We start from the raw sequence: 57,671 nt of genomic DNA, 5'->3' as shown, positions 1-57,671 counted from the left end.
ACGCGATGCGAAGGAGGTGCGCGTGACCAGCGGGCTGTTCACATTCGTCGCGCTGGATGAGAACCATCGCCCAAGGCCGATCGTGCGCGAGACTCCCCTGGTCTGATCGTCATTCCCGCGAACGCGGGAATCCCGCTTCTTCACCAACCGATGTGCAAAAGCGGGACCCCCGCCTTCGCGGGGGTGACGGGTTAGTTGCGGGCAATATCGGCCAGCAAATTCCCCACCGTCTGCAGCAGCAGCGCGATGTCGCCATCGCGCGACAAGCGGTGGTCGCCATCCTTGATCAGCAGCAGTTGCACGTCGGCCGATCGCAGCTGCTTGGCCGTTTCCAGCGCATATTGCCACGGCACGTCGGCGTCGTTCTGCCCCTGGATCAGCCGCACCGGGCCATCATAGGCGATCTCTCCAATCAGCACGCGGTTGCCCTCGCCCGATTGCCAGAACTTGCGCGTGGTCACCATCGGCTCGGGCCCGTATTCGCTGACCCGTTCAAGCCGCCCTTCGGTGAGGATCGTCATCTTCTCTTCCTGGGAGAAACCCCACATGGTGAAATCGGGTGCGGCGGCGATGCCGACGATTCCCGCGACGCGCTGCGGCCGGGCCAGCGCGACCAGCAGCGCCAGCCAGCCGCCCATCGACGATCCGATCAGCAGCACCGGCCCGCTCACCACCGTATCGATCAGCGCGAGCACGTCATCGCGCCAATCGGCCAGCGCCTGGTCCTCGAACGCCCCGCTGCTCGCCCCGCACCCGGCATAATCGAAGCGCAGCATCGCCAGGCCCTGCGCTCCCGCCCAAGCATCGAGCGCCAGCGCCTTGGTGCCGGTCATGTCGCTGGCATAGCCGGGCAGGAAGACGAGGGTGGGGGCATCCACGCGCTCGGGCGCGGCGCGGCGGAACGAATAGACAAGGCGCGGCCGATCGGCGCGGTCGAGAAACGAGAGGCTGTTGGTCATGCGCTGCGGCTTAGCCGAGCATCGCCGATCTGGCCAGCCGCACCGCATCCGCCTCTCCCTTGATGGGAGAGGCGGCGAGACTTGCCAGCTTGCTGGCTAGTCGCAGCGGTGAGGGTGATCGTGCGTTCTGGCACCCCGGCATCATCCCGCACCCTCACCCCCACCCAACCCTCCCCCATCAAGGGGGAGGGCTTTGAAGAGCCATTCAATCGCGCATGAAGATCGCCTCGATCGGGACGCCGAACAGGTCGGCGATGCGGAAGGCGAGCGGGAGCGAGGGGTCGTATTTGCCAGTCTCGATCGCATTGACGCTCTGGCGCGAGATGCCGAGCGCATCGGCCAGATCGCCCTGCGTCCAGTCGCGCTCGGCGCGCAGCACCTTGAGCCGGTTCTTCATCCGCAATCCCCTGCATCGCCAAAGCCGAAGCGGTTGACGAGCTGGCCGATCGCCAGCCCGAGGCACCACATCGGGAAGACAAAGAACACCGGCATGTTCGGAATTTCGGGCGAATAGAGCTCCAATATGCCCCAGACGCTGGTGATCGCGAGCGTGAGCCCGGTGGCGACCAGCATCTTGCGCACCTCGAGCATGCGCAGATATTCGTCGTCGAGCTCGACGAGCAGCCGCGCCATCGCCCAGAGCCAGCCGAGCACGGCAAGCCCCGGCAGCAGTGCCATGCCGATGGTGAGCCCGTTTGCGGGCGCATTGTCCACCACGATGAAGGTCGCCAGCGCGATGCTCGCGACATAGGCAAAGGTGATCGGCACGAAACGACGGACATAACGCCGCATCGCCGGATGATCCTTGGCGCGCATCAGTCGACTGCCTCGGAATTGGCGCAGCAACGGGCGTTGTTGATCGAGACGACGGCAAGTGCGGGCGTGATCGCCAGCATCACTTTCATCGCGTCGTCGGATACCAGACCATAGACGTTCAATATGGCAAGACCGAGCATCGGCAGGGCCCAGCAGAGCGCAAGGAGATAGGCATTCATGGGTCAAGCTCCCTTGATTCGATGTAAAGGGTGTTTGTCATTTGGCGCGCCTGATGTCAAGGGCCCTTGATATTTTGATTGGGGTGGTTGTCACCCTGTTTTCCTCTCTCGATGGCAGGTAACCACGTTACGCCTCTCCCTTGATGGGAGAGGTAGCGAGACTTGCCAGCTTGCTGGCTAGTCGCAGCGGTGAGGGTGATCGTGCGACTGGGCGCGGCTTCACGATGCATGCTTGATCCGGCGCCATCACCCCCACCCAAACCCTCCCCCATCAAGGGGGAGGGCTTTGCGATAGCGCCCCATCGCCTGTAGTGACTCCTTCACCCTTAGCCGCTATACCACGCGCATGGCGAGCATCCGCACCCTCACTAGCACCACCACTCCCGGTTTCCGGGGGCGGGGCTGCGTGGGCTGAAGGGCGCGCGGCCTGCCACCCCGGAGCGGGTGGCGCGGCGTCGGCTCCTCCCCGCACTTTCCGGCACGACACACAGGCGCGTAACCCCTTTTGGGGCGCGGCGCTTTGTGCCATGGCGCTGCGGAACAAATGGGCGGAACAACAGGAAACACGGCCATGTCCCAGCTTTTGAAGATCAGCCTGCCCGATGGTTCGGTGCGCGAGATGCCGCAAGGGTCCACCCCTGCCGATGTCGCCGCCGCGATCGGCCCCGGCCTTGCCAAGGCGGCGATCGCCGCGCGCGTCGATGGCGAACTGCGCGATATCACCCGGCCGTTCACCGGCGATGCGACGCTGGCCCTGGTAACCGCGAAGGACGAGGCCGATGCGCTCGAGCTCGCCCGGCACGATTTCGCGCATGTGCTGGCAGAAGCCGTTCAGAACCTGTTTCCGGGCACGCAGATCACCTTCGGCCCGTCGACCGATGACGGCTTCTATTACGATTTCGCGCCCAAGGACCGGCCCTTTACCGACGAGGACCTGCCGGGAATCGAGGCCGAGATGCGCCGCATCATCGCCGCGAACAAGCCGCTGCGCCGCGAGGTCTGGGACCGCGATGCGCTGATCGCGCGCTGGCGCGAGCAGGGCGAAACCTTCAAGGCCGAATGGGCCGCCGAGCTGCCTCAGGGCGAGGAAATCAGCGTCTACTGGTCGGGTGAGGACTGGATGGACATGTGCCGCGGCCCGCATCTCGCCTCGACCGGCAAGCTCGACCCGCAAGCGTTCAAGCTGACGCGCGTATCGGGCGCTTACTGGCGCGGCGACCAGCGCAACCCGCAATTGTCGCGCATCTACGGTACCGGCTGGCTCAACAAGAAGCAGCTCGACGCGCATCTGCTGCGGCTGGAAGAGGCGGCCAAGCGCGACCATCGCAAGATCGGGCAGGAAATGGACCTGTTCCACCTGCAGCAGGAGGCGCATGGGAGCGTGTTCTGGCACCCGCGCGGCTTCGTGATCTATCGCGCGCTCGAGGCCTATATGCGCCGCCGGCTCGATGCCGCCGGTTATCTGGAAGTGAAGACCCCGCAGGTCATGGACGCGCGCCAGTGGGAGCAGTCCGGCCATTGGGGCAAGTATCGCGAGAACATGTTCGTCATCCCCGACGAAGTACCCAATACCGAGGACGAAGGCCCGGTGGTGTCGAACGACGCCGCCTGGATGGCGCTCAAGCCGATGAACTGCCCCGCGCATGTGCTCATCTTCCGCCAGGGCATCAAGAGCTATCGCGACCTGCCCTTGCGCCTCGCCGAAATGGGCTGCTGCCACCGCAACGAGCCGCATGGCGCGCTGCACGGCCTGATGCGCGTGCGCCAGTTCACGCAGGACGATGCGCATATCTTCTGCCGCGAGGACCAGCTGGTCGACGAGATCAGCCGCTTCTGCGACCTGCTCGACGTGGTCTACAAGGATCTGGGCTTTGGCGATTATGCCATCAAGCTCGCGCTGCGCCCCGAAAAGCGTTTCGGCTCGGACGCAATGTGGGACTGGTCCGAACAGTCGATGCGCGATGCGGTCGCGGCGACCGGGCGCAACACGCCCGAATGGGGCTGGGAGGAGCTGCCTGGCGAAGGCGCGTTCTATGCGCCCAAGCTGGAGTTCCACCTGACCGACGCGATCGGCCGCACCTGGCAGGTCGGCACGATCCAGACCGATACCGTGCTGCCCGAGCGGCTCGATGCCAGCTATGTCGCCGAGGACGGCAACCGCCACCGCCCGATCATGCTGCACCGCGCGATCCTGGGCAGCTATGAGCGCTTCATCGGCATCCTGATCGAGCATTATGCGGGCAAGTTCCCGCTATGGCTCGCGCCGGTCCAGGCGGTGGTCGCGACGATCGTGTCGGATGCCGACGATTATGCGCGCGAGGTGGTGGCGGAGCTCCAGGCGGCGGGCATCCGTGTCGAGGAGGATCTGCGCAACGAGAAGATCAACTACAAGGTGCGCGAGCATTCGGTGGGCCGCGTGCCCAACATCCTGGTCGTCGGCAAGCAGGAGGCGGAGAAGCGCACCGTCGCGCTGCGCCGCCTGGGCGAACAGCAGCAGCAGTTCCTCTCGCTCGACGAGGCGGTGGCGATGCTGAAACAGGAAGCACTGCCGCCCGATCTCAAGGGCTGATCCGCCTTCGTAACGGTCAATGAAAAGCCCCCTGATCCAGCGTCGGATCAGGGGGCTTTTTCATGCCTGCGCTTCCGCGGGGTTCCGCTCAGGAAAAAGGGCGCGATGGTTACCCACCGCGCCCCCGATCCTCTCCCCGAGGGGAATATTAGAAAGTGAGGCGAACCCCGAAGCGCACCGCCCAGAGCGAACCGCGCAGGTCGACCGCCTCGGCCGGAGCTTGGAAGGTCGTGCCGGTGCGGTTGGCGAACTGATACTGAGCGCAGGTGTTGGTGCCCTGCGCAACGCAGGTCACGTTGGCCAGCGTTCCGTAATAGGGGAAACCGACCTGACGGATGGTACCCCAATCGGAGTCGAGCAGATTGAGCACATTCTCGACGTCCGCCAGCAGTTCGACCTTGGTGCCCAGGAAGAACGGAACTTCCTGACGCAGCGAGAGGTCCAGCTTGTTGTAGCGCGGCGACTTCCCGATGTTCTTCGGCGCGATGCGGCCCTGATACTTGTTCAGTTCGGAATTCTGCACGAAGTTCTGGAAGCCGGCAAAGTCGAAGTTCGCTGCATAGGTTACCAGCGGATCAGCCGTACGCGACGAGACATTGGGCACATACATCAGGTAGCGGTTGTTGGTGCCGGTGACACCGAAGACCGCCGAACGCAGGTTGCCCGATGCCTGGTCGGCAAAGGTGTAGCTGTAACGCTGACCAGACTGCGAGTTGAAGAACAGCTCGAACCGGGTCGTGTTGTCCCCGAACAGCTTGGCATCATAACCCATCACGATGCGGAAGGCGTCATCACGCTGGTAGTTGGAAATGCCATAAGCTGCGAAATTGGGATCAATGACGGCCGCGTTGGTGTAGTTGGAGAACGCCACCGACGAGGTGCCCGAGTTGGTGTCCTTGGCACGCTGATAGGTGTACGAAGCGCCCAGACGGAAACCGTTGTCCCAACGCTTGTCGACCCGCGCCACCACGTTCCAGCTGTAACCACGACCGTCGTTGGTCAGCAGGATATCGGTATTGGTGGTCGTGCCCTGGCCAGGCAGCGCACTGTAGCGCGGGCGGCCATCGGGGAGCACGCCGGTCGCCACCGAGCGCAGATCGGTCCAAGTCAGAGCGTCCTTGACCTTCGACCAGATGACATCGACGCCGAACTGCCAGTCGTCACCGAGGAAGCCGAGATTTGCGTTATATTCGAGCGTACCCGAAACGCGCCACTGCGACGGGATCTTGTAGTTCGGATCGAGCGCGTTGGTCGGTGCCTGCGCGGTGCCGGTGGTGCGGATCGCGTCAATCAGCGCCTGCGGAATGCCGGTGCCTCCCGAAACGTTGTTCAGCGTAGCTGCGCCAATCGCGTTCTGCTGCGCTGCCGACAGCCCGGCGATGCCCGAGACGGTGAACGTATCAGGAGCACCGTTCACGCCGGGAACGCGACGGACCTGGACGTTGCCCAGCGTCGGACCGGGGTTCGAATAACTGTTCGAGATCCAGACGTTCGGGTTGCCGCCACCGAACAGACCCGCCGAACCACGGAAGGTCAGGCGATCGGTGGGCTTCCAGTTCAGGCCGAAGCGCGGCTGGAACAGCTGGCGACCATTGAGGGTCTGGGCGTTGGTGAAGCCGTAGCGGTTGAAGAAGTCGTTGTTGACGAACGGACGATCGGGCGTGTCGAACAGGTCCCAGCGGAAGCCAGCAGTCACCACCAGCGTGTCGGTGACGTCCACGGTATCCTGCAGACCGAAGGTCCAGCTGTTATTCTCGAAATTGGCCGCGACCGTCTCGATACCACCACGCAGCGGTGCCGAGAAGTTCAACTCGTTCGCCTGGCGCGCCTGAAGACCGGCGATCGAGTCGAAATACCAGGCACCCGAGACGCGCTGGGCGAACAGGTTGCGGATATCCTGGGTCCGGCGCTCGGCGATCAGCTTGAGCGTGTGGTTGTTGAGCTGCAGTGTAGCCTGGAACTCGATATTCAGCGACTGTGCGTCGAGTTCGTTTGCCTGACGGCTGATGTCCGGGCCGAAGGTGAGCTGACGCTGGCCAACAGTACAGGCGAGCGCTGCCGCAGCCACGGTCTGGCCAGTGATCGGCGCAGGCGAGGTCGGGTCGAGACAGGTGCGGAACTCACCAAAGGACGCTGCGCCAAAAGGCTGCTGAATGCGCAGATAATCGGCATAGGACACGCGCAGCTGGGTCGAGAAACTGTCGGTCCACTGGTCGTTGAACTGAACGATGCCGAAATGGTTGGTCGCACCCTGGTTATAGTTGTTCGACAGGTACGAGAAGGTCGGGTTAGTCGCAGTCAACGCACCGATGCCGGTCTGGCCTGCGGTCACGTTGCCCTTGTTGTAGATATAGGTGAAAGTCGCGCGGTGGCCATCGGCGATGTTCCAGTCGACCTTGGCGACGAGCTTGTCGTCCTTTTCGGGAATGTTGCCGCCAATGCCCTGGGTGTCGAAATTATAGGCGCTCTGGGCGATCGCGCTGATGTTGCTGAGCTGGGCATCGGTAATACCGAGCGCACCAGGCAGGATCGGGGCAGGAATGATGTCCCGCAGCCGCTCATAGGTCACGGCGAAGAACAGCTTGTCCTTGATGATCGGGCCCGCCAGCTGAGCGGTGTAGATCTTCGATTCATAGGCACCGGTGCGGGTCACGCCGCGGGCGGTATCACCGCGCAGGCTGTCATCGCCGTAATAGAAACCGGCCAGGCCCGAGAAGCTGTTGCTACCCGACTTGAGCTGTGCGTTGAGCGCGCCGCCCTGGAAAAAGCCCTGCTGGATATCGACGGGGGCGACTTCGACCGAGAATTCGCCGATCGCATCGAGCGGAACCGGGCCACGGGTCGAAACCAGGCCGCCCGCTTCGAGACCGAAGGGATCGCCGAAGGCAACGCCATCGACGGTGAAGCGGTTGAAACGGTTGTTCTGTCCCGCGATCGAGATTGCCCCGCCATTGGTGGGGTCGAGGTTCACGCGCGGGTCGCGTGCGGCGAGGTTGCGGATGTCGCGGTTGACGTTCGAGACGCCTGCGATGTCGCGCGCGCTCAGCACCGTGCCTGCACCCGATTCGAGCGGGGTGACATTGGCGACCGACGAGGCGGTCACGACGATCACGGCCTGCGACTGCAGCTCGACCGGAACGCGGAAGGGCTGGCCGGCCTGGAGGAAAATGTCGGTGACCGACGACTGTTCAAAGCCCGACGCGTTGACTTCGACGGTGAACGGACCGCCGAGACGCAGGCCGACGGCGCTGAAATTGCCGTCGCTGTCGGTTGTGGTGGTTGCGGTCGTGCCCGAGGGCGTGTGGATGATCTTGACTTCGGCGCCCGCCAGCGGCGCGCCGTCTCCGGTGACGGAACCACGGATCGACGAAGTCGTTTCCTGCGCATGCGCCGGTGCGGCCATGACGGTGGCCAGCGAAAGCGCCGCGGCGCTTGCCGCGAGATAATAGCGAATCTGCATGTGTCTTTCCCCGTTTCTTGCCACCCTTGGGACACTGGCGGCGATGAAAGCGCTCTCAAAAATCAAGAGATGAGCGGCGCACTAGGCGGCGCTAAGGACAGAAAAGCGAAATGAATGTGAAAGAAATATTACAGTTTTAAGTCACGATATGACAGGTTTGGCAGGAATCGTTCGCAGCTGCGTTAGGTCATTGAAATAACTATATTAATTGCTTGGATATGGCGTGTGTCAGCGGCGCGGCGGCATGTTGCCGTTGGCGCCGTCATGACGTTTTATTCGCAACTGCGGCATAAATGACACGCTGACGATCGTTGCAGCGGGGCGCACTGTCACATTTGCCCCGATCTGGCGACGAGTCGGGTGGATTCGAAAAGGGGACGCAAGGCCGATGGCCTGCGTCCCCTTGATAAGCTTAGATTTTCCGGTTTGCCGGAACGATGCGATCAGGCCGCGTCGCCTGCGCCAACCTTGTCCTTGGCGGCAAACACCTGGACCGGGTCCTTGCGGCCTTCGACCACCTCGCGGTCGACCACGATCTCGGCCACGCCCTTCATGCCGGGCAGCTCGAACATGGTGTCGAGCAGCATCGCCTCGACGATCGAGCGCAGGCCGCGCGCGCCGGTCTTGCGTTCAATGGCCTTCTTGGCGATCGCCTCGAGCGCGTCGTCGGTGAAGCTGAGCTCGACATCCTCGAGCTCGAACAGCTTCTGATACTGCTTGATCAGCGCGTTCTTGGGTTCCTTGAGGATCTTCACCAGCGCGGTGACGTCGAGGTCCTCGAGCGTCGCGATGACCGGCAGACGCCCGACGAATTCGGGGATCAGGCCGAATTTCAGCAGATCCTCGGGCTCGCCCTGGCGCAGCAGTTCGCCGGTCTTGCGCTCCTCGGGCGCGGCGACATGCGCGCCGAAGCCGATCGACTTGCCCTGCAAACGGTCGCCGATGATCTTTTCCAGACCCGCGAACGCGCCGCCGCAGATGAACAGGATGTTGGTCGTGTCGACCTGCAGGAATTCCTGCTGCGGATGCTTGCGTCCGCCCTGGGGCGGAACCGAGGCGGTGGTGCCTTCCATCAGCTTGAGCAGTGCCTGCTGCACGCCTTCGCCCGACACGTCACGCGTGATCGACGGGTTCTCGGCCTTGCGGCTGATCTTATCGATCTCGTCGATATAGACGATGCCGCGCTGCGCCTTCTCGACATTATAGTCCGAGGCCTGGAGCAGTTTCAGAATGATGTTCTCGACATCCTCGCCGACATAGCCGGCTTCGGTCAGCGTCGTCGCATCGGCCATGGTGAAGGGCACGTCGAAGGTCTTGGCGAGCGTCTGCGCGAGCAGCGTCTTGCCGCAGCCGGTAGGACCGACGAGCAGGATGTTCGACTTGGCGAGTTCGACCTCGCCCGAGCCCTTGCCCGAATGGTTGAGGCGCTTGTAGTGATTGTGCACCGCCACCGAGAGCACGCGCTTGGCGCGGTCCTGGCCGATGACATAATCGTTGAGCACGTCGCAGATTTCCTGCGGCGTGGGCACCCCGCCATCCTTCTTGCCGGCCAAGCCCGCCTTGGATTCCTCGCGGATGATGTCGTTGCACAGCTCCACGCACTCGTCGCAGATGAACACCGTGGGTCCGGCGATGAGCTTGCGCACTTCGTGCTGCGATTTTCCGCAGAAAGAGCAATACAAGGTGCTCTTCGAATCGGAACCGCTCAGCTTGGTCATAGCATATCCTTCTGTTCCGGCTGCATTATGCCCGGAACGTAACGTTTCAGCCTAGTGCCTAAAATGCGAAATTCAACACGCAACACCCGTCCGGCAGACGGATGTTGCGGCGAATCCTGCATGGTCCAGGGCCTGCAGTGCCCCTGATAGGGCGCAATCCTTGTTAATTTCCTGCCTCGTCCGACGGAGCGGGACGCTTGTCCATGACATGATCGACCAGCCCGAATTCCTTGGCCTCTTCCGCTTCGAGGAAGGTGTCGCGGTCCATCGCCTTCTCGATTTCCTCGAGCTTGCGGCCGGTGAACTTGACGTACAGGTCGTTCATCCGCTTGCGGATGCGCAGGATCTCGCGCGCCTGGATCTCGATATCGGACGCCATGCCGCGCGCGCCACCCGAAGGCTGGTGCACCATGATGCGGGCATTGGCGAGCGCGGTGCGCATGCCGGGTTCGCCTGCCGCGAGCAGGAAGCTGCCCATTGATGCCGCCTGGCCGATGCACACCGTGCCGACGCGCGGACGGATATACTGCATGGTGTCATAGATCGCCATGCCTGCCGTCACCACGCCGCCCGGCGAGTTGATGTACATGAAGATGTCCTTTTTCGGATTTTCCGATTCCAGGAACAAGAGCTGCGCGACGATAAGCGAGGCCATGTTGTCCTCGATCTCGCCGGTCACGAACACGATCCGTTCACGCAGCAGCCGCGAGAAGATGTCAAAGCTGCGCTCCCCGCGATTCGACTGTTCGATGACAATCGGGACCAGGGCATCGCGGACGGTATCGTACATAAGGAAGCCTTCTTTCTGCGCTTTTGTTTCGACCGCCTAAATCGGCCTGTTTGCGCGCAAGTTCAAGCCCCGATGCGCTGCCCCCGCCCGACCATCAGCGTGGCGAGCGCGCCGCACAGCATCAGCACGCCCGCCAGCAATATGGCGTTGCGCGGATCGGAGCCAAGCAGCGGCGCATAGATCAGCGGCATGGTCATGGTCTCGATCAGCATGGGGATGACGATGAACATGTTGAAAATGCCCATATAAACGCCGGTCCGTTCGGGCGGGATGCAATTGGCGAGCATCACATAGGTATTGCCCATCATGCCCGCCCAGCCCAAGCCGATGCCGATCATCGGCACGAACATCGCAAGGCGATTGTCGAGCATCGGCAGGCTCAGCATCGCAAGGCCCGAGGCAACGAGGCACAGCGCGTGCACCGGCTTTGCGCCGAACTTGCGCACGATCGGGATCAGCGCCAGCGCACCGAGGAACGACACCGCATTGTAAGCGACGCCCATCTGCTGCGCGGTGAGCGAGGCGGAGATGAAGTCCGCGCTCGACGCCTTTGCGCCCTCGCCTGCCGGAAACAATGTGCGCGAGACCGACAGCGCAATGAACTGCCAGTAGACGAACATCGCATACCATTGGCACAGCATCGCCCAGGCGAGCTGGCGCATCGGCCTGGGCATGGCGATGAACGCATCGCGTATCTCGGCGAGCGCCGCGCCTGCCCCCATCGGTTTTGCCGCCATCTCGGCGAGTTCGGCTTCGGAGAGCTTCAATTCGGGCACGCGCAGCACCGACCAGACGATCGTCGAGATCGACAGGATAGCGCCGATGACGAAGGCGATGCGGACGATCACCGGAATGCCGTTCATATCGACCAGGTTCTGGCTGATGCCGAAGCCGACGAGCAGGCTGGGCGCGGCATAGGACAGGCATTGCGCGAGGCCGGTGAACGCGCTCTGCACCAGAAACCCTGCGGGCCGCTGCCCAGGCTCGAGCCGGTCGGCGACATAGGCGCGATAGGGCTCCATGGTGATGTTGTTGCCCGCATCGAGCAGCCAGAGCAGGCTTGCGGCCATCCACAGCGCGCTCGAATAGGGCATCAGGAACAGGCAGAGCGAACAGATCACCGCGCCGATCAGGAAATAGGGCGTGCGGCGGCCGAGCTTCGAACGGGTGCGATCGGACAAGGCACCGACGATCGGCTGGATGAGAAGGCCCGTCATCGGCCCTGCCAGCCAGAGCAGCGGCATCGTCGCCTCGTCCGCGCCCAGAAAGGTGTAGATCGGCGTCATGTTCGCCTGTTGCAGCCCGAAACTGAACTGCAGGCCGAAGAAACCGAGATTCATCTCGACGATTCGCGGCAGCGACAGCCGTGGCGGCGCGGGGCGCGGCGCGGCGAAATCGTCGGCGGAAGCGTGCGTGGCGCTGGTCATCACCCTCTCCTTGTCGTGGAAACGGCGTCTTGCCTAGCGCCTTGAGCCTGATGCTATGCCCAGGCCACACCGCTTGGCAAGCTTTTTTGCAAACGATTGCAAATTCTGCTTGCAATCGTTTGCTATCTTGCTAGCTTCGATGGTCATAGCCGATCAACCGGCAGGTTCAGGAGAGAAACGATGTCGATTTCCAAGGCTCTTCGCGCATCCAGCGCCACTGCGGCCCTTGCCGCCTCAAGCTTCTTCTTCACCACCACTGCCTTCGCGCAGGACACCGCCGCGCAGGATGACAGCGCCGAAAGCGACGTCATCGTCGTGACCGCCGTCGCGCGCGGCGCCAATGTGCTCGACAGCTCGGTCTCGGTGAGCGCGATCGATGCGGACCAGATCGCCACCACCGCGCCGCGCAGCGCGGCGGAAATCTTCCGCAACATCCCCGGCATCCGCTCCGAATCGTCGGGCGGCGAAGGCAATGCCAATATCGCGGTGCGCGGCCTGCCCATCGCCTCGGGCGGTGCCAAGTTCCTGCAGCTGCAGGAAGATGGTCTGCCGATCCTCGAATTCGGCGACATCACCTTCGGCAATTCGGACATCTTCCTGCGCTCGGACCTCAACATCGCGCGGGTCGAGGCGATTCGCGGCGGTTCGGCCTCGACCTTCGCCTCCAACTCGCCCGGCGGCGTGATCAACATGATCTCGAAGACCGGCAAGGGTCAGGACGGCGGCACGATCCAGGCGACGCTCGGCCTCGACTATGACGAGAAGCGCTTCGATTTCGATTATGGCGGCGCGCTGGCCGACGACCTGTATTTCCACATGGGTGGCTTCGTCCGCCAGGGCGAAGGCCCGCGCGACATCGGCTATGACGGCAATCGCGGCGGCCAGTTCAAGATCAACATCACCAAGGAATTCACCGGCGGCTTCATCCGCTTTTACGGCAAGTATCTGGACGACCGCGCCGTCGCCTATCTGCCCAATCCAGTGCAGGTGACCGGCACCAACGCCAACCCCAATTATCGCAACGTTCCCGGGTTCGATATCAGCGGCGACAGCCTGCATTCGCGCTTCTTCCGTTCGGCGCTCAGCCTGAACGGCAACAATCAGCCGCAGCGCTTCGACATCACCGCAGGCCAGCGCCCGCTGGTCAAGGCGTTCGGCTTTGAGGGCGAATTCGAGGTCGCCGATGGCTGGACGGTGACCAACCGCTTCCGCTTCTCCGACGTGTCGGGCAGCTTCGCCTCGCCCTTCCCGGGCTCTGTCGATACCGCCGCGAACACCGCCACCGCGCTGGCCGGTGCCGGTTCGCGCCTCGTCTTCGCCAATGGCCTGCAGGCCGGCCAGAACGTGCCCGGCAACGCGCTGGTGGCGAGCGTCGTGCTGTTCAACACCCGGCTCAACAGCCTCGACAACATCACCAACGACCTGCGCATCACCGGCGATTTCGACATCGGCAGCGGCAATGCGACGCTGACCGCCGGCTTCTACAAGTCGCGCCAGGACATCAACACCGACTGGCTGTGGACCTCGCACCTGCTCGAGGTGCGCGGGGGCGGCAATGCCGCGCTGATCGATGTGGTCGCCGCCAATGGCCAGCGCCGCAGCGACGGTGGCACCGTGGCCTATTCGGCGAGCTTCTTCGGCAATTGCTGCCGCCGCAGCTACGACCTGCAATATGATACCAACGCGCCCTTTGCCTCGCTCTCGCTCGAATTCGACAAGCTGACGCTCGACGGCAGCATCCGTTACGATTTCGGCGATGCCTCGGGCCGCACCTTCGGATCGGATCTGGGCGGCGGCCGCGTCGGCATCACCAGCTTCGATTTCAACCGCAACGGCGCGATCAGCCCGGCCGAGGCGCAGACCGCGACCATCCCGCTGAACGCGCCCGCTCTGGTCGATTACAGCTACAATTATTTCAGCTACTCGCTCGGCGTGAACTATCGCGTGTCGAACGATCTCGCGCTGTTCGCGCGCTACAGCAAGGGCGGCAGAGCCAATGCCGACCGCATCCTGTTCAACAACGACAATGTCAACTTCGTCACCGGCGACATCCGCAGCGAAGGCATCGCGGTCGATTTCGTCAAGCAGGCCGAAGCGGGCGTGAAATACCGTTCGGGCGGCCTCGCGCTCTATGCCACCGGCTTCTATGCGGAGACCGAGGAAACCAATTTCGAGGCAACCACCCAGCAGACCTTCGACCGTCAGTTCAAGGCTTATGGTGTGGAGCTCGAAGCCTCGTACCGCACCGGCGGCTTCACCTTCAGCGCGGGCGGCACGTATACCGATGCCGAAATCAGCCGCGACCGCATCAACCCCGGCAATGTCGGCAACACACCGCGCCGCCAGGCCGATTTCATCTATCAGCTGAGCGGTCAGTATGAAGAGGACATGTTCACCCTGGGTGCGAACATGGTCGGCACCACCGACAGCTTCGCGCAGGACAACAACCTGCTCGTGCTGCCCGGCTTCGCCCAGGTCAACGCGTTCGTCGCGGTGCGTCCGTTCGACCGGGTGCAGCTGTCGCTCAACGCCAACAACCTGTTCGACACGCGCGGCTTTACCGAGGCAGAAGAGGGCGCGATCCCGGCCAACGGCATCGTGCGTGCGCGCTCGATCAACGGGCGCACCATCTCGGCCACGCTGCGCTACGACTTCTGAGAATGACCACCGCCTGGACTGCCGCGCATGTCGCCGCTCTCGAAGGTCAGCCCCTGCCCGTGCCGGGGCTGATCGGCGAGGACGATGCGCGGCGCATCCTGCCCGACCTGCTGCTCTGGGACATGTGGCCGCTGCAGCAGGCAGACGGACGACTCGCCGAGGTGAACGGCGGCAGCCTGTGGATGGTGCTCGCCGCGCCCGACCGGGGCGACCCGATCCTGCGCCATTTCGAGGCGAAGATCCGGCTGCTGCACCTCGACGCCGATGGCTGGCACGATCTGGGCGACATGCTTCCGCAAGGTCTGGGCGATTTCGAGCGCGAATGGTCGGGCTCGGCGGTGCTCGAGGGTGACAAGTGCACGCTCTATTTCACGGCTGCCGGCTATGCGGATCGCCCCGGCGGTTTCCAGCAAAGGCTTGCCGAGACCACCGGAACTTTGCAGCCCGATGGCCGCATCACCGGCTGGTCGGCAGTCCGCGAAAGCGTGGTCGCCGATGGCGGGGTCTATCTTGCCGCAGACAAGCACGAGGGCGCTCCCGGCACGGTCAAGGCGTTCCGCGATCCGGCCTTCTTCGTCGATCCCAAGGATGACGCGCGCTATCTGGTGTTTACCGGCACGCTCGCCGCCTCCCATCATGCGTTCAACGGCGCGGTGGGTCTGGCGAAGGCGGACGAGAACGGCGCATGGCAGCTGCTGCCGCCGATCATCCATGCCGATACGCTCAACAACGAGCTTGAGCGCGCGCAGATCATCGCGCATCAGGGGCTCTATTATGCCTTCTGGTCCACGCAACGCTCGGTGTTCAACCCCGATGGTCCGACCGGGCCGACCGGCTTCTACGGCATGGTCGCCGAAACGCTGACCGGCCCCTGGCGGCCGCTCAACGGCACCGGGCTGGTGATCGCCAATCCGGACGAGGAGCCGATGCAGACCTATAGCTGGTTCGCCACGTCCGATCTGCTGGTATGCAGCTTCATCGACCATTGGGGCCTCAAGGGGCGCAAGCCTTCGGACACTGCCTTGGTCGCTGCCGAGACGTTCGGTGGCACGCCCGCGCCGATGGTGCGCCTCGCGCTCGACGCCGATCGCTCGGAAATCGTCGAGGTCTTCGCGATGGACCGGCTGCATGCGGTCTGCAATGCCGGCTGAGGCTCCGCTGCTCGGCGCGATCGAGGCGGGCGGCACCAAGTTCGTGCTGGGCATCGGCACCGGTCCCGACGCGATCATCGAGCAGGTGCAGATCCCGACGCGCGATCCCGAAACGACGCTGGCCGAGACGATCGCCTTTTTCCGCAGGCACCCCGGCCTGGCCGCGATCGGCATCGGCTCGTTCGGCCCGCTCGAACGGAACCGCGACGCGGCGAAATGGGGGCATATTCTCGCAACCCCCAAGCCCGGCTGGAGCGATTGCGATTTTGCAGGAACGATCGCGCGCGCGCTTAGCGTTCCGATCGGTTTCGATACCGATGTCAACGCCGCCGCGCTGGCCGAGGCGCGGCTGGGCGCGGCGCGCGATGCCAAGGTCAGCGTCTATGTCACCATCGGCACCGGCATCGGCGGCGGGGTGATCGCCGATGGCCGGATCGTCGGCGGCCAGGGCCATCCCGAGCTCGGCCATATGCGCCCGCGCCGCGCGGCGGACGACCACGAATTTCCCGGCCATTGCCCCTTCCATGGCGATTGCCTGGAAGGGCTGGCGAGCGGCCCGGCGATCATCGCGCGATGGGGCCAGTCGCTTTCGCACCTTGCACCCGATCATGCAGCGCACGGGGCCATCGCAGGCTATCTCGCCGAAATGTGCAACAGCCTGCGCGCCGCTCTGGCGCCCGATGCGATCGTGCTGGGCGGCGGGGTAATGGGTACGCCGGGCCTGTTCGACCGGATCGTCGCCCAGGCGGCCGCACGCGATGGCGGCTATTTTGCGCTATGCGCCGAAAAGGTGATCCGCCGCCCCGCGCTCGCCCCGATATCGGGGCTGGCGGGTGCAGTTCTGCTCGCGGCGGACCTTTTGTAACCCGGATTATTCGGCCGACGCGGCGGCGAGCTTGTCCTGCGTGCGCAGTTCGAAGTCGCTGGCATCGTGGCGCTCGTGCAGTTGCTGGCTCAGGTCATCGCCGAACGCGCGGTTGACGATCCGCCCACGCTTGACCGCCGGGCGCTCGCCGATCTGCTCGGCCCAGCGCAGCAGATGCGTATATTCGTGCGCCTGGAGGAATTCGGCCGCGTTATAGACCTGGCCGGTCGCCACGCCGCCATACCACGGCCAGATCGCGATATCGGCGATCGAATAGTCGCTGCCCGCCATATATTCGTTGTCCGCCAGATGCCGGTTGAGCACATCGAGCTGACGCTTGGTCTCCATCGTGAAGCGGTCGATGCAATATTCGATCTTGAGCGGGGCATAGGCATAGAAATGGCCGAAACCTCCGCCCAGATAGGGCGCGCTGCCCATCTGCCAGAACAGCCAGTTGAGCGCCTCGGTGCGCTTCATCGGATCGGTGGGCAGGAAGGCACCGAACTTTTCGGCCAGATACAGCAGGATCGAACCCGATTCGAACAGCCGCACGGGCTCTGCACCGCTGCGGTCCATCAGCGCGGGAATCTTGCTATTGGGGTTTATGGCCACGAAATCGCTGCCGAACTGGCCGCCCTGGCGGATATCGATCAGCCAGGCATCATATTCCGCGCCCGAATGCCCGGCAGCGAGCAATTCCTCGAGCATCACGGTGACCTTCACGCCATTGGGCGTCGCCATCGAATAGAGCTGCAGCGGATGCTTGCCGACCGGAAGCTCCTTGTCGTGCGTCGCGCCGGCGATCGGGCGGTTGATATTGGCAAAGGCGCCGCCATTGTCCTTGTTCCAGGTCCAGATGGCGGGCGGGGTGTAATCTTCGGGGAAGTTGGTCATGGATCGGGCCTTTCGCGGTTCGATCGCGATTCGACAGGCCGGATCGCGACGACAGGGGCGTCGCCCGACAAGATGGCGGTGCGCAAGACTCAGTCAAGGGCATCGCCTCGCGATGACCGCGCAACGAAAAAGGGCGACCATCGCTGGCCGCCCTTTCCCGAATCAGTACCTGATTGCCTTGCAGCTATCAGGGGCTGTTGGGCTCATCGTCATCAGCGATGACGATGATGCCACCGATCACGGCGGCGGCTGCCACGACACCAATGATGATGCCGGTGCTGCCTTCTGCGTCGCTCTCTTCGCCCGAAGCGCTGGCGCGAGCTGCGGAGGTCGCAGCCTGTGCCAGAACCGGAGCGCCGACCATTGCGGTCAGAGCAAGCGCAGCCAGTGCGGTCTTTGCAAGTTTCATAGGATTGTCCCTTCAGACATGCTGCTAGCGATCGCCATATTCCACAGCTGCTTAGCAAATGCAACATGCGTTCAGCGCAATTATCTGGAAATTCACCGCAGTTTTTGGGGGATTTGAAGTCTTTACAACAGATCGAGCAAACCCATGGCCGCCATCTGTAACGGCGCAAGATAAACCGCATCATCGAACGATACGCTATTGGTCAGCGCGTAAAATCGCCGAGCGCTATCGTCGCTCATCCCCATTTCACGGTAAAAATCAATATACTCGCGATGCACCGGGTCGCTCTCGGGCAGATCGTCGGCTTCGCGTCCCAGATCGTCGCGCCAGCTGTGAACCGCGAACTCTGCGCGCGAATCGGCGCGGCGGCGCACGCCCGCCAGGAACAGCTCGACCGCGCCCGACCGCACCGAACCACCGGCTGGGACCAGTGTTTCGATCCCGGCATGCCGCACCATCCGCGCAAGGCGCAGATTGGCCTCGTCATCGTCGGATCCCGGGCATTCGATCATCCGCAACGTCGCGATGCCCGGAAAGGCTTTCAGCATGGCGACGAACTGGTCCGGCGTGCGCGAATCGACCACGCCGATCATGTCCGCGCTGCGCGGATCGGTCACGCGGAACGGGCCGAAAGTGGCGAGCGCGGGCTTCGCCTGCGCCTCGGTCGCCGGGGCCGCAATCTCGGTCCAGCTGAGCTCCTCGTGCCAGGCGATCGCGGCAGTGTCGAGCGCCAGCGCCGCGCCGCCCAGGCTGATCTCGCGCGCCTCGATGCGATCGGGGCACAGCAAAAGACCGAACAGGACAATGGCGGGCAGAAAACGCGGCAGCGGCATGAGCGGGCATCGGACGGGGGTGGATGATGCTCCACCGATGCGCCTGCCGGTTTGCCGAAGGGTTGCGAAACATGGTCAGGGCAGACCGTTAAGCCAGGCTTACCTGCTCGCCCTGCTCTCAAGAAAATGCATATTCTACAATTGCTTGAGCCGCCTCAAATTGGTTAGCGGGCCTCGGCCAGCTCGGCAAGCTGGTCCGCCATGGTCGCCCAGCCTGTTTCGAACCCCATGGTCCTGTGCTGCTCGCACGCCTCTTTCGTCCAGTGCCAAGTGGTGGCGGTGTAACGCGTGCCCTCGCCCTCGGGCGCGATCTCGAGGCAGCCGACCATGAACGCGGCCTGCGGAATCCAGCCCTTGCGGAACGCATCGGTGAAGACGATGCGCTGGCCCTGCGTCACCTCGAGCAGCACGCCATCGCCTTCATGGCTCTCGCCATCGGGACCGCGCATGATCGTCGCCATCCGCCCGCCCGACCGCCAGTCGATCTCGACGATCTCGGTCCGCCATGGGCGCGGGCACCAGTAATCTTCCAGCTGTCCGGTCATCACCTGCCAGACCCGTTCGGGCGGCGCGGCAATGTGCCGGCTAACACGAAGGGGGTAACCGGGTTCGTCTGTGGCTTCGGTCATGGTCTTTTCTCCTGCCATTCAATCGCGGTTGGGTGCGCCGAGCGGGAAGAAACCGCGATAGGGCCGCGCTTCCTCGATGCAGCGGGCAAAGGATGGTCGCGCGATCAGCCGGGCGCGATAACCTTTGAGGGCGGTGAAATGCTCGGGAATGGGGTGCGACCAGTCGGCGTAGAACAGCGCCGGGGCCGCACCACAATCAGCCAGCGTGAAGGCGTCTCCCGCCGCCCAGACGCGGCCCTGCATATGCGCGTCCAGCCAGCCATAAATGGTATCGAGCATCGCCCTGGCATCGGCGAGCCCGGCAGGATCGCGCTGGTCTTCGGGCCTGAGCGCATCGAACACCGTCTTCTGCTGCGGGCTCATCACGTAATTGTCGATGATCCGGTCGAGCATCCGCACCTCGAGCGCTGCCACCGGATCGGCCGGGATCATCGGCGCGGGGCCGGGATGCGCGATCTGCAGATGCTCGATGATCGTGCTCGCCTCGATCACCGTCCGATCGCCATCGCGCAGCACGGGGAACTTGCCGATCGGCCATAGGCGGTGCAATTCGGCCTGGTTCTCCGGCTGATCGGGGCCGAGCATGCGGAACTCGAACGGGATAGCGTTCTCGTACAGCGCAATCAGCACCTTCTGGCAATAGGACGAGAAGGGATGTGCGAAGAGCTGCAGCGTCATACGGCGGCCTTCCGGGGCCCGACGAGCGAGAAGGTCGCGCCCTGCGGATCGCGCCCGGTGATGATATAGTCGCCGCCCGGAATCTCGGACGGGCCGAACAGGATCTCGCCCTGGCGCAGCGGGATGGTGCGCGCGGCGGCATCGATGTCCTCGACATAGAAATAATGCGCCCAGCCCGCCCAGGGCATGTCGCCGGGCTTGGTCATCATCGCGCCGATCAACTCACCATGGCGCAGGAATTCGTAGGCCCCCATCGGCCCCATATCCATCTCGCCATCCTTCACCCAGCCGAACAGCGTGGAATAGAATTTCATCGCTCCCGCCTGATCGGTGGTGCTGAGCTCGTTCCACGCGCAATGGCCGGGCTTGCCGCCATTGCAGACATAGGCGCGCGACGTTTGACCCGACTGGTCCTGCATCAGGTAGAAGGGAATACCCTGCGGATCGGCGACCATGGCAAGGCGCCCGGTACCGGGCAGGTCGCGCGGCCCCATATGCACGGTACCGCCAAGCGAACGCAGGCTGGCGAGCGCCGCATCGATATCGTCGACCGCGACATAGCCCAGCCAGCAAGGCTGCGCGCCGCCCGCAAGCATGTCCGGGGTCAGCGTCAGGATGCCGCCGATCTCCTCGTTCCCAGCGCGGATGGTGCGATAGTCGAGATCGGGCTGCTGCGAATCGCCATAGGTCCAGCCGAGCAGCGCGGCGTAGAACGCCTGGGCCCCATCGGCATCGCGGGTCATCAGCTCGTACCAGACGAATTCGCCCTGTCGGTTGCTCATGATCGGCGCTCCCGTTCAGGCGGTCAGTTCGACGACCGGGACAAAGCCGCCGAAGATCAGCCGCTTGCCGTCGAAGGGCATCGGGTTCCTTTCCGGGTCCATGCGCGGATCGAGCTTGGACGGATCGGTCATCATCTCCTGCATCTTCGCCATCGCGGCATCGCGCGTCGCCTTGTCGGGCCATTCGATCCAGCTGAACAGCACCGCCTCGCCATCTTCCGCCTTCACCGCACGGCGAAAATCGGTGGTGTGGCCGTCGGGCACGTCATCGCCCCAGCATTCGACGATGCGCAGCGCGCCCAGCTCCATGAACACCGCGTCGCCCTGGCGCGCATGCTCGATGAACCTGTCGCGGTTGGCCTCGGGGCAGGGAATGACGAAACCATCGATATAGGTCATGGGTGTTGCTCCTTGTCGCAGAAGGGAAAGCAGTTTTCAGGCAGCGTCGGCGGCGGCCTCGATCGCGGCGATGTCGATCTTCACCATCGCCGACATGGCATCGAAGGCCGCCTTGGCGCGCGCGGGATCGGGATCAGAGAGCAGTTCCATCATCCGCCGCGGCACGATCTGCCAGCGTACGCCCCAGCGATCGTGGCACCAGCTGCAGGCGATTTCCGCGCCGCCATGGCCGACGATCGCGTCCCAGATTCTATCGGTCTCGGCCTGATCCTCGGTATAGATCTGGAACGAGATCGCATCGCCATGCGGCTTGCCCGGCCCGCCGTTGAGCGCGACCCAGGCCTGGCCGGCCAGCGTGAATTCGACCAGGATCACCGCGCCTTCAGCGGTCGAGGGATTGTCCGATGGCGCGCGCACCACCCGGTCGATCCGGCTGTCGGGGAGCAGGCCGGCATAGAAGCGCGCGGCCTCTTCCGCCGCGCCGTCGAACCACAGGCATGGTGCTATCTTGCTCATCGCCACATCCTCGCTTGGCCCGGCCGCCTGTTTCTGCGACTCGGGAGCTGTCGTTGCCGAGCGTGTGAGCGTGTGTTACAAAAAGCAACTGCTTAGTTATTATTTATAACCTCAAAGGGAGTAACATTGCCAAAGCGGCTGTATGACGATGCGTGCGGCACCGCGCATGCGCTGGAACTGATCGGCGAGCGCTGGGCGCTGCTGGTGATGCGCGAGCTGATGCTCGGGCCGCGCCGGTTCAGCGAGCTGCGCGCCGACCTTCCCGGCATCAGCGCCAATGTGCTGACCCAAAGGCTCGAGGGGCTGGAGGAAAAGCATCTGCTCGTCCGCCGCCGCCTGCCGCCGCCCGCCTCCGCGCAGGTTTATGAGCTGACCCCCTGGGGATACGAGGCCGAACCTTTGGTGCAGATGCTCGGCCGCTGGGCGGCACGATCGCCCTGGCACGATCCGACCCTGCCGATCAGCGGGGTTTCGGTGATGCTCTCGTTCCGCACGATGATCCACCGCGCGCGGGTCGGAGACCTGGCCTGCCGAGTCGGTTTCGTCTTCGGCGACATGCGCTATGTCGGCCAGCTCGACGCCAGCGGTATCGCGATCGCGCGTGGCGAGGCCGAGGGCTGCGACATTGTCTTCACCGGAACGCCGCACGCGCTGGCGGGCGCGGTCTATGGCGGGGTGCCGCTCGACATGCTCGAAGCCGAAGGGCTGCTCCGCGCCAAGGGCGATCCCAAGCTGATCGCGCGCTTCCTCACGCTGTTCCCCTTGCCCGAGCGGGTGGAATTGCCTCCGGAATGACGCAATCTCGTCGAATCCGCTCGACACATTAACCGCGCCACGTCACGCTCCCCTTGGAACAAAAGGGGGGCGTTGATGGTCGCCATCGTCCAGACCGTGGCCTATCTGGGGCTCGAGGCGCGCAGCGTCGAGGCGCAGGTGCAGATTTCGCCCGGCATGAACAAGGGCATCGCGGTGGTCGGCCTGCCCGACAAGGCGGTGGGCGAAAGCCGCGAGCGGGTGCGCGCCGCGATCGCCTCGCTCGGCCTGTCGCTTCCCCCCAAGCGCATCACCGTGAACCTGTCGCCCGCCGATCTTCCAAAGGAAGGATCGCATTACGACCTGCCGATCGCGCTGGCATTGCTCGCGGCGATGGGGATCATCGATGCCGAGCTGGTCGGCGAATATGTCGCGGTGGGCGAGCTCGCGCTCGACGGGCGCATCGCCGCCTCGCCCGGCGTGCTGCTCGCGGCATTGCACGCCTCGGCTTGCGGAAAGGGGCTGATCTGCCCGGCGGCGCAGGGGGCCGAGGCCGCCTGGGCGGGCGGCATCGACGTGATCGCCGCGCCCGATCTGCTCACCCTGCTCAACCATCTCAAGGGCCATGGCCGCCTCAGCCCGCCCAAGCCCGGCATCGCCGAAGAGCCCGCGCCCGGCCCCGATCTCAAACAGGTTAAGGGCCAGGAAACCGCCAAGCGCGCGCTCGAGATCGCGGCGGCCGGGGGGCACAACATGGTGATGGTTGGCCCGCCCGGCGCGGGCAAGTCGCTGATGGCCTCGTGCCTGCCGGGCATATTGCCGCCGCTCACCCCGCAGGAGGCGCTCGAGGTCTCGATGGTGGCAAGCGTCGCGGGCACCCTGGTCGATGGCCGGATCAGCCGCGCGCGGCCCTTCCGTGCGCCGCATCACAGCGCCTCGATGGCGGCGCTCGTCGGCGGCGGCTTGAAGGTGCGCCCCGGCGAGGTATCGATGGCGCATCTTGGCGTGCTTTTTCTCGACGAGCTGCCCGAATTCCAGCGCACCGTGCTCGATTCGCTGCGCCAGCCGCTCGAGACGGGCGAAGTCAGCGTCGCGCGCGCCAATGCGCATGTCACCTTCCCGGCGCGGGTGCAGATGATCGCGGCGATGAACCCGTGCCGCTGCGGCCATCTGGGCGACCCCGCGCTCGGCTGCTCGCGCGCGCCGCGCTGCGCGGCAGACTATCAGGCCAAGGTCTCCGGCCCCCTGCTCGACCGGATCGACCTGCATGTCGAGGTCGAGGCCGTCACCGCCGCTGATGTAAAACACGACACTCAGTGAGAATATCGGAAGTGTGTGAGAATTTCTAACTCGGACGGTTCTGTGATCCCCGATAAAAAGCTATATTTTCCATATATTTAGTGACTCCAATCAAAATCAGTCGTTAGTCAGTGAGACCAAATTTAGTCGAAAATTGCCCGCATTTTTCGCTGAATTTTTCGCTTGGAGCCCTCCATCCTTGCCTCACCGCTCAAGCCGGGCGGACATGGAAGGAGACCCCGAATGGAACCGCCATTCAAAGCCATTGAAGGCATATCAACTGCATCAGTTGGAGATCGAAAGATCCTTCGTCGAGTTGCCCTGGAAGAAGGTGCGACTCGTGAAGGCGCCACTGACTTTCCCGAAACGATTGCTGCGGTCGTCGATGTGGAGACGACAGGGCTGTCCTTGGACGAGGATGGAATAATCGAACTGGCGCTTCGCCGCATTCACTTCGATCACCTTGGTATCGTGACATACATCGAACAGCCCTATGTCTGGCTTGAAGATCCAGGCATGCCCGTTCCCCTTGATATCTCCCGTCTGACCGGGATTACAGACTATGATGTAGAAGGGGAGCGAATAGACGAGGATGAGGTCCTCGAGCTGCTTTACGAGGCGGACATCATCATCGCGCATAATGCCAGCTTCGATAAGCCGTTCCTTTCCCGTAGGATTCCTCCGATCGGGGAAATGCTCTGGGGCTGCAGCTGCCAGGACGTGGATTGGGTGCAAAACGGCTTTGAGGGGCGATCGTTAGGCTGGCTTTGCGCACAAGCAGGTTGGTTTTTCGACGGTCATCGTGCGTTGGCTGACGTCGATGCCGTCATCACGCTGTTGCGATACCCTGGCCTCGATTCACCGACCCTCCTTGCCGAACTCTATGACACTGCAAGACAACCTCGAAAGCGTTTCGAGGCGGTCGGCGCCCAATTTGACGTGAAGGAACTGCTCAAAGGCAGGGGCTACCGCTGGAACGATAAGAAGCGGGTCTGGTTCAAGGACGTGCCAGCTACCCAAGCGTTCTCCGAGGAAGCCTGGTTGGATCAGCACGTCTATTCCGCGAACAACAGGCCGAAGGCCTTCGGTCCTCGCATAATCCAACTGAAAAATGAGGATCGCTTCCTGTGATCTAATTATCAAAGGAACATATCATGTCTAAAAAAAGAACAAAAATGCTGGCCGTTGTCACTGCGTTACCGGCTCGGCTTTCCTTGGCGGACCAGGAGATCGTGCCGCTGCAGTATTTTCGTGTGCCAGAGCGTCGTCCAACCGGCGATGGTCCATGGAAACATGAGCCGGAAAAAATCGGCTGGCGCGATGCAACGACTGATCTGCCCTGCATCATGTTGCGCCATCCCAATGGAACCTTTTGCGGATACGTTGGCGTGCCAATATCGCATCCGTTATTTGGCTTTGAAGCATCAGCCATCGATGCGGGCATCGGCATCAACGTGCATGGCGGCCTGAATTACGCCAGCGAATGCCAGGCTCGTGTCCCGGAAGCCGTCTCTATCTGTCATGTGCCCGCTTCAATGCCGAGGCATGCGCAAGCCCGCTACGACTCGTCGCATGAGGCCGTTTGGTGGTTTGGCTTCTCCACAGATCATCCCGGCGATTTTGTTCCGACGCGCCCTGTCCAAAGCGGTGTTGCTGGCCTCGAAGTGTATCGCGATCAGCATTTCGTTTACAGGGAAGTTGTGCGGCTAGCGGGACAATTGGCGGCCATTGCTGACGCGCCCGTCTCTGCTCCTGCCGGTGAGACCCTGCAGCTACCGGGTTGGAATCCGAGCAACGATGGCGAGGAGCAGGACCATGGATAAGGACATTTCATACTCAGATCGTCGGAACCCCAATCTCCCTTGGGGCTATTGGCTCGTTGCTGACGAAACAGAAGCAGGCGTGAAAAACCTGACCGATGAGGATGGTCGGCGTTGGTCGTCTGTTCGGGAGGCGTTTTGGACGGGCAGGCTGAATATGCTGCCGCTTCGGACAGAAGTGAGAGACGAATCGCTTGAGATGTTAGGCTCGTTCCTGGCAGTGCTCGATCGAAGAATCATCGGGATCGAGGAGCAGGTAAATGATCTCTGCCATTCCAATTGGTGGATGACAATAATCCTCATGAACTGGCTGCAATCTATAGGCTTGGTTAAATTTGAAGGTCTGGGCACATATTCTTCCCATGACCCTTTGACACCTGAGGGGAAGGCTGTGCTGATCATGCTGGCATCGACCCGGCCGGCTGCTCATACGCCTTATCCTTTAGGCATGAGCTGGATAACTGCCCGTCAGGGACTTGACCGGGGGTATGATCGCGAGGTCGTTTCTGAGCTTATCCGCCGCCAGGAGCAATACGCAGATGGGTTGAATTATAGGTTCATGCGTGCCGAAATTGCCGGGAAGCCTTCGATCAAATTAGTCGGTCCGGACATCCAGCAGACCATCCCGTGCAGGCGGACCGTATGGTCGATGACGTTCACAGACAATTATGCTCGGGACCGCTTCTACCTGTGGCTCCATGAGCGCATCGACAGGTGGGAGGCTTGGGGTGAGCTTGCGTCGTTCAAAACGGCTCCGGCCCTTACCACGAGGCTGCTTGAACTGCGCTTCTGTGACGAGGAGATCGGATCCAGTTGAGGTTGCATTGGGAGACTTCGGGGCCCCGGTCGCATGCAACGTTTAGGAATCTGCGTCGGTCCTAGCCATTCTTGGGGATCAAGGAGGTGACGGGTCAAATTTAAAGAACTATCATCGTAGCGGTATATATCACGATCGAGGAACACCGAGGCTACATTCGCTAAAATGTAGCCTCGGACAGCTGCCTTCAGAATGCCCTGCTCAATTGAGTAATACCTTTAGAAAAGGCATGCCTCACCAGCAATTCGATGAAATGTGTGTTGTTGTCTTCGCGGTAGGACATGGACGCTGATGCTTTAGATCGGCTTGGCCCCTCAATAACAAATGAACCATCTTGACTTAAGACAGTCACATCACTCCAACTATATTCAGCTGGCTCTTCGCTGAAAAACTTTCTACGCCGCAAAATAACAGAAGAATCTTTTATAATCGCGTTTCCTGCCGATATCGATTGCCCTGTCTTGAGGCAATTGAGGATATCCGAGATGATACGATCTGCCAATGCCTTAAATAAGCGCTGCACAAAAGCATCAAATATTATTTGGTTGCTAAACTCTACGGTTGTGAGGCGCTTACCGTCGTGCCATGCAATCAGGTAATCGGTCCCCGTTGGAATGCCGTTGACCGATTTACGTAATCCGCCCCATCGAACATGCTTTACGTCATCAAGCGGTGTTGTTCGGCCTTTCCATTCTAACCCGGCGCTGCTGATTGCAAGGCGTGTTTTTGTGATTTTTCCGATATTAGCGGCGTAGGATATTTCTGCTTCGCGGGCACTGTTATCTTGCTCGATTTCCTCAAGAGTTTTGGAATCTTTAGCCAGAATTTGCGCAACTGCTGGAATAACACTGAAACTGCGCTCCAGCATCTGGGAAAGCCTTTTCGATTCTTGTGTCAGTTTATGCTGGTTGAAAAGGTCTATCGAAAGCCCCCGCACGAGATATGCAAGTTCTTCGCTTTCATCGTGCCTGCTACCGCGTATCTTCGCGCTCATATGGATTGGGTAGGTTAGCTCCTCCCACGTTTCGAGCAGCAAGCCGATTGAATCGAGAATAGGTGTTAGGGCGTCCGGTCGCGAAGGGGCAATCTCCCGGGCCTTGTCGACAAGGGTTTCAGCTGCCTGAATCTCTTTCAATATGAACGGATTAGCACGAAGCGCATAATCGTCGACTACCTCGTGGAGCGCGCGTGGGAATCTCCCTGTGTCGGCCGCGTTCTTCACCGCACCATACATCGCCTCAGCCATGTGGGCCGATGGGGCGCGATTCAGGATTTCTAAGACCGTTCTGCGCCATACAAGTTGGCGATTCTTGAGTGCGTCGGCGGCGACCTCCTCATTCGAAATGGGTGGTATGCCCGCGATCTCGCGATCTTCATTGATCTCGATGACGATGCGGTCAAGCCGAGCGTCATCGGCGGCCGAAGTCAATACATTGAGGAACTGCTGAAGGTCTTCGGCCTTCGAGGGGGGCGATCTCAGGGCAGCGTATGTGATCGCATTGGCTCTAGCCAAGCCGGTTAAGGGCAGATCCAGTATCTCATTATATCGAGCGGCATCGCATGCCTTTTGCGCCATGCCGGGAGCAACACCAGGGAACCAACCGAATTCCGCTTCAATGCGTCGACGCGGGTTGGTCAACGTAGCCCGAGCTTGTTGACACGCTTCGGCGTCGTGAAACAGCGACTGGTTCTCTGCAGCTTCCATGATCCGCGATGGATCATCCCGGGTTGTTACCGCAAGGAGCGCAAACGGGTTAAGGTCATTCATCAAGTCACTGGACACGATTGCGTCCTTCATTTTGCAGGGTGAAGCGACGGGTTCCGATACTCGCTTCAGCAATGGATCGTTGGCTGGCGACGAACTGACGGCCGCCGCAGAGTGAGTTGAACTCCTCAATTGCAGCATTGAAGCTGTCCAGGTTCCGGTTCATTCGATCTGGATCGGTGTATTTGAGGCTCTCCAGCTCAGATTTCTGAGCAGTCAACCTAATCTCTTCGGCTAGACAATACTGGATCTCAGACACCGTCAAAGGAGCATAGCCAGGAGACGGTTTCGTCTCTACTCCTGGATCGACAAATCCACCGTATTCTGTTTCCGAGCCGAGCCCTTCAATGGAGCCATCGAATGACTCGGTTTCGCTCTCTGATGTCTCTTCCTCTGGTTCTGCTGAGAGAGCTATGCCAGTATCGCCAGAAAGGGCTTCCTCTGCCGGGGCTTCAGCAGACTCATAGCTTTCAGCGTCGTCGCTATAGCTATTGTCGTCGGAATTGATGGCAACCGCCGAAAATATGCAGACAACAAAAATTACAATGCCCGCGATCCAGCACCCTGTATTTGTGTTACCGGATGCGGCTAGGCCATCGTTATGAACTGTTTCGACCGGTGGAGCCGATTTCGCGCTGTTAGTCTTCGGAGGCGGTGGGGTTGCAAGAATTTTTTCAGCCGATGCGATCGCAGCATCGGCATCAGTGCTGAACGAGGAGAGTCCATCGAAGCCAGTCGGGGCGGGTGCAGCCATGGATCAAAATCCGATTGGATTGCGTTCGTCAGGGTCGCGAGAAGGACATCTCGCTAGGGCGGCGTTGATCTCCTGATCCTCGATTTGAGTTTTGCGAGCCTTGGCTGCCAAGCGGCCTGCTTCCCGCACCACAAAAGAAGCGTCGGACAGCGGTCGACCGGAAAGCTGCTGTGCCAATTCGTTCAGGTCCGAGATGTTGTGCGGGATATCCTTGAGCAGCGCTTTTAATAGCCCGCAAACCTCATCTTCCCCGGCATGATCGACATGGATCACGTGATCGAATCTGCCACGCCGAAGGATCGCTGCATCGATTGCGTCAATCTGGTTCGTCATTCCGATAACAAGGACACGGTTTGCACTTGCTTCTGGAATTCGGCGGAGAAATTCGGCCACTTCTTCAACATTATGCTGGTGAGAGGCTCCATCACGGCTGGCCAGGAAGGCGTCCATCTCGTCGATAATCACTACAGAGGGCGCAGCCTTCATTGCGGCTGAAAACACCTCTGCAACCTTGCGCGAAGTTTCGTGGATATACGGGCTGGCAACGCTGGATGCCTCGATGGAGAAACTAGGCCATCCCAGATGGTCGACTAACCTTTCCACAGCATAGGTTTTTCCGCAACCGGTTGGACCTTCAAGAATGATGCCCCCCGGAAAACGCACGCCCATCGCAGCGTATCGGTCTTCGTCGCGCACGATATCAATGACATGCTCATTGAAGAACTCTGACAGATACCGTCTTCCGGCTAGCTCGAATGGGCCGAGCGGGCCTCCCTGGGCTGTCTGGCCAACACCGGGATCAATGGTGGCTGATTTCAAGTTCAGAGGCTGCATGGGGGTTATCGCGGCAGAATCGAGAAGCTCGGAGATTACTTCAGGAGACAGCCAGGGTGCGACTCGCCTCAGCGCCACCACGTCATCAGCCGCGATGTCGACGCCACCTGTCAAAAACGCCCCGAGGTGACGAGCCTTGCTTTTGAGGGGCAGGCTGGCCTCGCCGAACGTGATGATCCTGTCGAATTCTGCGAGGAAGATTGAGTCTGGCGTAATCGCTGATACGTCCGCCAATGCTCGGGCAAAACTCTTTGCCGCCTCCAGGTTTGGTTTCTTGTTTGCCTGACCGAGCGCTGAGGCCGGACCCACCGTTTTCAGGAAGTGGAAATCGTGGCCTGCGAAATTGAAGGTCTGCCAAGGCAGGGAATGAGATACATCTGGGGGGAGAATGTCCTTGGCTATAACAATGCTGCCACCCTGCCTGCGCTTGTGCACCCAGACACCGTGATCAGACACGAAGCTGGCGCGCCCGAGTGTATTTCCGTCTGGCAATTCCAGACCCTGAGGGAATGGCGATGCCTTCATCATCCCCTCACGATGTTGACGGCGGCAAGCATCTCTTCTTCGCCTACGCGGGTGAATCGCAGCTCGTCCAGGTGCATGAGGATTTCACGCAGCTTCTGAAAATCCTGTTGGCTCAAGGTGAGCCGGCCGTGATCGATCAACTGCCTGTATCTTGCCTGATCGGTGAACTGTTCCGGGCTATCTGCTAACCAATGGAAGCGCGCGACGATAAATTCGTCAGACCGCCACAAGATTGTGACGTTCCGGGTCCGCAATTCCGACAAATGCGCCTCAAAATCGCTTCCGCCAACATCGATCGAATGCTGTGCGGTTCGGACCAATGCGTCGAATTGTTCGGCCTCTTCAGGTCCAGCCAGATCGCGAGCCAGGCGGTTGAAGCTGTCCACCACAGCTTCAAGATCGATCTGTCTGATGGTTTTCAGATGGTCCTTGCGAAGTATGGATATCTCTTTGCGCGCAGCGCGGATATCATCGAGGGCTTGCTTGGTCTCTTCGGGCTGTGCTCGGTCGGCGTCGATATTTCCCGCCTTAATGACACGCTGCCTGAGCTGAGAAATACGCGGGTCGTCGATGTGTTCCTCGAGCGCATCGAGCCGTTCGATTGTGTCAACCGCCTCGACGGCTACAAACCCAGCGGCCTGCGAATAGTCGATCTGGGCATCTTGACGGGAATAGAAGTTGTGACCGCTGCTGAATGATCCGCCAATGCTCGGCACTGAGATGTCAACACGAATGTTGCCGGAATCAGTCACCTCGTATTCGCAAATGATCTCGGCTCCGGTAGCGATGATACCCTCATCAAAATCTGTCCCTGCCAGTTTGAAGGTTCCGATAAACACGTTGTCTTCAATCGGCTCTTGAATAGACCCTTCCCACAGCTTGAAATTTAACGACCCGGGACTCCCCGTTCGCAGCGTCTCGCCTGCACGAAACGTCTGCGTCCCCTTTTTGGGGAGCGGATCGCCAGCTCGCACCAATGGCTGCAGCACGCGCGCACCGTTCTTGCTCTCAAGCACCTCAATGCTGATTGTGTGAGAGGCCGGAATTGCGTCAATCGAAGCGGCCGTTCGGCTGATGACGATGCGGTCATTAGGAATCGAGACTGGCCCGCCATTGGCATCGAAGACAAACACCCGGAATGTGTTTTCGCCCGGTTTGGACAGCGGCAGATCGATTGAAGCACCATTTCTGAGCGCTTGCCGTCCCGACGACCATCCAGTGTCCAGACTATCAACCTGGAATTCGCCCTCGGATCCCTTGACGTCGCGGGCAACGATTTTTGCTGAGACATCGGGCGTGCGGGCGACATACGCGAACTCAATGCCAATCGAGGACAGCGAACTGCGTGCAGCCTTTCGACCTCTGCTCTGCGTGGTCCAATCAATTGATTCGGCAAAGATCGCTGCGCCTTCAGCGACAGCGGTCATTGGGTTGACATCGGTTGAAGCCGCGATGCCAAGCTGAAATGCCACCTTATCTCTCAGCGGCTTGTATTGCGTTGGACCGCCCACGAATACAATTCGATCAACGTCATGGGGGCTTATTCCTGCCTGATCGAGCGTCTCGCGAGCAGATTGAATGCCCTTTTCCAGGGTCTCTTCTATCAGCGCATTCAGTCGGTCCCGGTTGAGCGGGATATCAACGTAGATTTCTTCGCCCTGACGATCACGAACCCCGATTTCTGTCTCCGAAAGGGCTATCACCGTATCCTCGGCGTGGGATAGTTCGATTTTTGCCTTCTCTGCTGCCCATGTCGCCATTCTGACGAGTGTCTTGAACTGGGGATTAGCGACGAAGTCGTCCCCGACATCAAAGTTCTCGACCAACCACGGTTTAACGACATTGTTCATGAGGGCCCGGTCGATATCCCTCCCGCCGCACATCTCAACTCCGCCATGTGCAAGAAGACTGACCCTTCCCTTCATGCTCTGTGCGATTGCAATGTCGAGAGTTCCGCCACCAAGATCGAAGATCAGGAATGTGCCGTCATTGTTTCGCTGCCGCATCACGCTCATGACAGCGGCAACCGGCTCCTGCATCAGCGCAACCCTGCCAATGCCTGCCGACTCAGCTGCTGCGAGCGTCGCATCTTTCTGCATCTGGTTGAACGCTGCGGGAACAGTGATGACCGTGCCCGTGTCCCCGCCGTTGCGCATGCCCTCAGGCAGATAGCCGAATACTGTGCGCAGGATCTCTGCCGAACACTCTTCGGGCGTCATTGCCTTGTCCAAGGCCTTCAGATTGATGGGCGTGCTGGTCCCCATCATTCTCTTGAAGAGCACGGCCGCATTGTCAGGGTTTCGGGCGGCGTTGTTGTAAGCTCTGGAACCAACAAACTTATTGCCTCGCCGATCTAGGAAGATGGCCGATGGCGTAACGTCATGCTGCTCGGGACTCTTGTAGAGAGTCACTCGCTCGCCGTCATAGCTGGCTATAGCGCTGTTGGTGGTTCCGAGATCGATGCCGACGTATTCCATTTTTCTCACTTTCTGAGCATCATTGTGCCTGTGCGACGAACGCCATCAGCGCCCATCACTACTGGCTCCATCATCTGGTCGACGAATAATTCGTCATCTGCGTCAAAGTCGGCTGCGTTCAGAGCGGTAGCTGCCATACCTGGCTGATAGGGCTGGCCCTCAAGGTCAACGATCCGCAGGCCGAGCGGAGCCAAAGAATCTTCCAGCTTGCGATGGAAATATCGAACCTGATTGGACTGTCGGCTGGCGGACTTGATGTCTCGCAAGTCGATCGACTTCTGGAACATGCGGCATAGGCGCCAGCTTTCGACAGCCAAGCCGATCAGCAGTTCCTCAGTTTGAGCCTGGTCAGACACACAGCACCCCTTTCGCATTGACCTTTATGGTCTTCCTAAAGGGTGTTTTAGGATCGATGTGCTGCAGTCACCAAGCGTTTACCGGCATGACTGGAAAGATTTCTCATTCAATTTGGGGGGATGTTTTTGCGAAAAATATCGGATGCCGGAATGCCTGCAAATATCAGGTCGAACGTTCACAGTTGGATGGCGTTGAGCCAGCGGAATCCGGATGACTATGCTACTGTCTGAGCGGCAGACAGATCAGGATACCTTACGTCTCCGGATTGGGATCATCAAAACCGGCATTAACCGATGAAATTTCGTTACGCCCCCTCGGGCTGGCTCGAAACACATGCCGATTTGGCGAGCTGCACAGTTAGCAGCGTCATCTGCAGATGACCGCACTCTGCAAGAGAATTCCTTACAGATGAAGTGACTGACTGGATGTCAGTTGTGAGGGGAAAAGGGTTCCGAACTCTTAACCGCCCCAGGCTCCTGCTCCGCACTTAGCCTGAAAAAGTAAAGGAATTACTAATGGAGTTTAATTTTTCCACCCAGTCACTCAATGACAACACTCCTCAGGATTTCAAAGATCGGGAATTTTTCTGGCGTGCGCATTACATCGCCTTTGCAAAAATGTTCACGAAATTCCTTGCGAAGCAGCCGCCCGCATACGTGACCGACTGGCACTGGCGTGATTTGCTGGAATACGTCGATCAGAGAACTGAGAAATACGAGGGTTTGAACTTGTTTTTGCGTGTCGATCCGAAAGATTGTATGAAAGTGACCAATTTCGACGTCCATCTTGTCGGTATCGATCAAATCATCTGCCTTTCCGAATGCCTGCCTTGGAAAGACCCATCAGATGGTCAACTCTACATTCGTCCTAAGGGCAAATGGAATGTTTTTACAATAAACTTCTTTACGGGCGGACTTCGGATGTTTTTCGTGAAGAAGGGTGCGATGCGGCGCGGCCATGCTCTTGGACAGCAGGAATGGCGTGATCGAGTTCGCGATGAACTGCTGCAGCTGACCGGAAGTCGCTCCGAGTGAGCTCAGATCAGCGGGTTGGAACCGGTCCAGCCCGCTGATTTTCAGGTTATGTCTTTTCCACACCAAGCTTGCGCCCGGCAGTCCTTGGCCCACCGTCCTTCGGGGCTTTCCCCAGCCCGAATGATTTCGCCAGCTCGCTGCGCCTGGCTGCATATGCGGGAGCGACCATTGGATAATTCGCTGGCAGGCCCCATTTGGCCCGATATTCGTCAGGGGTCATGTTGAATTGGCGCTGCAGATACCGCCTGAGCATCTTCAGCTTTTTCCCGTCCTCGAGGCAGACGAGATAGTCGTCCTTCACAGAGGACCGAATTGAAACCGCAGGTATGGGCTCAGGCTCAGGCGCTGCTTCCTGTCCGGCCGTCGCAATGGCCGCGAACGCGCCATGGACGCTGGCAATCAGGTTCGGGAGGCCTGCCGCTGCCACGCTGTTGTTGCCGACATGCGCTGCCACGATATCAGCCGTAAGGCTGATCAATGTATCGCTGCTAATTCCTGTTTCTTCGGTCATTACGGTCCCTTTGTCACCGGCTGCCTTCGGGAAGATTAGGTTTTCCATCCATGTCGATCCAGCACATCCGTTGGATAAGCTGTAAAATTTCTGTGGACCATCGGTAAGGCGAGCAAATCAATACAGCGAATTTGTCAGGGTTGCGTGCAATGGGTATCTGATGGGCATGACGGTTTTGGCGCTCCTTTTGATCCAGGCGACAACTATCCCTGCAGGCCAGTCGTTCGACTGCACCCCGACCCATGTTTGGGATGGCGATGGGCCGGTATGGTGCGCTGAAGGGCCAAGGCTCCGATTGTCAGGAATTGCGGCCCGGGAGATGGACGGATCCTGTTCGGTTGGACATCCCTGTCCCGATGCAAGTCCCATCGAGGCTCGCGACGCTCTTGTGGACTTGCTGGGCACGAGAACAGGAGTGGGCCAGCACGGGCATATTCTGCTCAAGGGGCCGACCATGCGTTGCACGTCAACAGGTGGTGCTGGCGGAGACAGGACCGGAGCCTGGTGTGTTTCGCCGCGTTCGGGCGATATCAGCTGTGCCATGGTCAAGGGCGGCTGGGCAGCGCGCTGGGACCGATACTGGCAGAGGCATGTCTGCCGGTGAAGGAATGGGGCAAACCTGAAAAGCCGGAGCGATGGCTCTATGTTGAGGCCTGGATCATCGGGTTGGTGATGCTGACCGGCATTGGCCTGTTTGCCTACAACGGCTTATCAGGCTGACATTCTGGCGTAGATCGCATGTGCGCTCCACATCTAACAGCTCCAGAGCCGGATATAAGAGCCCTGCATTGGCAGCAGTGAGAAGCCTCGCTGGGGGTGTTTGCGTTCCCACGAGACGATAGCTTGAACGCGCGCCACAGGCTTCCAAGGCTGGATAGAATGGTTGCTATACCGACCAGGAGTGAACCGTCGATCGTAACCATTGTGATCTCCTTTCCATGAGTGCATGTTCTATTTCTGTTCTCATGTAGGAAAGGTGATTCTGGCATGGCGATAACGCTTCAGCCGATTCCGGCTTCAGCTTAGCAACGATACTGGCTTTCGATGGCGCGCTGGCTGGCCGACGGTATTTCTCAATGCTTGCGGCTCGACAGATTCTTGCGTTATGGAGCCAGCCAGCTCGAATTGGCCTCACTCCTCCAGGATGGCCAAGACCCGACCTATCAATTGGTTGGCCTAGCTTCGCATCTCCGCGCAAGGAATGGCCAGATATGACTGATCAAAAATTTCCCTGCATCGTTTACCGTCGGTTTCGCGATAGCGAGCCACGGGCAAACCTCTATGCTCAAATCCAGCAGAATGAGGCTGAAGCGGAGCTCCATGCTCTTGGGTATGCCATTCTTGGGGCACATTCTGATATAGAAATTGCGCCGCCATTTTGCGGACATTTCGAGCCACGGCCAGCCTGGCAGAATGCTATCGATGCAGCAATCGCCTGTGCGTCGGCACATGGAAGGTGCACCCTAATCGTGTTGCGATCCGATGGAATCGGAAGAGGTGACCCATTCTTGCCAGATGAGTCTGAGCAATTGTGCGCGCAGGAAGTGGACATTCGCATTTGCGGCTTCTCCCTGCGTAGCCATGCCACGACCACGTCGCTGAGAGACTCTCTCGCGCGTTTCCGCAGCTTCAAAACGTTAGAGGGCACATCGCAAGCGAGACGCTTCGTTTCGATCCGATACCACGAGCCTGACCGCAAGATTGTGATACGCGTTGACCGCTGGAAGGCATTGGTTCGACTGTATTTTCCAAACCATGCCATGACGCCGTTGAAGCTTCGGTGGCGCTCATCCCAGCGTCCTGCTTTTTCTGTCGGGCCTTGGGTATCGGAGGAATGGCTGGAACTAGTTATTCCCCCCCAATCCGCAGCGTATCTGGGTTCATTTGTTCAAGGTGATCCAGATCCGACTGTGTTTTGGTGGCGTTTCAAGATCGGCGAGGGACGCGAAACGGAAGTCGGAGATGTTTTGATCCAGCATCGAGATCTCGATGCGCCCTCGCTGCCAGTAAATTGGTTTCGCTATACACCGGCTGCGCACCACGAAACTGATTATTTGTGGGACGACGCGCCCCCCGTTGAAACGCACCGTCTCATTCTGCGAAATTGGACGGAAGCGGATTGCATAAAGATCCATTCCATGCTCGCTGAGGATCTGGATTCGGATGTCGCCCGCCGCTGTGATGATGAAGGCATTGAGCTCTCAGACTTAAAGATTTTTGCAAGCCTTGGGAAATCTGGGCCGACGGTTTGGATCATGGAGCATAAGGCGACTAGATTGCCGGTAGGCATCTGCGGGCTGCTCTGCGACGAAGAAACCAGCGAAGGGGTTCGCTGGCAACTTTACTGCATCCTGTTACGGCACATGCAGGCTCAAGGATTGGCCTTGGAAGCGGCAACATCAGTGATCGCGACAGCATTCAACGACTGGAACGCTGCAGAAGTGGCAATGACCTTCGCTGCGAACTGTGATTCAGCACGCCGACTGGCGGAACGCCTGAGAATGGAATTAGAGAGCTCTCCCGATCAGGAGGCCCAGGCAGCGCACGACTGCGGACATATAACGTTCAGCATCGATCGCCGGCAATTTTGGCGAACTGGCCGGACGCCCTACGCGTTGGTGGATCAATTGCTGCAATCGAAATGAAACATCCTAGGATACGTTTTCTATTTTTTCGATAAAGTTAATATGTCAAGCAGGCGCCTGCGCAGCGTCATATCAAATACCGGAGTGGCCTCGATGCATATTTCTGACTTGGCAGCATTTGACCGGGCAATGTTGGAAATCAGCGAAGCCATAGCAAACCTGACAATGCGGGAGCCCCGAGGTCAACCAAAGCCTCCTACTGCCGCAGAGCTAACTGCCGCCTTCAATTCGCTGAAACAGCCACTGATCGAAGCTAGAGAAGCCGGGAGCGGCATAAATCCGTGGGCTCTCGCAGGCGTCAAGACCAAGGAGGTGCAGAATTGCTCTGTTCTGGCTGGATTGTGGAGTTTCGAATTTGGAGGAGCGGCGTCGCGAAGTTTTTTAGCCGCCTATCTGAAGATTGCTGTTCCCGACGTTGATTGGGAAAATGAGCTTTCGGCGGGATATCGCGTCGGAAAGGAAATCAATCCATTGGGAGAGACCGTCGATCGCGTTGATATAATTATTGAGACATCTCGTTATCTTATTGCGATTGAAGCAAAAATCAATGCGGCGTTTGAAGCGACTCAAATGGATCGATATCTGTTAGCCATTCAGCAACGATCATTCGATGTTGGCAAATCTCCAATAATCATGACATTGACAAGATTGTTAGAGCAAAATAGATTTTCAGTTTCAACGCGATGGAAAGATGTTTTTAAAGCTTCTCAGCGCTCAGTGCCCGACGGGGCCACAAACAAATCGTTTCAACAGAATTTAATTTTGAGTTTTGGATATCATGTTTCTACCTTTTAGGAGACATTAAAGTGAGTTCCGATGAACTTTCTATGCGAATCATTCAAAATATTGATATTATTGAATACACATCGGCCCATATAGAGCAAAGAACATTACCTGCTTTGTTTTCTGAATTCTCTGAGGTGTTCAGAAATTTTGTCGATCAATATGATTTGGAGGCCAATCTTGGGGGTGGCTTTGACGATGGATTATGCATTTACGATCCAAGGTGGGGGAGTGGCGGAGGTAATAAGCCATTTCTCAGGATAGAGGTAGGGAATGACACGGGTCCTAGCGGCATTGAATCTACGTCCTGGCTTGGAGATTTATGCGGATACGCAGAATCCAGTATAAATTTTTTTCTTGGTTCCCACCCCACTTCTCGAAAGTCGTGGAGAAATTTAGTTATGTCAGAGAGAAAATTTATTAGGAATCTTTGTAAGGCCGGGTTCCAGCGGGACGGAGATGATGGCGGCAACATTTGGTACCCGGTAAAACTCGATCGGAACGCGCTTGCCAGCGCATTCATGACCGGAGACTTCTCAGCAGCCCTGTCGCCAGTTGAACTGGCTCTTCAGAATATTCGGAGTGTCTGGACTGATTTGGATGAAATGGCAGCAGCGATCAGGAGTCTATGATGATAAGACCCCAAAAGGTGATTTGAACGCGATTTATTACTCAATAAACTGCTTGTATAGGATAGATACAGCGCTGAGTTAAGCAAGGTTCTTTATGATTTTCCACCTGCCCATCCTGACAGGATAGCTGCTGGCGTGATGGCAGGTAGGCCATCGTCGCTGACAATCCCATCGGCGATTGGCCTGAATAGAGAGGCGAGCACGATTGCCCGGTCCTGATCAGTTGCCGTGCCTTCCTTCTTCAGGGCCAGGTAGGTTTCCGCCATCGCTGAGCGGGACTTTGCATCGATAGCCAAGTGCTCTTCAGTCATATAGAGGCGGACGATGATCCGCAGCACCCAGAAATAAACGGTAAGGTAGAGCAAGGTTGCTGCGGAGGCGAAAATGATCTCAAATTGCCAGGTAGGGCGCAATCCGGACGACAGTGGATCTGGATTAGTGACCGTCATCGCGTCTGCAAATAGGAATTTGGCAATTGACATGAATCCAGCGGCAGCACCGAATGCAAGAGCTAGTCCAATGATTGCGACCCATAGAGATCTCGATCTCCACATGTTGGCAGCTTCTCGATGCGTCTCGCTGCGATCATTCCACAGCTTGACTGCTGATTCTAGTCGTAGCCGTTCGGTGAACAGCTTGTAGAGATCGTCCCAGCTCGCTTTCCAACCGTCACGCTCTGCCTGTATTTGTCTCGCGATCTCGTCCCGCCAAGCTGCAAGGTCGGATTTTTGGATTTCGGCTGCGTCCGTAATATTCTGTAGTCGGTCCGCGTGATCCTGCTCCATCTTCTCTAAGGCCTGATGGTGTTGTGAAAACGCCTCCGCTAAAGTCCGAGCGCTCGATCGCGCTGCATCACGCGCAGACCTGACGCCCTTCGATGAAAGCCCTGAAAGACGCTGAAACAGGCTCAATGCGCCAGCGGCTTCCGACTTCGGCATATTGCCAAAGATCACAGCATTTTCATTGGCGTCGAGATATTTTGCAGCACCCATCGCTGCTTGCGGTCCAAGTTCGCTAGCAATTTCTGAGATATGCTGCCCGACTTCTGACTCGAGGGAAACGGCCTTGCGAAGGAATTCGCTGTTCCCGACCGTTCGCATCAGACGGTCAATGTTTTCAGGAAATTGTTGTAAGGAGCCATTGATCTGCGACTGAAGCTGTCGCCAAGGCTCCGACAACTGGCGAGCGAACCCTTGAGGTGCTCGATTTTGAGAGGGTGGAGCGAGAGGGTGCTTCGCCCATTGATCGGCTTGTTGCGCAATGTATTTCATCAGGTCATCTGGCGACCTGAAAGAGCGCTTGCCGCCGGCATTCTCCCCAAACTCGATTTCAATCATGCCTGTCTCTACCTGCTTGTTGACCAGCCTCAGCGTTGCTCAATCGGGTTTGAATTCATTTCTGCGATGCCATTCCATACGGATCCGTGTCGGTTCCGCGAGAACCAGAGGCCGAGCAGTCTCTACCCCTAACTCCCGTCGTGCGGACGGACTGAGCAAACTGGAGACCAGCACCGTTCCGTCATCGTTGAACGAGATCAGGCCTGAGTCGAAAGCTGCGTCCCAAAGCGAAGAGAGCAAAAGCCCGTTATGCACGTCGAGCCTATCCGCGTCGGAAGAGCACTTTGCCCACGGGATGATATGAGAGGCCCGCAGAAGCTCGGGATCGGTGATGCCCGTAATCGGGCATGCTTCGCGCCAATATGTCATGAGGGCCTGACGGAAAATGTCTTGTCCCACTCGCTGACGGACGAGCGCATCACGCTCAGTTGCCCCGACTTTTGCCAACTCCTGGTTGAACTTCTCGAGCGGCAGTGTCGGGAGCGATTGGGCGAGTTCGTAGGTTCTGCGAATTGCTTCACAAAGCTCATCGCGCGTTTGGAATGCAAACGCCCCCGCGTGACCATGTGCTGCAGGCGAAGCCTTTTCCCCCTTCAACTCCTGCACCACCCCATGATGCTGGATAGACAGAAACCAAGGGCCACCAATGCCCGCACTGGCAATTGCGATCTCACCTGGCGCGCTGGCTGAAAACCAGAACAACCAGCCGTGGGATTCTCCGACAACAACGCGGTAACCTTGCCCGTTGGCTGCGCTTTGCAGTTCGCTGTGAACGACAAAGGGGAGATCGGTCAGGCGCTGGTCGGTCGATATGGTCACCGCAGGTAGCCCTCGGTTCGAGGCCGCATACCCTGGGCTGTCAATTCGTCGTAGACGGCAAGGACAAGGCGGCGTGTTCGATATTCGCCATGGCGGGCGAGTTCGTTTTTCTGGAGAACGCGGAAGGTTTCAGACGGATAGTCTTCGCCCATTACGTCCTTAGGATCGAGGATGTAGCGAAGCTCGTCACGGTTCAGGCCATATGCCAGCGCATACCAGGCATCGAGTTCGGCTCGTAGCTGTGCGCGCCGATCCTCATCCCAGGCGAATGGCGGCCCATCATGACCGAGATCACGGGCAAATGGAGCCATAGAATGACTTGTATAGGTTAGTTCCAGCACGCGTGGCACGATGAAGCCCAACGCTCGCTCATCATAAGCGCCCGGAGGGAGGATGGGGAGTTGGTTCATCGTGAAATATTTCAACGACGTGCCACCAATCTTCTGCCTTGCAGCAAAATCCTGAACCAGCGCGTCGAGATTGCCTAACAGCGCTGCGCAACGCTGATGGTCCGCATTGGGCAGAATTAGGAGATATTTATCGCCGACGCCCCACACAGGGATCGCGCTGGAAATCACGGTTCGAACATCGGTTGCCCGACAGATGTCTCGCCACCCCAACAGCCACCGACGGTTCCAATTTTTGGTTAGAAGGCGGCTCTGCACTTCGCCTTCTGGGACCCAATACCGTGGACCAGCTTCTGTGTGAGCCTGCTGTTTTTCTGCGTCCGTCATGTCGCGACTGTTTTCGCCGTCATAGGCGGCCCAGCGATGATCAAACTGATGGATCATCTTCGCTTCGTAAAGCGGCACATATCGAGTGGCTGCTCCTGCCACACTGCCGCTGGATAAATCGAGGTGCTGGGCATCATGCCCGCCAGCCAATGCGAGAGACGCTTGTTTGGGTTGGATGCCTTCTTGGGACACCCAGTCTGTTCCATCCCGGACAAGGCCTTGCGTAGCGAGTTGGGCCTCTGTGCGGAACAGATCGCTATCGTTCGACATATCGAACATTCGCATGAATGACACGCCCCACGGATTACCCGTTTGACCCTTGTTTTCGTCCAAAAGGACCGGCACACGGTCATATATCGCTGCGGTCAACTCGGCGTCCCTGCGTGATCTGAATACCGGTGCGGTTTTGGTGTTTGGATTGATTCTGGCGATCTGGGTTGGCGAGAGCGTGAAGCGCCGTTCAGACTGCTCGAGCTGCGTGGGATCAGTAAGGAAGAAAGCAAAATCTGCCTCGACCACACCGCTGCCTATGGTGAGGAGACAGAATTTCATCCGGCTATCGACTGCAGCAAACAACTTCTCGCGATTCTCAAAATCGATGAGGCTGGCTAGACGCTCATGGCCTACGAGATGGCCAAAAAAAGGAGCCGTCGTTGCGTCTGTCGCTATTCCTGTTGGCACAATGGCACCCGCTCTACCGGTTTCATTGGCAAGATTGAGGAAGTGTTCGGCAAAAAGAGCATAGGTGTTCACGTCGCCTCGGCCGGTCCACGGATATCGCCTTGCTTTGGTGACCTTCGATAGCTCGATCTTGGTTGGATCTTCGTCCTTCGGAGATGAGAAAAAGATGGTGGAGGCCTCGGCAACGCGTTTGGCTGTCTGGAATGCCTCATGCAGTAGTTTCGCAGGCGTCCCTGGTTCAGCTTCAGCTAACGCCTTGATCAATTTTGTTCGCGCTGCAGCATTTGCAGCCGTGGCAATGTCCTGATCTCTGCTCGCGAAAAATTCCTGCTCTTGCAGTTTTATCCTTTCCCATGGGGGATTGCCGATAACCACGTCAAAACCACCCCGACCGATCATCACCTCAGGGAATGCAAGCGGCCAGTGAAGAACCGACGCTACTCGAACTGCATGTCTAGCTGATTCGATCATCGCCTCACCCGGCCTTTGGCCTGCCAGCGCCTGTCGCACATTAGCTGTCGTGGGAATGAGGGGCTGCGTGAACAGGTCGTCGGATTGCTTCTTTGGCATCAAGAAGGCGGCCATATGCAGGTCACAGGCCAGCTGAGTTGCAGCGCGCTTTGGGTCAACGACCCATGCGGCGAACTTGGCTTTTTTAGCCTCAATATCGGAAATGGTATCCTCTGGCAGATCTCGGAGGTCTCCAACATCGGCTGCCAGTTTCTCTGGAGGCAGAGCCCCGCCTTCGCCTCGATCCCAATCGAATGAAGCCTGACCTTCGCGCTCGGCTCTGTTCTGCTTTTTCAGGTCGCTGGCGACATTCTTGTCATCGCCGGTCAGTGGCTTGAACGCTTCGTCTGGAATGCCGTCCTCAATGGCCTTGAGGTCGAATATCCCCAACAGGCTGTCACCGCAGACGATGTTGGCATCGAGGAATCCAAGCGGCTTTCCGGGAGTGACAGACTCGATCCATAGGGCAACTTTTGCCAGTTCTACCGCCATCGGGTTCCGGTCGACGCCATAGATACAGCTGCGGACAACATCGCGCATTGCAGCCTGGTAATCGGGGGCATCGATGTTGCGAGCCTGAGCAACGCGATTTGCTAGCCGGCGAGCACCGCCGAGCAAGAAATGTCCAGAGCCGCATGCAGGATCAATGATTTTGAGCTTGAGCAGTTCTTCTGCTCCACCCTCTTGCTCTGCGCGATCGAGGACAGGGTCCAGGGCGCTATCCAGAAGCGTTTGGACCAGCGAGTCCGGCGTATAGTAGCTTCCGCTCGTCTTGCGGGCATTGCCCTTCGTTTCAGCGCCTCCCGCAAAAACGAAAGTCCGCCCTCCATTTTCTCTGAAGGGCACCAGCTCAAGCAGGCCTTCGTAAACGCTGCCAAGCTCCTCTGTCGCCATGTCTCGCCAGTTGATGCGGACGAGCACGTTGTTCTCGACGAACCACGCAAGGCGGAACATTGCCTCGAGGAATGCGCGATTGGATAGTTTGGCATTGTTGAGGTCAGGCGTTTGATCCGACGAGAAAAGGCTGCCCAGTGCAGGCAGGCCAAGAGGCTTGGCGCCATGCTCCAGGGCGTGGAAGACGATATTCAGCGTTTCCCAATTGTCGGTGTGGTGGTCGTAGGCCAATCGCCTCGCGGCTCGTTCCCGCCAGTGGCTAAAGCCGTAGTTAGAGGCATAAAGGTCGCGTATATCGGCCTTGGTTTCCGGCATGTGCAGGAGATTTCTGTCTTCTGCCACAGCAAGGAAAATGACGCGGTAGACCGTGCGCAGGATCTGATTGAACCAGTCCTGCATCGACAGAGCCCCGGAATCGAGCTTGTCTCTCAGATCGTCGTTCTCGTCGAGAAAGCCCTGAGCGAGATACTCGAGTGCCTCCTCGACATTTCCTCTCAGGTGATCACGGACCTTGGTCCCGGCCTGCTCACCAGCATCACGCCAGCGCTCAAGTGCGCAATCCGACGTTGCCGTCCCCTCGACTCCAAAGCGAGACGCATGGATCAATAGCCAAAGCGCTGTGAAGTCCGGATACATCTCATCCCGGAAAATGGCACCCAAGTCTGCCTCGATATATGCCGGCCGGGTGAAGCTCACATTGTCTCGCATCAACCGAATTCGGTCCCCTGCGAACACCAGGCCCCAGAGCGCATCATCAGAGGCGTTGAGCCAATCCTGCAGCAATACAGCAGGGCTGCGCCTGGCTCGTGATCCTGACGGCCCATCGCCAAATTCTGCCATTGCCTTGCCGAATGCATCAACGTCACTGTCTGGCGCTGCAACGACAATAGGCACGCGACCGCCCTTTGCCTCAAAGGCTATCCGGTAGCGATGATCGTTGACCGAATGATCGACAGGCCCACGTAACCCGTCGAACCCAAACACTTCCTCAAGCATCGACTTGGCAAACGCTGCAGTCTGCTGGATCGTCGGGTTTGGAATGGCGTTGAATCCACGCCATGTTGCTCGTCCAACGTTGAAAAGCCCCGAAATCTTCTCGCGTAGATCCGTGCCTTTGAGGCTGCCATATTCGATCGCCATTCGTGCATCAGGGGCCTGATGGGCGACACGAAAAACCTCTGCTGGAGCGATGAGGCTTCCCTCGATGTGGATCGCGGCAAGACCAATATCCGCTGCTCGCTTGTTGCTGGCCATTACGCGATCTCCGGAATCAGGACATAGAGGCCGATGACGTCTGCCGGGATCGCAGCTTTCACCTCTGTATTGGCACCCCCGCGTGCTGCGAATGTCAGCCGCTCATGGTCGGCACTCAATATGTCTGCGCGCTCGTTGGCAAAACGAGTGATGGCTGGCTGATACGCATCCAGACGATGCAACGCCTGTTCAACGCGGCGCCGGATCGCACCTTCATCCAGATTGGCTGCCGCCTCCGCCTCCAATAGCGCAAGTGCCTGATGACCCGACATGGCAGGAACTGTATCGTTTCCGTAGAAGACGAGTCCTGTAGCTTCCTCTGCCAGGAGCGTTCGGTTGGCTCTGCGGCTGGTTGTCATGGTGAAGCGCAGCCGCATGAGCAGGATGGTCGTCATCTGGCTGACGTCCTTGCTCATCCATGCCCCGCACCGACCAAGAGCGCGCCCCTCTTTCACGGCCTTTGGATCGAGCGCACCTTCGGCAAGGCTTTCTGCCAGGGTGGCAACCAGGGGATGGACCCGTCCTACGTGCATCACGCCCGGTGCAGGATCATCCTGGAACGTTATTTTGCGTGATCCCGTCAGGCCGCGTTGCCGGAGGCGTTCGGACATCGCTTGAGGCAGCTGGTCAAAAACGACCGTTGGTGTGTTTGACCGGACGACGTTTTGTCCGATCCTCTGCAGAGCACGCCGGGTGAATCTTTCAACTTCATCAGGTCCGCCGTGAAGTGTCCGCATGGCCCGCCATTCGGGGATCACTTCTGCCGGTTTCATGGTGCCTTGGGCATATCGAGCACGGCTCTTGCGCGCATTTTCCTCAGCGTCCCGCCATTGCCTTTCAACACCTTCTGTCGAACCAAACAGATCGAGCACGCCCTGAGCTCTGGGCCCCTGAGACCGAAGCAGCATTGCCTGCATCAGTGCAGCTGAAACGCTGTTGGAATCTTCTGGAATGGGCACGGTAACGCCTGTTGCCTTGCGAATAGCATCGGCTTTGCGGGTAATGACCTCCAGCACCGCGCCATCGATCATGCTGTTTTCGCCATACATCATCACAGTCCAGACCGAAGGTGACGGCTGACCGAAACGATTGACACGTCCTTCACGCTGCTGGTGGCGGGTAGGATTCCAGCTGAGGTCGTAATGGACTACAGCATCAAACAGTGCCTGGAGGTTTATCCCTTCAGACAGGCAGTCTGTAGCGACGAGAATGCGCTTCTGATCTGGATCCAGCGCCGCAATCCGAGCTTTTCTATCCTCTTGGGTGAGTTCACCCGTGATGACTTCGACCCGGTGTCCTTTGAACTGCTTGGTGAGAGCTTCACCCACAGCCTTGGCGGTGGCGATATAGCGGCAGAAGACGATGGGTGAGGCATTATGGTCATTTATGAGCTCGGTCAGCGAACCGACAAGCTTCTTGTACTTCGGATCCTGCTGGAACTTTCCGGCCAGTGATGCGGCTGAGTCTATCAGCCGTTCCAGTTCCTGTCTTTCGTCCTCGGCCATCCCGGTGCCAGGTTCGACGTCATTGTCGCTGAGCAGCCCGTCCTCTTCATCGAAGACTGCCGTGTGCAGTTCGGTTTCGTCACCAAGGCCTGCAAGCCGATTGGTCAATGCCTGATGGGCAGCTGCCGGAGACGATCCGATACACCGCATAAGGGCCAGGGTGCTCCAGAACGCCAGTCGCCGTTTCTGAGTGTTGTCTCCAGCCCGCTGAGTGAGGCCAACACAGTAGTCGAGCACGTCTTCCTGGAATTTTCCCCAGTCGCCCGTAAGGACGAAAGGTCGCTCGACATCCAGATGCTTCGGGAATGTTTTCCCGATCTGCCACTCTTCCTCTTCGGTATCGATACGGCGCCGTTGGACGAAATGCTGCTGCAGTCGGTAGGCATAGCGCTCGCGGGCATTGCGATCACCGCCCTCGGGGCCAAGCTCGAAGTCGGGGTGGATCAGGCCGAGTAGGCGGTTGTAGGCATCTTCGTCACCGGAGTGAGGTGTCGCTGTCAGGAACAGCATATGCCGCTCTTCATCGGCTGCCAGCCGCTGAAGAAGTTCGTATCGCTGGTGCTTGCTCTTCCCCTTGTCCCCACCGACACAGCTATGAGCTTCATCGACGATGACCATGGAAGGACAAGCCCGGGCAAACTCATCTCGGCGTGAGTCAGCCTTGATGTAGTCGAGGCTGACAATGGTATAGGGATAGGCTTCAAAGAGGCTCTGCGATGCTGGCAGGCCACGCTCCAGCGATCGGGCGTTTGATGCCGTTACTTCAACAGCATCCAGATCAAACTTGGTCGTAAGCTCTTCGCGCCACTGCGATACAAGATGCGGTGGGCAAATGATGGCGAAGCGGTCGATCTGCCCCCTATCGAACATTTCACGCAGGATCATGCCTGCCTCAATGGTTTTCCCGATCCCGACATCATCTGAAAGCAGCAATCGTTTTACGTCGAGCTTCAGGGCCATGAGCAGCGGGACAAGCTGATAGGCGCGGGGTTCGACCCCCAATTGAGCGGCACTGCGGAAGGGACCAGCGCCCCGACGCATTGCGAGACGCAGAGCATCGGCCAGAAGGCGGGCTCCATCCTGATTATCAATGGCATCGATCGTCGGTGGTGCAAAGGTCGATGCTTTGACAGGAACTCGCTCAAGTGCCGGAACGAGCGAAATGACGTCGGCTTCAGAGCCAGATAACGGGCGCAAACGCATGGTCGATGCCATCTGCGACGGCAGCACCACCCATTCACGGCCACGTGCGGTGACCAGAGTTCCAGGTCGATATTCTGCGACTTCCATCATGATTTCCCGAAATATTGACCAAGATTGGCAGGTAGTGTGGCAGGTGGCGTTGACGGCAGATCGATGACGTCAATTCCGCGCGATGTGCATCGGTCGATCAGGCCCACTGGCACTCCTCCTGGCACGGCGAGCAGTAGATGCTGTGGCCAGTATAGCGGGTGTTCATGGCCATCGATCGTGATCGGTGAAGGAGTTGGTAGCTCCCATTCAGCGATCATCCGCAGCCATGGTTCGGAACTCGCGCTGGATGATGTCGGCTTTTTCCCAACCGCTTCTGAGCGTGCCATGCTTATCAGAAACTCGACGACTTTCTCGTTCTTCCGATCGAGGTGCTCGTGGTCGGTCTGGTTGAAATAAGACATCAGGCATCTGTAGCAGGCCTCGACACATGGCCGCTCGCCATCAACGAGCTGCCCGTCTGCATCGAACTCATAGTGCATCAGGTGGAGTGCGGTCTTCGCTAATGCCTGCCAGCGGTCGGGCGTGTTCATGAGCCTGCTGAGAACGCCCGCTCCGCCTTCAGTAGCTTCGTAGAGCAGCAAACCATGCCGCTCGTCACGATTGGGCATGGGTTCGCCCAGCATTTCGCCTTCTTCGAGGGATTCGCTGATCTCGATAGCTCTGATCAAGGCATGCTGTAGCGTTGCCATCTCGGCTACGCTGAACCCGAGGGACGGGTCAGGCAGGAACAGAAGCGAATTTTTGTGGTCTTCGACAACAGGGACAATCCTTTGCTGCCGCGATTTTCCAGGCTCAAGCCCAGTGCCGTCGTCGTTGTTCTTGTCGGAGAGCCAGCGCCCTGTGATCGGGTCGATTACGAAACCGCAGATGGATTTTTCTGCACGCCGTTTCAGACCCTTGTTCAGGCGTGTGATCTTTGCGCGCCGACCGAACGATAACGTCGCCAGTTCTGTGTTGTCGTGTTTGAGGGCAATGGTCTGCACCTCGCCATGGTCACCGGTCCAGGCGAATACAGTCTGGATGTCGAAGCCCCGCCGTTGCCGGTCCTCGTCATTCGCGGTGATACGGGCCGTGGGGTATGTCTCGACATTATCGATACGAAAGATGCTGTCGAGCCGCTCTGCTCCAGCCAAGGGATGACCGCAAGCGCGACACCGTTCCGCTGTTGGTGAGGTCTCTGCAGCACCGCAATTCGCACACAGGATCAGGGTCTCGGTGGCAAGGTTCCCGTCATCGCTTCTGCGGCCGGCAGGAAGTTTGGCCTTGATGATCCGGAATGCTCTGCCTTCGTGATAGACAAGACTGTTAGGGCCGAATTCCGAAATGGCGAGAAAGCGTGGACGCTGGAGAACAGCAGCCCCGCGCATAGCTGGAATGAATGCGTAGAGCGGCAATCTGGGAAAGTTGTAGCCGGGCAAAAAGCCTTCGGTGGCCAGGTATCGATAGGTGTAAAAATCGGAACCGTTGTGGGCTTTGCCATGCACAAGCATTTCAAGCTCTTCAGCCGCAAGGCGGTATCGATTTGCTGCTGCCTTTCGCTCCCCGGGCGCCACATTGGTTTTGCTACGAACCTTGTCCGCATCTTCCTGTTCTTGAAGCGCGCCACGATACAGGTCACGCCAGCGCTCAAATGTATGGCCAAACTCGTCACTTGCGCTGGCGATAACATTCGCGATCAGCGCCTCAGCATCAGCGAGTTCAGGAAGTGCCGCTATCTCCACATAGGGCGTAACCGTGTCCAGTATCGCCTTCAGATCTGTCGGAAGCTTTGCGTTTTTGGGCACCTTTGCAAAGGCTACCAGATGTCGCTCGTCAACGGGCAAGCCCGGATCTTCCCGATCGAGATTTGCAGGGATTGAGGAATCCAGTGGGGTCTTGGCAGCTGCCAGCCACTCGGCATGAATGTGGCTGGCAATCAGGTCGCGGTTGGCGAGGTCCAGGGCCGGCGGCTTGACCTGCCCAGCTACAAGCTGCTGCCTGTCGTTGAAATAATATTGGTCATGCGGAGACTGGGCCGCACAATAGGTGACAACCAGAGCCGCTTGCCCGCTTCTACCTGCGCGGCCTGCTCGCTGAGCGTAATTGGCCGGTGTCGGAGGCGCATTTCGGAGATACACGGTGCTGAGGGCGCTGATGTCAACGCCGAGCTCCATGGTGGGTGAGCAGTAGAGGACAGGAAGGAAGCTGTCGGGCTCCTCCTTGTCCTTCATTTCCTCCTTGTGGTCCTCAATCCGGTCTCGGTCCGCCTGTTCATAACGGAAGCGATCTTCACGCCATTGGCGAACTTCGGATTCAACCTGCGCGGTATGTTCACGTGCCTCGAACGAGAAAGTGAGAGCGCCATCGGCGCCTAACGAAGCTGCAACCGATGAATAGAGTTCGCGGAAAAATGGGTTTGCTGAGTCGGAGGCATCGCTGGGATTGGCCAGATGAAGGCGCAACGCAGCAGGTGACAATCGCCAGGCCTCACCTCCACCAATCGGTATCTTGCGGATGATCTGGTGAGCTTCTGCCGCCTTTATGAGCGTTTTAATGAAGTCGCCATAATCGTTCTTTCTCGGAGATTTTCCATTCCAAAGTCGGTCATCACGCAACATTTTTCCCAGCCGGCTCAGATACCCGCCGCGCACGATGGCGTCATTCTCAGCATTTGAAATGGTCTCTCTTTTGGGAGCTTCGACCATCAAAATGCCTGCTGACGGGAGCCGATCGATTTCTGAGCTCTCGATATTCCAGGGAAAGCGGAGGCTTTGTTGAGCCTCTTGCGCAACCTGACTGACAAGTTGCTTTTCAAGCGCATCGGTAGAGACAGCCAGGCCTTTGCGCATCACGTCAAACAGGATGGTGAAAAGCTCAGTTCGCGTTTCTACCGACGCTTCACGCAGGAAATCGTTGTTTATAAACAGCGAAAGATCTGTTGCGAGATCTGCCAGCCCCGGAAAGCGGACTTCGATAAGCTTGAGGTCCTCAAGGTTAGGATTGGTATATCGCCAACCACGGCGCAGATCGGTCCAAACCCGGTGGGCCAGGACCTTGGTTATAGTGTTTTCGGCCTGTTCAAAGGCAATGAGGCCACGAGCATTTGGATCAGCCATCCACTCGACGAGTCTGTCTCTTTTTTCTCTGCTGAACCCGAGAGCAATTCGCACTGCATCGCCGAATCGCTGATGTTCCAATCCGGCGTCGCCGGCATCCTTTACGGCTTTCAGCAGTCCCGCTCGGAGCAGCGTGACAAAAATGAAATCGTTGAAATGCCCCGACTGCAGGGCCGCATCCTGCCGGTTGTCAGTGAACCCCAGCAGCTTGCGCTGATATTGGCCTAGCGATCCGTCATCGTGCATGGCCTGCAGCAGTGCCGCCGTGATCAATGTGGTTGCGGAACTACGGCCTTCTGCTGAAAGGCTTGCCAGCTTGTTCCGCTCCCTTGCCTGTGAGGATGGGATGTTTTTGCAGGCCGAGCAGAAGCGATGCGGGCCGACGAAAAACCAGGCTTCAATCCCGCCGTCATCTAATTGGCCATCCGGTCCGACCTTCAGCAGTCGACCTTCGAACTTCCCTCGATATCCAGCTTTGAGCCTTGGTGTATCGGATGTCGGATCAAGCCATTCGTCGGGATAGTCGCCGGGATCACCGGAAAAGGCATCCTCACTGTGGGCGGCAGGCACGATATAACCGTGCTTTGCGCCATCGTCTTCGACCGGGTTTTTCGGCAGATCGTCGATATCGCGCGGAATGACACTGCCCGAGGCGAGAATGGTGACAGGGTGATGCTCCTGTCCACATTCACGGCAAAAATACGTGGCATACAGACGCGCATCAGGGTCTTCTGGATGGTATTTGTCACCGGTGATGGATACCAGCCGATCGGGAGCTGGGCGCAGTGTGGCATATGCCGTTCCTGCGCCAGAGATGAACCTGTGCAACTTGAAGGTCAGAAATGACCTGTCACTCGTTCCACCCCGTTCGCATTCGGGTAACCCAATGATCGCGAGCATCTGCTTGAGCCGGGTTTTGCAGAGTTCGACATCAAGCCCGCTATCTTCCGATAGCAGGCCTGCTGCAGCAGTCATGGTAATCGGAGGGCGACGCCGACACTTTAATCCCTCTTCAAGCCCGATCCGGGTTTCGATCCAGATGGCAAGCGGATTATCCCTGAGTTCAGCATCGGTCAGTGTTTCCGGAATGTCACTGCCCAAAAAGCGTGCAAGCTCTCCTCCCAGGCTTTTGGCCGTTTTGGTAGGGTCAGTCGCTCGCTGAAAATCCTCATTGATGATGTCGTGCTCGCTGACCGGGACACCAAAAAGTCGGCTGCCAACTTCAGCTACAGCACGATTTCGTTCGGAATCATCGTCAGCTGAAGACATGGTTGCAGATGTGCCGATGCAGATCAGCTTGCTGTTGCCAGCCAATCTCTGCCGGACCCGGCGCACTAGCATCGCGACGTCTGCCCCTTGACGACCGCGATAGGTATGCAGTTCATCCAAGGCAAGGAAGCGGAGGCCTTGGGCGTTGGCCATCATCCCTTGGTCAATGCTGTCCTGCCGGGTCATCAGGAGTTCCAGCATCATGAAGTTGGTCAGGATGATATCCGGATTTTCATCCACGATTTGTTGCCGACGGTTTTCCTTCTCCTGGCCTGTAAACCGGGCGAAGGTGGGCTTCAGATGTTCGGGCAGATCACAATCGCGGATATAGCTTTGCAGCTCTTCGAACTGGCTGTTGGCCAGTGCATTCATCGGATAGATGATGATGGCCTTTGTGCCCTTCGGCTCGCCAGCTCGGCGGCTGCGGACAATTTCATCAATGATTGGGATGAAGAAACAGAGCGATTTTCCTGATCCGGTGCCGCTTGTGACGATATAGCTTTGGCCGGTTTTTGCCTTCGCGATTGCCTGAGCTTGGTGACGGTAGAGTCTGATGGGCTGACGCGGATTTCCCTTTGCAAAAATGGACGAAAGTGCTGGATCAAGGTCATTGCTGGCGGTCAGCTCATCGATCCGCCGATCGTGCAAATAGTGTGGATTTATCCCGAGCAAAGGCTCGGGCCAAAAGGTCCCTTGATCATATATCCCCGATATCTGGGACTGAAGGTCCTCAGCCCGGATCTTGGCGAACGATCTTGAAAAAGATTCGTATGTCGAGATGACATTCTTATCCAGATCAAAGACGTTCATGAACTATACCTCGATATTCAAATCACCCGCTGAACCAGCTGGCCAGAGGGATAGTGGATGGTGTTGTAGGATAGGCGATCGGAACCGCCAAGTGTTTGTAACAGACTGTCTATAGATCGATGTGCAGGCTAAGAATTACCTCCAGATCGGAGGAAATCTCAGCCTGCCCGGTGGATTCAACGTCCTGCTGCTTGGAGCATTTGCCGCTCAATCTGCGCGGTCACCTCAGGATCGAGGTTGACCCAGGTGACGGCACCCGACTTGTGAGTGTAGCGCACAGGGGATGCGAACTTCCGCACATCCTGCAAGATCCATGGCGTGTTCCAGCTCGCAACCTGGCCGCTCTCGATCATGTGCGCCGGAATTTTGTGGCGGTCGAAATGCTTGATTATCTCGTCGGGCGTTAGTGGATCGCCGCATCCCGTGAGCTTGACGACGCCGCAGACGAGGCCGCTGCCTTTCCTGATGAGGCCGATATTGCCGCGAATCGTGGTGCTTCGGGAGCGCATCTCCCAGGTCTTTTTTCCATCGAGGATCAGGCTGATCCAAGGGTCGGCAACAATCAGGGCTTTCTCGATACGGTTGGTCATGGCGACATCCTTTCGTCAGGTTGTGAAACTTGGAAGGTGCCGTCTCTCCGAGCTGTCACGCGTGTCTCCACGTTCAAGGGATGGGCAGGAAAGATAAGAAACTGCCCAGAGCCATCGTAAGCGTCCGGCCGACCACGTGTTGCGCGGTCGGCGCTGGACGGTGAAGGACGGTTCCTGAAGGGAGTTCTTTCTGGACTCCAGAAGGAGGTCCTGTGATCGAAGGTGGCGGCGTGATCGTGCGCACGGAGCGACGGCGGCGCTATTCTGACGCAGAGAAGGCGGCGATCGTCGCCGAGAGCCTGCGTCCCGATGTCACGGTGGTGTCGGTCGCGCGCAGGCATGGCATTGCCAAGAGTGTGATCTACAACTGGCGTGCCAACCGGCGCGAGGCTGAAGCGATTGCAAGGGAGGCGCTGGAGTTCATCCCATGTGGCCAGTTCGTGGCGACCCCGGAGCGAGCTTCAGCGTGCGAGATCATTGCTGACGAACCGGAGTCTTCGGTCGGCCCCTTGGCGCAAGATGTTGCGGCTTCTCCTCCGCCCGGGCAACAACGAGCAGGCGCGATTGCCATCGAGCTTGGCAACGGTGCGCGCCTGACCGTCGACAGCTTCGTCAACGAGAAGGCGCTCGCCCGGGTTCTGCGCGCGTTGAAGGCCGTGCCATGTTGAGCTTGCCGTCAGGAACCAAGGTCTATCTGGCCAGCAAGCCGGTCGACATGCGCAAGGGCTTCGCCGGGCTCAGCGTGCTTGCCAGCGAAGTTTTCCGGCTCGATCCCTATAACGGGCATGTCTTCCTGTTCCGCAGCAAGCGCGGCAACTACCTCAAAGCGCTGGTCTGGGACGGCACGGGCCTGTGCCTGTTCGCCAAGCGTCTCGAGCGTCATCGCTTTGTGTGGCCGCCGCTGGTCGACGGCGGAGTGGTGCTGACCCCTGCGCAGTTTTCGCTGCTTCTGGAGGCGATGGACTGGCGGCGAACGGTGGCGCCAAAACCCCCGCAGAGGCCTGTGCATATCTAGCGATTCGGGCGCGGTTTTCCTGCCTTCGGCTTGGTCAAGATCGCCCGTCATGTTATCCGCTGTTCATGTCTCCCACCGAACTTGATCTGCCTTCCGATCCGGACGAGCTTCGCGCCTTTGCCGAGGTGATGAAGGCGCGTCTGGTCGCCTCGGAGCAGGCGCTGGCGCAGGAGCGCAAAGCCCATGTCGCTACCCGCGATGAGCTCAGTGCCGCACGCAACGCGATCAAGCTGACCACGCTTCAGATCGAGAAGCTCAAAGCTCAGCTCGCCAAGCTGCGCCGGATGAAGTTCGGCCAGTCGTCCGAGCGCATGACGCAGCTTGCCGATCAGCTGGAACTCACGCTCGAGGATCTCGAAGCCCAGCAGGCCCATGCCGAGTGCGTCATGCGCGGGCATGTCGATCAGGACGAGGCCGAACCGCCGGAGGCCAAGCGCAAACCCAAGCGCGCGCCGCTGCCCGAACATCTGCCGCGCGATGTGATCGTGCATCCGGCGCCCGGCGCGGATCGCTGCGCGGCGTGCGGCAGTGCGGCATCCATTCTCGGCGAAGATGTCACCGAGGTGCTGGAATACGTGCCTGCGAGCTTCCGCGTGGTGCGCCATGTCCGTCCCAAGCTTGCATGCACATGCTGCGATACTATCGCTCAGGCACCTGCACCCGGTCTGCCGATCCCGCGCGGCCGCGCCGGCCCAGGCCTCTTGGCGCACGTCATCGTCGCCAAGTTCGCCGATCACCTGCCGCTGTATCGCCAGTCGCAGATCTATGCGCGCGAAGGTGTCGAGCTGTCCCGCTCGACCATGGCCGACTGGCTCGGCCAGGTCAGCTGGCTGCTCGATCCGCTGGTCGAGCGGCTCGGTGCCCACGTCATGGCCAGTCAGAAGCTCCACGCGGACGACACACCGGTCCCGGTGCTGGCTCCCGGTACGGGCAAGACGTCGACCGGGCGATTATGGGTCTATCTGCGCGACAACCGGCGATGGAGTCCGAGCGACAAGCCTGCCGCGCTGTTCCGCTACAGTCCCGATCGCAAGGGTGAACGGCCACGCGAGCATCTTGCGGCTTTTTCGGGCTTTCTGCAGGCCGATGCCTATGCCGGATTCAACCCGCTCTATGATCCCGGCCGCAAGCCCGGCGTTATCACGCCCGTCGCCTGCTGGGCGCATGCAAGGCGCAAGCTGCACGATGTCCTTGTTGCCGATCGCGGCTCTGCTGCGCGCAAGGGGCTCGGCCTCATCGCGCAGCTCTACGAGATCGAGCGGCCGATCGAGCAGGAACCTCCCCAGGAGCGTCTGCGCCAGCGAGCGGCATCGAGGCTTATCGCGCTCGATTTCTTCGCATGGGCAGATGGCGTCCTTGCCAAGGCATCGGCACGCTCGCCGCTGGCCGAGGCGTTGCGCTATGCCGTCAAGCTAAAGCCCGCGCTGCTTGCCTACACCCAGGACGGGCGGCTTGAGATCGACAACAACCTTGCCGAGAACGCGCTGCGCGGCATCGCGGTCGGGCGCAAGAACTGGCTGTTCGCCGGTGCGGACTGCGGCGGCGAGCGGGCCGCGGCGATGTATTCGCTGCTCGAGACCGCCAAGCTCAATGAAGTGAACCCGCAAATCTGGCTGACGGACGTCCTCGACCGCATCGGCAAGAGTCATCCGATCAATCGCATCGACGAACTGCTTCCCTGGACATGGAAGGCGGCTCAATCCGGTGACCAGTACGTCGCGTGAGGGCCATTGCGCCAATGGCAGCTATCTGCGATTTTCCGCCAGAAGCTGCCATTCAGGAACCGACCCCGAAGCGGTCAACGAAAGCGCTGCCGATTTCACGCTCGCGCATCCAAGGCGGCATTGGAGTGCTTGCCTCAAGTGCATGAAATGGTATGAATATTGTGTGCTGTGGCGCGACAGAATTCCAGCTGAGAAGAGTAAGACCACAGGAGACAAATGATTAGCTCGCGAAACGCCCTGCTGCGCCTTTGCCCGCTTGTCCCTCTGACAGTATTTTTGAGCTCTGCTCATCTCGCGGGCCAAGGTCAGCCCAGCGAGCCCGGCCAAGAAGCCGTGTCAGACCAGTTGAACGAGATTGTGGTAAGTCGCCGAAAGGGAGCGCCACCTGCGAAGCTTGACGCCACTGGTTATCTCCAGCGCCATTGTTTCGACGCCAACCGGGTCAGCGGACGATCTGCGCCTCCTGAAGACGATCTCAGTTGGGAGCCGCTTGATGACACGGCCCGGGCGCAATTCGGGATTTCCGATCCCGAGGTTCCGGCATTCGGGTTGGTAGACGAGGTGCGCGCTCACACACTCGTCATCAAGTTCGAAACTCTCAATTCAAGGAGCGATCTACGCGAAAACCGCTGCACGCTTGTGGTCATCGGTGGCGAAGAGCATGCTGGCCTGCCAGATCGTATCTCCAAGATGTTCAGAGGGCGCGGCACCCAGCGACATGTCGGTCACCGTGATGGCTCTGACAAAATCGATGGCTGGCAGCAATGGTTGTGGACTGCAATGCCGAGCCGCCGGTCGAAGGCTTGGCAATCAATCAACGGACGGTCGGGAGGCAGAGCGTCAGACACTTGGGTCGTGCTCGTCGATGATTCCTTCTTCAACAAGCATGACTACGTCTTCGTTGATCTGAAGACCCGCCAAGGTGCTGGCGCGAAGTTGAGTGTACTGACCTTCGGCTACAAAACGCGAGAGTAGCGCGAGCCAAGAGACTGATCTCACAGAACCAAAAGCCGACATTCCGCAAACCACCCAGGAGTCGCCATAAACCGGGCCGGTGAGCGATCCCGAAAGCGGCATGTCGGCTTTGCCCCGGTCCTGAGAAATTCCTGCCATTCAGCAAACGACCCCTGTGTGGACGGCTCTCCGTTGGCAAGGGTATTTCTGTCCTGCGCTGGCTGGTCGTGGCGCCCATGTGTCCGGCCTTTTCGCGCGGCTTGTAGGCCGCTGGCCCTGATGCCATTCGCGCGGTTCAGGTCCCTCCCAATAACACGCACTCGAAGTGCCGGGGTCGAACGGGTTTTCCTGCTCCGGCGGTTTCAACCGGCTTGTTGCGTCAGTTCAGTCTGCCCTTTCCAACTGGTGTAGCGTAAGCCTGCGGTGAGTACCGCGGTTCAGGCAGCCTGACGGTGGATTTGAGCGGGTCGCCAGTTCCAGGGGAGCAG

General features: G+C 59.2%; 47 protein-coding genes and 1 pseudogene (1 of these 48 running past the window's edge). 20 read left to right on the top strand and 28 right to left on the bottom strand.

The features are described 5' to 3' along the window. Positions 1–106 carry the end of an acyl-CoA thioesterase gene (locus OPU69_RS15240; protein ID WP_060976908.1) on the top strand. The gene continues 302 nt to the left of window position 1, outside the view, so 106 of the gene's 408 nt are visible here — the last part of the coding sequence; its start codon lies beyond the left edge, outside the window; the stop codon is at positions 104–106. 85 nt (positions 107–191) lie between these two features. Here OPU69_RS15240 and OPU69_RS15235 read toward each other — a convergent pair whose 3' ends face one another. The 4 genes from OPU69_RS15235 to OPU69_RS15220 all read right to left on the bottom strand — a co-directional run bounded on the left by OPU69_RS15235 (position 192) and on the right by OPU69_RS15220 (position 1,954). Further along, entirely contained in the window at positions 192–959 is a 768-nt protein-coding gene (locus tag OPU69_RS15235; RefSeq protein WP_498512168.1) for an alpha/beta hydrolase, read from the bottom strand. 205 nt (positions 960–1,164) lie between these two features. Continuing rightward, positions 1,165–1,356 (bottom strand): helix-turn-helix transcriptional regulator, encoded by a 192-nt coding sequence (locus tag OPU69_RS15230; protein ID WP_060978614.1) that lies wholly within the window; start codon positions 1,354–1,356, stop codon positions 1,165–1,167. After that, complete coding sequence (locus OPU69_RS15225; protein WP_060978615.1) at positions 1,353–1,775, bottom strand: hypothetical protein; 423 nt, start codon at positions 1,773–1,775, stop codon at positions 1,353–1,355. Before OPU69_RS15225 ends, OPU69_RS15230 begins: the two co-directional genes overlap by 4 nt. Beyond that, on the bottom strand, positions 1,775–1,954 hold the full coding sequence (locus OPU69_RS15220) for a hypothetical protein (protein ID WP_060978616.1): 180 nt from the start codon (positions 1,952–1,954) through the stop codon (positions 1,775–1,777). The genes OPU69_RS15225 and OPU69_RS15220 overlap by 1 nt, the downstream gene beginning before the upstream one ends. A 571-nt stretch (positions 1,955–2,525) precedes the next feature. On the opposite strand from OPU69_RS15220, the gene thrS reads away from it, so the two are divergent. Beyond that, entirely contained in the window at positions 2,526–4,523 is a 1,998-nt protein-coding gene (gene thrS / locus OPU69_RS15215; RefSeq protein WP_060977441.1) for a threonine--tRNA ligase, read from the top strand. Between the two features lie 148 nt (positions 4,524–4,671). Here the strand turns inward: thrS and OPU69_RS15210 are convergent, their stop codons facing one another. The 4 genes from OPU69_RS15210 to OPU69_RS15195 form a co-directional block, all read right to left on the bottom strand. Further along, positions 4,672–7,983 (bottom strand): TonB-dependent receptor, encoded by a 3,312-nt coding sequence (locus tag OPU69_RS15210; RefSeq protein ID WP_060977382.1) that lies wholly within the window; start codon positions 7,981–7,983, stop codon positions 4,672–4,674. A gap of 443 nt (positions 7,984–8,426) precedes the next feature. Then, positions 8,427–9,701 carry an ATP-dependent Clp protease ATP-binding subunit ClpX gene (gene clpX / locus OPU69_RS15205; protein ID WP_023838127.1) on the bottom strand — a complete coding sequence of 425 codons (1,275 nt, stop codon included), beginning with the start codon at positions 9,699–9,701 and terminating at the stop codon, positions 8,427–8,429. 163 nt (positions 9,702–9,864) lie between these two features. Beyond that, a complete protein-coding gene (clpP, locus tag OPU69_RS15200) occupies positions 9,865–10,491 on the bottom strand; it encodes an ATP-dependent Clp endopeptidase proteolytic subunit ClpP (protein WP_060977383.1) in 627 nt (208 codons plus the stop codon). A 62-nt stretch (positions 10,492–10,553) separates the two neighbouring features. Then, complete coding sequence (locus OPU69_RS15195; RefSeq protein ID WP_498512164.1) at positions 10,554–11,918, bottom strand: MFS transporter; 1,365 nt, start codon at positions 11,916–11,918, stop codon at positions 10,554–10,556. A gap of 180 nt (positions 11,919–12,098) precedes the next feature. Between OPU69_RS15195 and OPU69_RS15190 the strand changes: the two genes are divergently transcribed. From OPU69_RS15190 to OPU69_RS15180, 3 genes are read left to right on the top strand one after another with little or no spacing between them, the layout of a single operon-like run. Next, positions 12,099–14,576: a TonB-dependent receptor gene (locus OPU69_RS15190; protein ID WP_498512162.1), complete on the top strand. Its 2,478-nt coding sequence runs from the start codon at positions 12,099–12,101 to the stop codon at positions 14,574–14,576. Between the two features lie 2 nt (positions 14,577–14,578). Beyond that, positions 14,579–15,727, top strand: coding sequence for a glycoside hydrolase family 68 protein (locus OPU69_RS15185; protein WP_498512160.1), 1,149 nt, complete (start codon positions 14,579–14,581; stop codon positions 15,725–15,727). Next, positions 15,705–16,592 (top strand): ROK family protein, encoded by an 888-nt coding sequence (locus OPU69_RS15180; RefSeq protein ID WP_498512158.1) that lies wholly within the window; start codon positions 15,705–15,707, stop codon positions 16,590–16,592. The genes OPU69_RS15185 and OPU69_RS15180 overlap by 23 nt, the downstream gene beginning before the upstream one ends. A gap of 6 nt (positions 16,593–16,598) precedes the next feature. Here OPU69_RS15180 and yghU read toward each other — a convergent pair whose 3' ends face one another. The 8 genes from yghU to OPU69_RS15140 all read right to left on the bottom strand — a co-directional run bounded on the left by yghU (position 16,599) and on the right by OPU69_RS15140 (position 21,732). Further along, on the bottom strand, positions 16,599–17,486 hold the full coding sequence (gene yghU / locus OPU69_RS15175; protein WP_498512156.1) for a glutathione-dependent disulfide-bond oxidoreductase: 888 nt from the start codon (positions 17,484–17,486) through the stop codon (positions 16,599–16,601). A 187-nt stretch (positions 17,487–17,673) separates the two neighbouring features. After that, positions 17,674–17,895 carry a hypothetical protein gene (locus OPU69_RS15170; protein WP_060977389.1) on the bottom strand — a complete coding sequence of 74 codons (222 nt, stop codon included), beginning with the start codon at positions 17,893–17,895 and terminating at the stop codon, positions 17,674–17,676. A gap of 122 nt (positions 17,896–18,017) precedes the next feature. Next, positions 18,018–18,728 carry an alpha/beta hydrolase gene (locus OPU69_RS15165; RefSeq protein ID WP_498512154.1) on the bottom strand — a complete coding sequence of 237 codons (711 nt, stop codon included), beginning with the start codon at positions 18,726–18,728 and terminating at the stop codon, positions 18,018–18,020. Between the two features lie 164 nt (positions 18,729–18,892). Further along, positions 18,893–19,357, bottom strand: a complete 465-nt coding sequence (locus OPU69_RS15160; protein ID WP_498512152.1) for an SRPBCC domain-containing protein — start codon at positions 19,355–19,357, stop codon at positions 18,893–18,895. A gap of 18 nt (positions 19,358–19,375) precedes the next feature. Further along, positions 19,376–20,035, bottom strand: coding sequence for a glutathione S-transferase family protein (locus tag OPU69_RS15155; protein WP_060977391.1), 660 nt, complete (start codon positions 20,033–20,035; stop codon positions 19,376–19,378). Continuing rightward, entirely contained in the window at positions 20,032–20,817 is a 786-nt protein-coding gene (locus OPU69_RS15150) for a VOC family protein (RefSeq protein WP_498512149.1), read from the bottom strand. The genes OPU69_RS15155 and OPU69_RS15150 overlap by 4 nt, the downstream gene beginning before the upstream one ends. Before the next feature lie 15 nt (positions 20,818–20,832). Further along, a complete protein-coding gene (locus OPU69_RS15145; protein ID WP_060977393.1) occupies positions 20,833–21,216 on the bottom strand; it encodes a DUF1428 domain-containing protein in 384 nt (127 codons plus the stop codon). Positions 21,217–21,252: 36 nt separating this feature from the next. After that, positions 21,253–21,732: a VOC family protein gene (locus OPU69_RS15140; protein ID WP_498512147.1), complete on the bottom strand. Its 480-nt coding sequence runs from the start codon at positions 21,730–21,732 to the stop codon at positions 21,253–21,255. 126 nt (positions 21,733–21,858) lie between these two features. Here OPU69_RS15140 and OPU69_RS15135 point away from each other — a divergent pair, with 126 nt between their 5' ends. From OPU69_RS15135 to OPU69_RS15115, 5 genes and pseudogenes are all read left to right on the top strand, one after another. Continuing rightward, positions 21,859–22,527, top strand: a complete 669-nt coding sequence (locus tag OPU69_RS15135) for a winged helix-turn-helix transcriptional regulator (RefSeq protein ID WP_498512145.1) — start codon at positions 21,859–21,861, stop codon at positions 22,525–22,527. Positions 22,528–22,602: 75 nt separating this feature from the next. Next, positions 22,603–23,787: pseudogene (locus OPU69_RS15130) on the top strand (YifB family Mg chelatase-like AAA ATPase); the annotation flags it as partial. A 240-nt stretch (positions 23,788–24,027) separates the two neighbouring features. After that, positions 24,028–24,915: a 3'-5' exonuclease gene (locus OPU69_RS15125; RefSeq protein ID WP_498512143.1), complete on the top strand. Its 888-nt coding sequence runs from the start codon at positions 24,028–24,030 to the stop codon at positions 24,913–24,915. 23 nt (positions 24,916–24,938) lie between these two features. Beyond that, complete coding sequence (locus OPU69_RS15120) at positions 24,939–25,607, top strand: hypothetical protein (protein ID WP_498512141.1); 669 nt, start codon at positions 24,939–24,941, stop codon at positions 25,605–25,607. Continuing rightward, on the top strand, positions 25,600–26,421 hold the full coding sequence (locus tag OPU69_RS15115; RefSeq protein WP_498512139.1) for a hypothetical protein: 822 nt from the start codon (positions 25,600–25,602) through the stop codon (positions 26,419–26,421). The genes OPU69_RS15120 and OPU69_RS15115 overlap by 8 nt, the downstream gene beginning before the upstream one ends. A 187-nt stretch (positions 26,422–26,608) precedes the next feature. Here OPU69_RS15115 and OPU69_RS15110 read toward each other — a convergent pair whose 3' ends face one another. Genes OPU69_RS15110 through OPU69_RS15090 form a run of 5 tightly spaced genes read right to left on the bottom strand, consistent with a single transcriptional unit; the run spans position 26,609 to position 33,132 of the window. Continuing rightward, positions 26,609–28,204: a hypothetical protein gene (locus tag OPU69_RS15110; RefSeq protein ID WP_498512137.1), complete on the bottom strand. Its 1,596-nt coding sequence runs from the start codon at positions 28,202–28,204 to the stop codon at positions 26,609–26,611. Further along, complete coding sequence (locus tag OPU69_RS15105; protein WP_498512135.1) at positions 28,194–28,940, bottom strand: hypothetical protein; 747 nt, start codon at positions 28,938–28,940, stop codon at positions 28,194–28,196. Before OPU69_RS15105 ends, OPU69_RS15110 begins: the two co-directional genes overlap by 11 nt. 3 nt (positions 28,941–28,943) lie before the next feature. Beyond that, positions 28,944–30,302: an ATP-binding protein gene (locus tag OPU69_RS15100; protein ID WP_498512133.1), complete on the bottom strand. Its 1,359-nt coding sequence runs from the start codon at positions 30,300–30,302 to the stop codon at positions 28,944–28,946. Beyond that, positions 30,299–32,776 (bottom strand): Hsp70 family protein, encoded by a 2,478-nt coding sequence (locus tag OPU69_RS15095; protein ID WP_498512131.1) that lies wholly within the window; start codon positions 32,774–32,776, stop codon positions 30,299–30,301. Before OPU69_RS15095 ends, OPU69_RS15100 begins: the two co-directional genes overlap by 4 nt. A 5-nt stretch (positions 32,777–32,781) precedes the next feature. Beyond that, positions 32,782–33,132, bottom strand: a complete 351-nt coding sequence (locus OPU69_RS15090; protein WP_498512129.1) for a hypothetical protein — start codon at positions 33,130–33,132, stop codon at positions 32,782–32,784. A gap of 516 nt (positions 33,133–33,648) precedes the next feature. Between OPU69_RS15090 and OPU69_RS15085 the strand changes: the two genes are divergently transcribed. Further along, complete coding sequence (locus tag OPU69_RS15085; protein ID WP_498512127.1) at positions 33,649–34,167, top strand: hypothetical protein; 519 nt, start codon at positions 33,649–33,651, stop codon at positions 34,165–34,167. Between the two features lie 46 nt (positions 34,168–34,213). On the opposite strand, the gene OPU69_RS15080 is transcribed toward OPU69_RS15085, so the two are convergent. Continuing rightward, positions 34,214–34,678 carry a Ros/MucR family transcriptional regulator gene (locus OPU69_RS15080; RefSeq protein WP_498512125.1) on the bottom strand — a complete coding sequence of 155 codons (465 nt, stop codon included), beginning with the start codon at positions 34,676–34,678 and terminating at the stop codon, positions 34,214–34,216. A gap of 166 nt (positions 34,679–34,844) precedes the next feature. Between OPU69_RS15080 and OPU69_RS15075 the strand changes: the two genes are divergently transcribed. The 5 genes from OPU69_RS15075 (at position 34,845) to OPU69_RS15055 (ending at position 38,738) form a co-directional block, all read left to right on the top strand. Continuing rightward, a complete protein-coding gene (locus OPU69_RS15075) occupies positions 34,845–35,282 on the top strand; it encodes a hypothetical protein (protein WP_498512255.1) in 438 nt (145 codons plus the stop codon). Continuing rightward, a complete protein-coding gene (locus OPU69_RS15070; RefSeq protein ID WP_498512265.1) occupies positions 35,183–35,398 on the top strand; it encodes a hypothetical protein in 216 nt (71 codons plus the stop codon). Before OPU69_RS15075 ends, OPU69_RS15070 begins: the two co-directional genes overlap by 100 nt. 491 nt (positions 35,399–35,889) lie before the next feature. Continuing rightward, a complete protein-coding gene (locus OPU69_RS15065; RefSeq protein WP_498512123.1) occupies positions 35,890–37,323 on the top strand; it encodes a GNAT family N-acetyltransferase in 1,434 nt (477 codons plus the stop codon). A 93-nt stretch (positions 37,324–37,416) separates the two neighbouring features. Next, positions 37,417–38,118 carry a PD-(D/E)XK nuclease family protein gene (locus OPU69_RS15060; RefSeq protein ID WP_498512121.1) on the top strand — a complete coding sequence of 234 codons (702 nt, stop codon included), beginning with the start codon at positions 37,417–37,419 and terminating at the stop codon, positions 38,116–38,118. 11 nt (positions 38,119–38,129) lie between these two features. Continuing rightward, positions 38,130–38,738 (top strand): hypothetical protein, encoded by a 609-nt coding sequence (locus tag OPU69_RS15055; protein WP_498512119.1) that lies wholly within the window; start codon positions 38,130–38,132, stop codon positions 38,736–38,738. Positions 38,739–38,830: 92 nt separating this feature from the next. Here OPU69_RS15055 and OPU69_RS15050 read toward each other — a convergent pair whose 3' ends face one another. The 6 genes from OPU69_RS15050 to OPU69_RS15025 all read right to left on the bottom strand — a co-directional run bounded on the left by OPU69_RS15050 (position 38,831) and on the right by OPU69_RS15025 (position 53,490). Further along, a complete protein-coding gene (locus OPU69_RS15050; protein WP_498512117.1) occupies positions 38,831–40,075 on the bottom strand; it encodes a DUF6161 domain-containing protein in 1,245 nt (414 codons plus the stop codon). Positions 40,076–40,114: 39 nt separating this feature from the next. After that, a complete protein-coding gene (locus tag OPU69_RS15045) occupies positions 40,115–40,894 on the bottom strand; it encodes an HNH endonuclease (RefSeq protein ID WP_498512115.1) in 780 nt (259 codons plus the stop codon). Beyond that, positions 40,891–44,967, bottom strand: coding sequence for an Eco57I restriction-modification methylase domain-containing protein (locus OPU69_RS15040; RefSeq protein WP_498512113.1), 4,077 nt, complete (start codon positions 44,965–44,967; stop codon positions 40,891–40,893). Before OPU69_RS15040 ends, OPU69_RS15045 begins: the two co-directional genes overlap by 4 nt. Next, complete coding sequence (locus tag OPU69_RS15035) at positions 44,967–47,765, bottom strand: DEAD/DEAH box helicase (RefSeq protein WP_498512111.1); 2,799 nt, start codon at positions 47,763–47,765, stop codon at positions 44,967–44,969. Before OPU69_RS15035 ends, OPU69_RS15040 begins: the two co-directional genes overlap by 1 nt. Next, the gene (locus tag OPU69_RS15030) at positions 47,762–52,900 is read right to left on the bottom strand and encodes a DEAD/DEAH box helicase (RefSeq protein WP_498512109.1); all 5,139 of its coding nucleotides are present in this window, start codon (positions 52,898–52,900) and stop codon (positions 47,762–47,764) included. Before OPU69_RS15030 ends, OPU69_RS15035 begins: the two co-directional genes overlap by 4 nt. Positions 52,901–53,076: 176 nt before the next feature. Beyond that, the gene (locus OPU69_RS15025; protein ID WP_498512107.1) at positions 53,077–53,490 is read right to left on the bottom strand and encodes an ASCH domain-containing protein; all 414 of its coding nucleotides are present in this window, start codon (positions 53,488–53,490) and stop codon (positions 53,077–53,079) included. Positions 53,491–53,702: 212 nt separating this feature from the next. On the opposite strand from OPU69_RS15025, the gene tnpA reads away from it, so the two are divergent. The 4 genes from tnpA (at position 53,703) to OPU69_RS15005 (ending at position 57,204) form a co-directional block, all read left to right on the top strand. Next, entirely contained in the window at positions 53,703–54,158 is a 456-nt protein-coding gene (tnpA, locus tag OPU69_RS15020; RefSeq protein ID WP_291056271.1) for an IS66-like element accessory protein TnpA, read from the top strand. Then, a complete protein-coding gene (gene tnpB / locus OPU69_RS15015) occupies positions 54,152–54,505 on the top strand; it encodes an IS66 family insertion sequence element accessory protein TnpB (protein WP_067490403.1) in 354 nt (117 codons plus the stop codon). Before tnpA ends, tnpB begins: the two co-directional genes overlap by 7 nt. Before the next feature lie 65 nt (positions 54,506–54,570). After that, complete coding sequence (gene tnpC / locus OPU69_RS15010) at positions 54,571–56,229, top strand: IS66 family transposase (protein WP_498512104.1); 1,659 nt, start codon at positions 54,571–54,573, stop codon at positions 56,227–56,229. A gap of 216 nt (positions 56,230–56,445) precedes the next feature. Then, the gene (locus OPU69_RS15005; RefSeq protein ID WP_498512102.1) at positions 56,446–57,204 is read left to right on the top strand and encodes a hypothetical protein; all 759 of its coding nucleotides are present in this window, start codon (positions 56,446–56,448) and stop codon (positions 57,202–57,204) included. The last annotated feature ends 467 nt before the right edge of the window (positions 57,205–57,671 follow it).

This window comes from Blastomonas sp. 34TW, assembly GCF_059803595.1.
This window is presented reverse-complemented; position numbering and strand designations above follow the sequence as displayed.

Coding starts and splice junctions, on each gene's coding strand:
- OPU69_RS15235 (WP_498512168.1), bottom strand. CDS start 959: ATGACCAACAGCCTCTCGTTTCTCGACCGCGCCGATCGGCCGCGCCTT.
- OPU69_RS15230 (WP_060978614.1), bottom strand. CDS start 1,356: ATGAAGAACCGGCTCAAGGTGCTGCGCGCCGAGCGCGACTGGACGCAG.
- OPU69_RS15225 (WP_060978615.1), bottom strand. CDS start 1,775: ATGCGCGCCAAGGATCATCCGGCGATGCGGCGTTATGTCCGTCGTTTC.
- OPU69_RS15220 (WP_060978616.1), bottom strand. CDS start 1,954: ATGAATGCCTATCTCCTTGCGCTCTGCTGGGCCCTGCCGATGCTCGGT.
- thrS (WP_060977441.1), top strand. CDS start 2,526: ATGTCCCAGCTTTTGAAGATCAGCCTGCCCGATGGTTCGGTGCGCGAG.
- OPU69_RS15210 (WP_060977382.1), bottom strand. CDS start 7,983: ATGCAGATTCGCTATTATCTCGCGGCAAGCGCCGCGGCGCTTTCGCTG.
- clpX (WP_023838127.1), bottom strand. CDS start 9,701: ATGACCAAGCTGAGCGGTTCCGATTCGAAGAGCACCTTGTATTGCTCT.
- clpP (WP_060977383.1), bottom strand. CDS start 10,491: ATGTACGATACCGTCCGCGATGCCCTGGTCCCGATTGTCATCGAACAG.
- OPU69_RS15195 (WP_498512164.1), bottom strand. CDS start 11,918: ATGACCAGCGCCACGCACGCTTCCGCCGACGATTTCGCCGCGCCGCGC.
- OPU69_RS15190 (WP_498512162.1), top strand. CDS start 12,099: ATGTCGATTTCCAAGGCTCTTCGCGCATCCAGCGCCACTGCGGCCCTT.
- OPU69_RS15185 (WP_498512160.1), top strand. CDS start 14,579: ATGACCACCGCCTGGACTGCCGCGCATGTCGCCGCTCTCGAAGGTCAG.
- OPU69_RS15180 (WP_498512158.1), top strand. CDS start 15,705: ATGCGGTCTGCAATGCCGGCTGAGGCTCCGCTGCTCGGCGCGATCGAG.
- yghU (WP_498512156.1), bottom strand. CDS start 17,486: ATGACCAACTTCCCCGAAGATTACACCCCGCCCGCCATCTGGACCTGG.
- OPU69_RS15170 (WP_060977389.1), bottom strand. CDS start 17,895: ATGAAACTTGCAAAGACCGCACTGGCTGCGCTTGCTCTGACCGCAATG.
- OPU69_RS15165 (WP_498512154.1), bottom strand. CDS start 18,728: ATGCCGCTGCCGCGTTTTCTGCCCGCCATTGTCCTGTTCGGTCTTTTG.
- OPU69_RS15160 (WP_498512152.1), bottom strand. CDS start 19,357: ATGACCGAAGCCACAGACGAACCCGGTTACCCCCTTCGTGTTAGCCGG.
- OPU69_RS15155 (WP_060977391.1), bottom strand. CDS start 20,035: ATGACGCTGCAGCTCTTCGCACATCCCTTCTCGTCCTATTGCCAGAAG.
- OPU69_RS15150 (WP_498512149.1), bottom strand. CDS start 20,817: ATGAGCAACCGACAGGGCGAATTCGTCTGGTACGAGCTGATGACCCGC.
- OPU69_RS15145 (WP_060977393.1), bottom strand. CDS start 21,216: ATGACCTATATCGATGGTTTCGTCATTCCCTGCCCCGAGGCCAACCGC.
- OPU69_RS15140 (WP_498512147.1), bottom strand. CDS start 21,732: ATGAGCAAGATAGCACCATGCCTGTGGTTCGACGGCGCGGCGGAAGAG.
- OPU69_RS15125 (WP_498512143.1), top strand. CDS start 24,028: ATGGAACCGCCATTCAAAGCCATTGAAGGCATATCAACTGCATCAGTT.
- OPU69_RS15120 (WP_498512141.1), top strand. CDS start 24,939: ATGTCTAAAAAAAGAACAAAAATGCTGGCCGTTGTCACTGCGTTACCG.
- OPU69_RS15115 (WP_498512139.1), top strand. CDS start 25,600: ATGGATAAGGACATTTCATACTCAGATCGTCGGAACCCCAATCTCCCT.
- OPU69_RS15105 (WP_498512135.1), bottom strand. CDS start 28,940: ATGGCTGCACCCGCCCCGACTGGCTTCGATGGACTCTCCTCGTTCAGC.
- OPU69_RS15100 (WP_498512133.1), bottom strand. CDS start 30,302: ATGATGAAGGCATCGCCATTCCCTCAGGGTCTGGAATTGCCAGACGGA.
- OPU69_RS15095 (WP_498512131.1), bottom strand. CDS start 32,776: ATGGAATACGTCGGCATCGATCTCGGAACCACCAACAGCGCTATAGCC.
- OPU69_RS15085 (WP_498512127.1), top strand. CDS start 33,649: ATGGAGTTTAATTTTTCCACCCAGTCACTCAATGACAACACTCCTCAG.
- OPU69_RS15080 (WP_498512125.1), bottom strand. CDS start 34,678: ATGACCGAAGAAACAGGAATTAGCAGCGATACATTGATCAGCCTTACG.
- OPU69_RS15075 (WP_498512255.1), top strand. CDS start 34,845: ATGACGGTTTTGGCGCTCCTTTTGATCCAGGCGACAACTATCCCTGCA.
- OPU69_RS15065 (WP_498512123.1), top strand. CDS start 35,890: ATGACTGATCAAAAATTTCCCTGCATCGTTTACCGTCGGTTTCGCGAT.
- OPU69_RS15060 (WP_498512121.1), top strand. CDS start 37,417: ATGCATATTTCTGACTTGGCAGCATTTGACCGGGCAATGTTGGAAATC.
- OPU69_RS15050 (WP_498512117.1), bottom strand. CDS start 40,075: ATGATTGAAATCGAGTTTGGGGAGAATGCCGGCGGCAAGCGCTCTTTC.
- OPU69_RS15040 (WP_498512113.1), bottom strand. CDS start 44,967: ATGGCCAGCAACAAGCGAGCAGCGGATATTGGTCTTGCCGCGATCCAC.
- OPU69_RS15035 (WP_498512111.1), bottom strand. CDS start 47,765: ATGATGGAAGTCGCAGAATATCGACCTGGAACTCTGGTCACCGCACGT.
- OPU69_RS15030 (WP_498512109.1), bottom strand. CDS start 52,900: ATGAACGTCTTTGATCTGGATAAGAATGTCATCTCGACATACGAATCT.
- OPU69_RS15025 (WP_498512107.1), bottom strand. CDS start 53,490: ATGACCAACCGTATCGAGAAAGCCCTGATTGTTGCCGACCCTTGGATC.
- tnpB (WP_067490403.1), top strand. CDS start 54,152: ATGTTGAGCTTGCCGTCAGGAACCAAGGTCTATCTGGCCAGCAAGCCG.
- tnpC (WP_498512104.1), top strand. CDS start 54,571: ATGTCTCCCACCGAACTTGATCTGCCTTCCGATCCGGACGAGCTTCGC.
- OPU69_RS15005 (WP_498512102.1), top strand. CDS start 56,446: ATGATTAGCTCGCGAAACGCCCTGCTGCGCCTTTGCCCGCTTGTCCCT.